Source organism: Pseudomonas sp. OA65, from assembly GCF_017498305.1.
Taxonomy (GTDB): Bacteria; Pseudomonadota; Gammaproteobacteria; order Pseudomonadales; family Pseudomonadaceae; genus Aquipseudomonas; species Aquipseudomonas zanjanensis.
Map to the genome: position 1 here is coordinate 1 of NZ_JAGDEZ010000027.1, position 55,223 is coordinate 55,223.

The following is a 55,223-nucleotide window of genomic DNA, read 5'->3' on the forward strand; positions in this document are numbered from 1 at the left end:
AATAGAAGGCAATTGGGGTTTTTTTTTTAGAAGAAGAAGGCGCAATAGGAGATACATGAGCTTCTGGTGGCCAGGAAGTTGGTTATAAGAGCCGCCCAAAACCCTGCAAATTGCGGTGTATCAAACCCCCCGCCCCCGCCGGTTTACGACTGCTTCGCAGCCGAGCGGGAGCAAGCTCCCTCGCCACAGGGTCATCATTTTTCTTAAGCGAACGGCATTGCCGTTAAAGGGGCCGTAGATGGCGCGAAGAGTAGCCATTTGACGGATTTTTCACAATCGGGGAACACGCGATTCTGTGTGGGAAATCACGTACTGGGAGAGGCGTGAGCCGAATAGGGGATTTATTCGGCTCACGAAATGAGCCGAATAGCGCTATTATTCGGCTCATTCATCTCTGGACAGGCTCATGGCACCTCATTGGATCTGGCAACGGCCCGACTGGCCCGACTTCCACTGGCAAGCTGAAGCATTGGCACCGCTGCTTCGCGAATGCGTGCAGGCCCAAGGCCGATTGCTCGGCATGACAGGCGCGGTCACGGCTTCGCTCAGTGCCCAGAACGAACTGGATGCCTTGCTGCAAAACATCGTGACCTCCTCGGCTATCGAAGGGGAACAACTGAATGTCGGTTCGGTGCGCTCGTCCTTGGCTCGCCGACTGGGCCTGGAGCCCGTCGACAATAATCCCGCCAGCCCACGCAGCGAGGGCTTGGCAAACCTGTTGCTGGACGCAACCCGGCATTTCAACCAGCCGCTGACTGTCAAGCGTTTGCTGGATTGGCACGAGTGGCTGTTTCCTGATCAAACCAACGATCTGGCTCATCGGCAGATCCGCGTCGGCACGCTACGCGGCGATGAACCGATGCAAGTGGTCTCGGGCAGGCTGGACCGACCTACCGTTCACTTCGAGGCCCCCCCGCGCCAGAGTCTTGAAGAGCAGTTGCAGCGGTTTGTCGACTGGTTCGAGGCGAGCCGTCATCAGGTCGATCTCGACCCGTTGCTGCGAGCCGGCATCGCTCATTTCTGGTTTGTCACCCTGCACCCATTCGACGATGGCAATGGCCGCCTGACCCGCACCCTGACCGACCTGGCATTGGCTCAGGGCGAGGCCCAGGCGATCCGCTTCTACGCCATGTCCGTAAGCATTTTGGATGACCGCGCCGGTTATTACCGAATTCTTGAAAACAGCCAGAAGGCCACGCTTGATATCACCGCCTGGCTGACCTGGTTCCTGCAAACGCTGTTGCGCAGCCTGCACACAGCGATGGCGCAGATCGAAAGCGTGCTGGGCAAGACACGGTTCTGGCAGGCCCATCGCGCCTCAGTTCTCACCCCTGAACAGACCAAAGTGCTTAACCGGCTACTCGATGGAGGTGAAAAAGGCTTCGAACAGGGGATCAGTGCCGCTCAATACCAGGCCGTGGCCAAGGTCTCAAAGGCGACGGCCACGCGACACCTGGCGGAGCTACTGGAAAAGGGCTGCCTGGCGCGGATGCCTGGTGGCGGACGCAGCACCCGGTACAGAATCAACTATCCAGCCGACTGAACACCCTGTGGCGAGGGAGCTTGCTCCCGCTGGCCTGCGAAGCACGCCCCAAGCATTTGCGACCGCTGCGCGCTCGAGCGGGAGCAAGCTCCCTCGCCACAAAAGCAATGGATCATGGCAGACGTTTACCCCGCCCTGATTTGCCCGAACCCCCCATGTCTGCTAGTGTCGCGCCGGTTTAACAGTCAACCGGAATAGCCGCCATGGCCCGCAAAAAAGCTGCATTGGATTTCGAACAATCTCTGGCCGACCTGCAAACGCTGGTCGAACGCCTGGAGAACGGCGAATTGTCGCTGGAAGACTCGCTGACCGCCTTCGAGCAGGGTATCGGCTTGACTCGCGACTGCCAGGCGGCGCTGGCCCAGGCCGAGCAGAAGGTGCAATTGCTGCTCGAACGCGACGGTGAACTGACCGAAGAGCCTTTCGACGCGGAACAACCTGAATGATCGGCGCTTATCAGGCCAGCAGCCAGGCCCGGGTCAATGCTGCACTGGATACCTTGTTCAGCGCCCCGAGCCCGGAACTGGCGCGCCTGTACGAAGCCATGCGCTACAGCGTGATGAACGGCGGCAAGCGTGTACGGCCGCTGTTGGCCTACGCCGCGTGCGAAGCCTTGGGCGGCCAGGCCGAACAGGCCAACGGCGCCGCCTGCGCGGTGGAACTGATCCATGCTTATTCGCTGGTGCACGACGATCTGCCGGCCATGGACGATGACGACCTGCGCCGCGGCCAGCCGACCACTCACAAACAGTTCGACGAAGCCTGCGCGATCCTGGCCGGCGACGGCTTGCAGAGCCTGGCGTTCAGCGCCCTGCTGGACCCGACCCTGAGCGATTGCCCAGCACAGGTTCGCCTGGACATGGTCAGCGCCCTGGCGTTGGCGGCAGGCCCTGCCGGAATGGTCGGCGGCCAGGCCATCGATTTGGGCTCGGTGGGCCTGAAGCTGGACCAAAGCGCACTGGAATACATGCACCGGCACAAGACCGGGGCCTTGATCGAAGCCAGCGTCAAACTCGGCGCCCTGGCCAGCGGCCGGGCCACGCCCGCACAGTTGGAAGCCTTGCAGACCTACGCCCGGGCCATCGGCCTGGCGTTCCAGGTGCAGGACGACATTCTCGACGTCGAAAGCGATACCCAGACCCTGGGCAAACGCCAGGGCGCCGACATCGCGCGCGACAAGCCGACCTACCCGGCCCTGCTCGGCCTCGACGCGGCCAAGGCCTATGCCCTGGAGTTGCATGACCAGGCCCTGGCCGCGCTGCGACCCTTTGACGCGGCGGCCGAGCCGTTGCGCGACTTGGCGCGTTATATCGTCGAACGACGCAGCTGATACAAGGTCAACCCTTAAGATTGCGTATCGGCCAACTTCCGGCCTACGCGTGGGCAGCTTGCGATGCATAAGGTAAACTGCCGCCTCTTTCTATACCTATAACGATTCGCCTGATGCCCACGACGTTTCAAGAGATTCCCCGCAAGCGCCCGACCACGCCCCTGCTGGACCGCGCCAACACGCCGGACGGCCTGCGTCGCCTGGGTGAAGCCGAGCTGGAAACCCTGGCCGATGAGTTGCGCCTGGAATTGCTCTACACGGTCGGTCAGACCGGTGGGCACTTCGGTGCAGGCCTGGGCGTCATCGAGCTGACCATCGCCTTGCATTACGTGTTCGACACCCCGGATGACCGGTTGGTGTGGGACGTCGGGCACCAGGCCTATCCGCACAAGATCCTCACCGGTCGTCGCGAGCGCATGGGCACGCTGCGCCAGAAGGATGGCATCGCCGCCTTCCCGCGTCGCTCCGAGAGCGAATACGACACCTTTGGCGTCGGCCACTCCAGTACGTCCATCAGCGCCGCCCTGGGCATGGCGATTGCCGCCCGCCTGCAAAACAGCGAGCGCAAGGCGATTGCCGTGATCGGCGACGGCGCACTGACTGCGGGCATGGCCTTCGAAGCGCTGAACCACGCGCCGGAAGTCGACGCCAACATGCTGGTGATCCTCAACGACAACGACATGTCGATCTCGCGCAACGTCGGCGGTTTGTCCAACTACCTGGCGAAGATCCTTTCCAGCCGCACCTACGCCAGCATGCGCGAAGGCAGCAAGAAAGTGCTGTCGCGCTTGCCCGGCGCCTGGGAAATCGCCCGCCGCACCGAAGAATATGCCAAGGGCATGCTGGTCCCCGGCACGCTGTTCGAGGAACTGGGCTGGAACTACATCGGCCCCATCGACGGCCATGACCTGCCCACGCTGATCGCCACCCTGCGCAACATGCGCGACCTCAAGGGTCCGCAGTTCCTGCACGTGGTCACCAAGAAAGGCAAAGGCTTCGCCCCGGCGGAAGTCGACCCCATCGGCTACCACGCCATCACCAAGCTCGAACCCCTGGACGCTCCGGCGGCCGCGCCGAAAAAGGCCGGCGGACCGAAGTATTCCGGCGTGTTCGGCCAATGGCTGTGCGACATGGCCGGCGCCGACCCGCGCCTGGTGGGCATTACCCCGGCGATGAAAGAAGGTTCGGACCTGGTGGCGTTCAGCGAACGCTACCCGCAGCGTTATTTCGACGTGGCGATTGCCGAACAGCACGCCGTGACCCTCGCCGCCGGCATGGCGTGCGAAGGTGCCAAGCCGGTGGTGGCGATCTATTCGACGTTCCTGCAGCGGGCCTACGACCAATTGATCCATGACGTGGCGGTGCAGAACCTCGACGTGCTGTTCGCCATCGACCGCGCCGGCCTGGTGGGCGAAGACGGCCCGACTCATGCCGGCAGCTTCGACTTGTCGTTCCTGCGCTGCATCCCCGGCATGCTGGTGATGACCCCGAGCGATGAAAACGAACTGCGCAAGATGCTCACCACCGGTCACCTGTTCAACGGCCCGGCGGCGGTGCGCTACCCGCGCGGCACTGGCCCGAACGCAACGATCGAAGCCGACCTTGAGCCCATCGAGATCGGCAAGGGCGTGATTCGCCGCCAAGGCAAGCAAACCGCCCTGCTGGTGTTCGGCGTGCAACTGGCCGAAGCCCTGAAAGTCGCCGAAAAGCTCGATGCCACCGTGGTGGACATGCGTTTCGTCAAACCCCTGGACGAAGCCCTGGTGCGCGAAATGGCCGGCAGCCATGAACTGCTGGTGACCGTCGAGGAGAACGCCATCATGGGCGGCGCCGGCGCAGCGGTCAGCGAATTCCTGGCGCGGGAAAACATCCTCAAGTCGGTGCTGCACCTGGGCCTGCCGGACATCTACGTCGAACACGCCAAGCCGGCACAAATGCTGGCCGAATGCGGCTTGGACGAGGTTGGGATCGAAGCGGCGGTGCGTCAGCGGTTGCAGGTGTTGGGCCTGTAATTTTCAGCCCACACAACACCGATGTGGGAGCGAGCCTGCTCGCGATAGCGGTAGAGCAGTCGACATCTACACTGACTGACACACCGCTATCGCGAGCAGGCTCGCTCCCACATTGGTTTTTGTGTGGACCCAGTAATCACGGAACACCCATGAAACGCCGCCTCACCCTAGCCCTCGCCCTGCTCCCCACCCCCAACCTGCTCGCCGACACCTTCGAACGCGACCAGGCCCTCAAGCTGCCCGACATCGTCATCAGCGCCAACCGCCAGGCCGAGGCCCGCAACGACAGTAGTGCCGCCAACACCGTGTTCACCCGCGACGACATCGACCGCTTGCAACCGGCCAGCGTCACCGACCTGCTCAGCCGCGTGCCTGGCGTGCAAGTCGCGCCGCTGGGTGGGCGCGGCAGCCTGCCGGGGATTTACATTCGCGGCACCAAATCGGCCCAGAGCCTGGTACTGGTGGACGGTCAGCGCATCGGCAACGCCACCTCCGGCGACAGCAACCTGCAACGGCTGAACATCAACCAGATCGAGCGGGTGGAAGTGCTGCGCAGTTCGCGTTCGGTGATCTACGGTGCCGATGCGGTGGGCGGGGTGATCCAGATTTTCACCCGACGCAGCAACGAACAAGGCCTGCAACCGCGCCTGCACATGGGGGTCGGCAGCCACCAGACCTGGGAGCGTAGCCTGGGCCTGTCCGGCGGCGACGAGCAGACCCACTTCAACCTCGGCGCCAGCCTCGACGAGAGCGCCGGAAGCAATCGGACCCGCGAGTCCTACGCCAGCGACCGCGACGACGATGCCAACCGCAACCAATCCTTCAGCCTGAGCCTGAGCCATGCCGCCAGCGATGACTTGGAAGTTGGCCTGAACCTGCTGGATAACCGCGGCAAGAGCGAATACGACAACCCGTTCGGCCGCTTCGACCCGGCCACCTTCGAATCCCTGCCCCAGCAACCCTATAGCAAGTTCGCGGTGAGCAGCTTCAGCACCTATATGGACGGCCGAATCAACGACAGCTGGAAGTCGCGCCTGGAACTGGGCCACAGCGAAAACCGCGAAAAAACCTTCGACAAGCTCAGCGACGTCCGCGAAGTCTTCAACACCTACCGCGATTCCGTGACCTGGCAGAACGACGTGACGCTGGATACGCGCAACAGCCTGATCGTCGGCGGCGATTGGTATCAGGACCGGGTCAACAGCAGCACGCCGTTCGACGAAGACAGCCGCTGGAACCGCGCAGCGTTTATCCAGCACCGCTTCCAGGCCGAAACCTTTTCGACAGAGCTGGGCCTGCGTCGAGATCAGAACCAGCAATTTGGTGGACAGAACAGTTGGAGCGGCACCCTGACCCTGCCGGTCAACCCGGACAACAACGTATTGCTGACCTACAGCGAAAGCTTCCGCGCGCCGACTTTCAACGACCTGTACTACCCAGACTTCAGCAACCCGGATTTAAAACCCGAGACGGCCAAGAGCTACGAACTGCAATGGCGCAGCCAACTGAGCGACAGCGCCCGCCTGGAGACCTCGCTGTACCAAACGGACCTGGAAGACGCGATCATCTTTGGCAGCAACTCACGCCCGCAGAACGTCGCCTCGGCGCGGATCAACGGTTTCGAGATGGCCTACCTGCAGGATCTGTTCGGCTGGCAGGGCAATCTGGCCCTGGCCATCATCGACCCACGGGACCGCGACAGCGGCCACACCCTCGCCCGCCGCGCCCGACGGACGTTGAGCCTGGACCTGGATCGGCAATTCGATCGGTTGGGCCTGGGTGCCACTTGGCAAGCCGTGAGCGGCAGCTACGCCGACGAAGACAACCGCAACGCCCTGGGTGGCTATGGCCTGCTCGGGTTGCGCGCCACTTGGGCGCTGACCCGAGAGGTGAAGCTGGAGATGAAGGTGGATAACCTGTTGGACAAAGGGTACAGCCGGGCGCTGTATAGCCATGAAGGTGGGCAATATGGGTATCGGGAGGAAGGTCGGAGTTGGTTGTTTGGGGTGACTTGGACGCCGTCCCTCTGATCCAGGTTTTATAGTGTTTGGGCTGGCCTCATCGCGAGCAGGCTCGCTCCCACAGTTAACCTGCTGTGGACACAACATAGACGTTCGCTACAAATCCCTGTGGGAGCGAGCCTGCTCGCGATTGGGCGCACCGCGGTCTATCTGTCTGGCGCAATCAACTCACACAACCGCGCCGTCGCCTCGATCATCTGCCCACTGGGCCGCTCCAGGCCTTTGTCATCGACCAACAACAGCCGCCCCTGCGCCACCGGCCAGGTTTTCCAGGCATCGAGCTGCACCTGTTCAGTAGCGAGGATGACCTGCGGATTGCGCTGCAGCACCGCTTCCACACTCACCTGCGGCGCCGGCACATTCAGGTCGGCAAAGACGTTGCGCGCCCCGCATACCGCCAGCGCATCACTGATGATCTGCCCACCACCGACGGTGTACAGCGGCCGGTCCCAGACCTGGTAGAACACCGACAACGGCGGGTCCCGTCGATAGCGCTGGCGTAACCCCTCAAGACGCACACGCAATTGCGCCGCTCGCAGCACGCCACGCTCCGGGCGGCCGAGTTGGTTGGCGATGGTTTCGATTTGCGTGATGAGTTGGTCGAGGCTGCGAGGCTCGGCGGTATAGATGGGAATGCCCAGCGTCTTAAGCTGCTCGCGCTGAGCCGGGCCGACACTGCCGGGCCAGAGCAGGAGAAGATCGGGCTTGAGGCTGAGCAGACGCTCCATGTCCAGTTGCCCGTAACGGCCCACCGAGGGCACTGCCTTGAGCACCGGCGGACGCTCACCGCCATCCAGCACGCCCACCAACAGGTCGGCGGAGTCCAGCTCAACGACGATTTCCGACAGCGACGGCGCGAGACTGACGACCCGCGTGGCCGCCGTCGTTGTGGCGCTGACGGCCAGCAACAAGACCGCCAGCCATCGACTCATCAGCCGAGTTGACGCGGGATGCGATAGAGGTAGAACAACACGGCGGTCGACAAGGCCAGCAGCATCAACGGCACCGCTTCCAGGCCCACGAACACCGCCAGGGCGCCGATCCAGGCCGGCAACCCGGCCACCAGGAAAGCGGCGCGGCGACGGGCCGCCAAATCAATCCAGGCCTGGGGCTCTTCGGGGGTATCGAGGGCTTTCTGGGTGGCGATCAAGGCCTGTTTATACGGCCCGAAGAAGCGCAGGCTGACAAACATCGACGCCACGCCGGCAATGAACAACGGCATCGCCAGCACCGGCAAAATCGCCTCGCCCTGGCCGAACACCGCGTTGATCACGAACAAGGGCAGCAAGGCCAGGGCCAGGTATTGCCACCAACTGACGGACAGCCGCCGCCGGACCTGACCGCGCGTCACGCCCGGTCAACCTCGCCCTGGTGCTCGTTGCCCATCATGTGGTCGAGCTTGCTGGCCTTAGTCGCCAAGTAGAGTTTGTTGTGGGGGTTGTGACCGGTGTGCAGCGGCACACGCTCGGCCACCACGATGCCCATGTCGGTCAATGCCTTGACCTTGCGCGGGTTGTTGGTCATCAAACGCAGCGACTTCACGCCCAGGTGCTCCAGCATCGGCAGGCAGATACTGTAGTCACGCAGGTCGGCGGCAAAACCCAGGCGCTCGTTGGCTTCCACGGTATCGGCGCCGCCGTCTTGCAGTTCATAGGCGCGGATCTTGTTCAACAGGCCAATGCCACGACCTTCCTGGCGCAGGTACAGCAACACGCCACGGCCTTCCCGAGCGATGGCCTGCAGCGCGGCCTCGAGTTGTGAACCACAATCGCAGCGCTGGCTGAACAAAGCGTCGCCGGTCAGGCATTCGGAATGCAGGCGGCCCAACACCGGAGAACCGTCGGCGAAATCACCCAGGCTCAGCACAACGTGCTCGCGGCCGGTGGCCTCATCGAGAAAACCATGCATGGTGAATTGCGCAAAGGGCGTTGGCAGCTTGGAAGCGGCAACAAAAACGACAGGCACCGGTGTGCTCCTGATCTAGTACTGGAGATTCGCAGAGGCGGGCATTGTAACAGCACGATCCGGCAGACGCTTAGGCTGAATTATCCACCATCACTATCGAAAAGTTCGATCAAGGCTTCGGTGGCTTGCCGTGCTCGTCGAAGGGATAGGGTTGCTTCCAGTGTTCGAAAATCGGCTTCAACTGGCCGCTCTTCACCAACACGTCCATGCGTCGGTCGAACAGCGCACGCAGCATACGACCGTTTTCATTGTTGGCGAAGCCCAGGTACAGCGGCAAATTGATCAGCGGTGAGAGTTTGAATTGCTTGGGGTCATCGGCCTTGGCGAGCACTTCTTCGATTTCCATCGACGCATCGATGTAGAAATCCGCTCGTTCGTGAATCAGCATCGGCAGGATACCCACCGCCCGGTGGATCTCATTGAAACGCCGGATGTTGGGCAGGTAATTGTTGTATTCGTACCCGCGCATCCAGACCAGCCGATAGTTGCCAATCGTCGCCAGGGTGGGCGTCGGCTTGGAGGCCAGCCCCAGTGCATAGATGTGATCGACGTCGTAGTGCCACTTGGGGTAGAGCACGCCTTCGGACTCATCCCGATAGGCGCCGACCTGCACGTCGACCTCGCCACGCTGCACCAACCCGATCGAGCGGGTATAGGGCACGCTGCGGATCTCCAGCTTGATACCTTCGGGCTCGAATACCGCGCGCAAAATATCCCAGCCCATGCCCTGGCCATCGGCCTGGGTGTAATCAGCCCACTCCTCGCTGGCCGCGCGGACCTTGTCGGGCAGTGGCGCCGACTCGGCCACCCCTGCCCCCGAACCGGCCCCTAAACACAGCAACAGCAGTAGTGCGCGGCTTACGCCCATGCCTGGCTCCTTCAGGTGAAACACCACACCAATCCTTGCATTGCCAGCCAGGCGAAAACCCCGGCCAGTACATCGTCGAGCATGATCCCGACACCTCCGTGCACATGCCTGTCGATCCAGCGGATCGGCCACGGCTTGAGGATATCGAAGAAACGGAACACCAGAAATCCCGTCAGCAACCAGTACCAGCCTTCCGGTACCAGCCACAAGGTGATCCACATGCCGACCATTTCGTCCCAGACGATACCTTCATGATCGTGTACCCGCAGGTCGTCCGCCACTTTGCCACACAGCCAGAAGCCAAACAGCATGGTGATGCCCAGCATCAACCAGTAGCCCCAGTCCGGCAACATCTGCCACAACGGTATGAAGGGTAGCGCAACCAGCGAGCCCCAGGTGCCCGGCGCCTTGGGTAAAGTGCCCGAACCGAAGCCAAAGGCCAGGAAATGCCAGGGATTGCGCCAGACCGAAGGCGGAACGAACTCTGCCGGGACCTGGTTGGGATGATCTGTCACGGTGTCTCCCGAAAATGTTGATAGCCCCGTGTTTGCGGGGTGATGTCGTGTCCGACGTCGTCGACCAGCGTGACGCCCTGCCCGGCCATTACGCTGCCGATCACATGGATCGGCCCGCCTTCGGCCTGCAACGCCGGCCATCGGCTCGGTGGCACGGCGAACAACAGCACGTAATCGTCACCGCCGCTCAGGGCGGCCTGCTCAGCATCCGCCCGGCCAAGAAACGCTAGCAGAGCGTTGGACAGCGGTAGTCGGTCCCGTTCCACCTGCAAGGCCACCCCGGATGCGAGGGCGATATGCCCGCAATCGGCCAGCAAGCCATCGGAAATATCCATCGCCGCGCTGGCCTTGCCCCGCAACGCCAGGCCCAAGGCGATCTGTGGTCGCGGTGACCAATAATGAGCCAGCAGCGGCTCGGCGATGGCGGGCTCGGCGTGACGCTGGCCGAGCACCAACGGCAATGCGCCGGCGGCATTGCCCAACTCGCCGCCGACGCACAGCAGGTCGCCGGGCTGCGCGCCGCCGCGGGTCAAGGCCTGGCTGCCAGGCACATGGCCGAATACCGTCATGGTCAGGCTCAGCGGCCCGCGTGTGGTGTCGCCTCCCACCAGCGCCACGCCACAGGCCTGGGCCATCTGGTTCAAACCGCGGGCATAGGCTTGCAGCCAATCGGTGGTCACCGTCGGCAGGGTCAAGGCAAGGGTAAAGGCGAAGGGCTTGGCGCCCATGGCGGCCAGGTCACTGACCGCCACGGCCAGCGAGCGCTGGCCTAGCAGGAACGGATCGCAAGGGTCTGGAAAGTGTACGCCGGCCACGAGCGTGTCGGTGGACACCGCCAGCTGTTCCCCGGGAGGAACGGCCAGCAGGGCGCAGTCGTCGCCGATCCCCAGCGCAACGCCCTCGCCGCCCTGCGCACAAGGCGCGGCGGCGAAGTAGTTACGGATCAGCTCGAACTCGCCCATAGTCAGTCGCTACAAACGCCAATCAGCGCTTGAACGCCTTCACTTCGGCTTCACGCAGGCGTGGGGCGAGCTTGTCGAGCACACCGTTGACGAATTTGTGGCCATCGGTGGAACCGAAGACTTTCGCCAGTTCGATCCCTTCGTTGATCACCACGCGGTACGGTACGTCGACGCGCTGCATCAATTCCCAGGTGGACAGGCGCAACACCGCCAACTCAACCGGGTCCAGTTCATCGATCGTCAGGTCCAGGCAAGGTGCCAGGGCGATGTCGATCTCGGTCTTGTGAGCCGGCACGCCGTGCAGGATCTCGCGGAAATAAGCACCGTCGACATCACTGAAATCGTTATCGACCCGAAATTGCGCTTCGATCTCGTTCAACGATTGCTTGGCCATGTGCCATTGGTACAGCGCTTGCGTCGCGAGCTGACGGGCTTCACGGCGCTTGACGCTTTTTGACGGTTTGCCGGCATCCGCAGGCTTTGGATCGCGCGGGTTGAAACGATCGCTTTCGTCGCTAATCACTTGGCCTCCAACTGCGCCAGCAGGCTGACCATTTCCAGGGCGGACAGGGCAGCTTCGGCACCTTTATTACCGGCCTTGGTGCCGGAACGTTCGATGGCTTGCTCGATGGAATCAACGGTCAGCACGCCGAAAGCGACCGGCACGCCGAACTCCATGGACACCTGGGCCAGGCCCTTGGTGCATTCGCCAGCCACGTATTCGAAGTGCGGAGTACCGCCACGAATGACCGCGCCCAAGGCGATGATCGCCGCATATTCGCCTTTTTGAGCGACTTTCTGCGCAACCAGCGGAATTTCGAAGGCGCCAGGGGCGCGGATGATGGTGATGTCGCTTTCGCTCACGCCATGGCGAACCAGGGCATCGACCGCACCGCCAACCAGGCTCTCGACCACGAAACTGTTGAAACGGCCCACTACCAGAGCGTAGCGGCCTTTGGGGGCGATGAAGGTACCTTCGATGGTCTTCAGGGTCATTCGTCAGATCTCTTAAAGAGCCAGAGCGCGTTCTATACGCGCTCCTTCAGTGATATTAGCCACGAATACAGGGCCGTGGATCCCGTCATCTCGTTCACTTGCACATCTTCTGTGGCGAGGGAGCTTGCTCCCGCTGGGCTGCGTAGCGGCCCTTTTTGGTGGGCGCTGCGCACCCAAGCGGGAGCAAGCTCCCTCGCCACAATGAATCCAACAAGCCTTAACGATAATGCCGAAATCCCCGGGCCATTATTCAGAGGGCACGTATTCTACAACTTCCAGATCGAAACCGGATATCGCATTAAATTTCATCGGCGCGCTCATCAGGCGCATTTTGCGCACGCCCAGGTCCCGAAGGATCTGCGAACCGGCACCGACGATGCTGTAGGTGGTCGGTTTTTTCGGCGCCGCCTGGTCGGCGGTTTCGCGGATGTGCGCCAGCAGCACGTCACCATCGAGCGGGTGACCGAGCAGCAACACCACGCCGCTGCCGGCCTCGGCCACCGCGGCCATGGCGGCCCGCAGGCTCCAGCGGCCGGGTTGCTTGACCATCAGCAGGTCGCGCAGCGGGTCCATGTTGTGCACACGCACCAGGGTCGGCTCTTCGGCGCATACGGTGCCGAGAGTCAGCGCCATGTGCACGTCGCCCTCCACCGAGTCGCGGTAGGTCACCAGATTGAACTGCCCCAGTTCGCTGTCCAGCGGCTGCTCGGCAATCCGCTGAACGGTACGTTCGTGGATCATCCGGTAGTGGATCAGGTCGGCGATGGTGCCGATCTTGATGTTGTGTTCGGCGGCGAAGGTTTCCAGTTCCGCGCGACGGGACATGGTGCCGTCGTCGTTCATCACTTCGCAGATCACGCCGCTGGGTTCGAAACCGGCCATGCGCGCCAGGTCGCACGCAGCTTCGGTGTGGCCGGCGCGGGCCAGGGTGCCGCCGGCCTGGGCCATCAGCGGGAAGATGTGGCCGGGGCTGACGATGTCTTCGGCCTTGGCGTCCCGGGCGGCAGCCGCCTGTACGGTGCGCGCGCGGTCAGCGGCGGAGATCCCGGTGGTCACGCCCTCGGCGGCCTCGATGGACACGGTGAACTTGGTGCCGAAGCCCGAGCCGTTGCGCGGCGCCATCAGCGGCAGCTTCAACAGCTCGCAGCGCTCGCGGGTCATCGGCATGCAGATCAGCCCACGGGCATGCTTGGCCATGAAGTTGATGTGTTCGGCCTTGCAGCATTCGGCGGCCATGATCAGGTCGCCTTCGTTCTCGCGGTCTTCGTCATCCATGAGGATGACCATCTTGCCTTGGCGGATGTCTTCAACCAGTTCTTCGATGCTATTGAGCGCCACGCGGCACCCCCTTGGGTCAGGATTTGAGGTAGCCGTTGGCGGCCAGAAAACTTTCAGTGATGTTACCGGCTGCAGGCGTTGCGGCCTTGTCGCCCAGCAGCAGGCGCTCCAGGTAACGGGCCAGCAAGTCGACTTCCAGGTTGACCCGGCGACCTGGCCGGTACGAAGCCATGATGGTTTCGCTCAACGTGTGGGGAATGATCGTCAGCAGGAATTCGGCGCCGTCCACCGCGTTGACCGTCAGGCTGGTGCCGTCGACGGTGATCGAGCCTTTATGGGCGATGTACTTGGCCAGTTCCTTCGGCGCGCGGATGCGAAATTCCACGGCCCGGGCGTTATCCGTGCGCGAGACCACTTCGCCGACGCCGTCCACGTGGCCGCTGACCAAGTGCCCGCCCAAGCGAGTGGTGGGGGTCAGGGCTTTTTCCAGGTTGACCGGGCTGCCGCTCTTGAGGTCGTTCATGGCCGTGCAGTCGAGGGTTTCGCGGCTGACGTCCGCCAGGAAACCGTTGCCCGGCAATTCGACGGCGGTCAGGCACACGCCGTTTACCGCGATGCTGTCGCCCAACTTGACGTCGCTCAGGTCGAGCTTGCCGGTTTCGACGTAGACCCGCACGTCGCCGCCCTTGGGGGTGAGTGCACGGATGCTGCCGATGGATTCGATGATGCCGGTGAACATGGAGTCCTCCTCGAGAACGGGCCGCCGCTTGAGCGAAAGCCGGGAATTATACGCTGGCCGATGGAACGGGAACGGCGATGACTCGCCAGTCATCGCCCACGGCGCGGATTTCGGTGATTTTCAGCGCCGGGGCGTCTTTCATCTGCGCCAGCGGCCAGTCCAGCAGTGGCCGCGCCGAAGAACCGAGGAATTTGCCAGCGATGAAAATCTGAAACTCATCCACCAACCCCAGCCGGGCGAAAGCCCCCGCCAGGCGCGGACCGGCCTCCACCAGCACCTCATTGACGCCACGGCCCGCCAGCTCCACCAGCAGGCGATGCAGATCGACCTGGCCATCATCGCCGGCCACGATCATGCATTCGGGACCGTTGGCGTATTGTTCCTCCACCGCCATGCAGGTAGCGACCAGCGCCGGGCCGGCCTTGAAAAACGCCGCATCCAGCGGCACTCGCAGGCGTCCGTCCACCAGCACCCGCAGCGGCGGACGGCTCATGACCAACGCGGTTTGCTCGGCATCGAACCCCAGTTCATCGGCGCGCACGGTCAGCCGGGCGTTGTCCGCCAGCACCGTATCGGCGCCGGTCAGTACCACGCTGGCCTGGGCACGCAGGCGTTGCACCGCCGAGCGTGCAGCCGGGCCGGTGATCCACTGGCTTTCGCCACTTTCCATGGCGGTGCGGCCATCGAGGCTCATGGCCAGCTTGACCCGCACGAACGGCAGGCGCTGTTCCATGCGCTTGAGGAAACCTTCATTGAGCGCGCGCGCTTCGCCTTCCAGCACGCCGCTTTCGGTCGCGATGCCGGCCTGGGCCAGCCGTTGCAGGCCGCGACCGGCGACTTCCGGGTTGGGGTCTTGCATCGCTGCCACCACCCGCGCCACACCGGCATTGACCAACGCGTCGGCACACGGCGGCGTACGCCCGTGATGGCTGCACGGTTCGAGCGTCACGTAGACCGTGGCGCCCCGGGCGTTGTCGCCGGCGGCACGCAGGGCATGGACTTCGGCATGGGGCTCGCCGGTCCGGATGTGCCAGCCTTCGCCGACAACCTGCCCGTCCCGTACGATCACGCAACCGACCCGGGGATTGGGGTGGGTGGTGTAGTGACCGCGCCGCGCCAACTCCAGGGCGCGGGCCATGTAGTGGGCGTCGAGGACGGCCTGCTGCGCCGAGGCGGTCATTGTTTCACCGGTTCGCGGGCCAGGCGGTCGATTTCTTCGCGGAACTCGTTCAAGTCCTGGAAGCGCCGGTACACCGAGGCGAAACGGATGTAGGCGACTTCGTCGAGCTTCTGCAGCTCGGCCATCACCAGCTCTCCGACCACCAGGGACTTGACCTCGCGCTCGCCGGTGGCCCGCAGCTTGTGCTTGATGTGCACCAGCGCCGCTTCCAGGCGCTCGACGCTCACCGGGCGTTTTTCCAGGGCGCGCTGCATGCCGGCGCGCAGTTTTTCTTCGTCGAACGGCTGGCGGCTGCCGTCGGTTTTGATCAGGCGCGGCAACACCAGTTCAGCGGTCTCGAACGTCGTGAAACGTTCGCCGCAAGCCAGGCATTCGCGGCGGCGGCGGACTTGTTCGCCCTCGGCGACCAGTCGCGAGTCGATGACCTTGGTGTCGTTGGCACCGCAGAAGGGACAGTGCATGGTGGCAGGCAACAAAAAAAGGGAGGGCCATGGTAGCGCATCCCACTGGCAAGACAAGCCATAGGGTTTACGGTATACAGACGGGCTTACCGTCAGATCCATGGAATTCACCTTGCTGGAGCCACACATGCCGTTACGATCGCTCGTTTTGCTCAGTTTTTTCAGCCTGCTGATGGCGTGCAGCAGCGATGCCCCAAAGCCCGCCGCTCCTGCTCCGGCCCCCGCGCCGAAACAGGCCCAGGAAAAAGCCCGGCAGGCCACCGAGCTGGGGCCGCTGCCGGCGCATCAGCGTGAGTTGAGCGGCACCTTGCAAGGCGTGCCGGCCGGTGCCGAGGTCGAACTGGCGTTGCTGGTGATCGACGAGAAAGACCGTCCGCAGCAATTGCTCGCCAGTTCCAGCCTGATCGGCACCAATCAGGCCCTGCCCTTCCGCCTGCGCTTCAACCCGCAAGCCTTCCCGGTCGGCGCCCGCGTGGAACTGCGTGGCCGCGCCAGCCAGTCCGGCCAGTTGATCCTGCACCTGCCGGAGCAACGCATCAGTCAACCGACCACCCAGGCGTTGGGCACCCTGCAATTCGTCAAAGCCCCATGAATGCACCGCAAGACTTGCAACGGGCGTTGAGTGAATTGCTGGGCGACGCGCGCCTGGTGGCTTGTCCACTACCCGGCACTGATTTGAAGTTGTGGCTGATCGACGGCGACAACATGGACCGCGCCTTTAGCCCGGAAGAAACCCGGCGCATTCTTCACGAGCCGCCCTACTGGAGCTTCTGCTGGGCCAGCGGCTTGGCGATGGCCCGCTATTTGGCCGAACAGCCGCGGTGGGTAGAGGGCAAGCGGGTGTTGGATTTTGGCGCCGGCTCCGGCGTGGCGGGGATCGCGGCGGTCAAGGCCGGGGCGCGGGAAGTGGTGGCCTGCGACCTGGACCCATTGGCGATTGCCGCGTGCCAGGCCAATGCCGCGCTCAACGGCGTGGCGCTGGGTTATTCGACGGATTTTTTCGCCGAGGCTGATCGCTTCGACCTGATCCTGGTCGCCGACGTGCTCTACGACCGGGCCAACCTGCCGCTGCTCGATCAATTCCTCAGCCGTGGCCGTGAGGCGTTGGTGGCCGACTCCCGGGTGCGGGATTTCCAGCATCCGCTGTACCGGCGTATCGACATGCTCCAGGCGATGACCTTGCCGGACCTGGCCGAGCCGGAGGAGTTTCGGCATGTGAGCCTGTACCACGCTCGGCGCGGCTAAAAGCTTCGCGAGCAAGCCCGCTCCCACAGGGGTCGCATGAACACTCGGGATCCATTGTAGGAGCGGGCTTGCTCGCGAAGGCATCCTACCAGACACCACAAGACGAAAGTCCTCCCCGCTTTCAGCCACCCCCCACCAAGCCGTATAGTTGCCCCATTCAAGCGCTCTACGAGATTGCCCATGACTCAGGAAACGCCCTACATCTTCGACGCCACCACGGCCGATTTCGATCAGTCGGTGATCGCCAACTCTTTCCACAAACCAGTGCTGGTGGATTTCTGGGCCGAGTGGTGCGCCCCGTGCAAGGCGCTGATGCCGATGCTGCAAACCATTGCCGAGAGCTATCAGGGCGAATTATTGCTGGCCAAGGTCAACTGCGACATCGAGCAGGACATTGTCGCCCGCTTCGGCATTCGCAGCCTGCCAACGGTGGTGTTGTTCAAGGACGGCCAGCCCGTTGACGGCTTTGCCGGTGCCCAGCCGGAATCGGCGGTGCGGACGATGCTCGAACCCCATGTGCAAATGCCGCCGCCGGCTGCGGCCGATCCGTTCGAACAGGCCCAGGCGCTGTTCGACGACGGTCGTTTCGCCGACGCCGAAGCTGTGCTCACCGGGTTGCTGGGTGAAGACAACACCAACGCCAAGGCGCTGATCCTGTATGCCCGCTGCCTGACCGAGCGCGGTGAGCTGGACGAAGCGCAGGCCGTGCTCGACGCGGTGAAAAGCGACGAACACAAGGCCGCCCTCGCCGGCGCCAAGGCGCAGATCCAGTTTCTGGGCCTGGCCAAGCACCTGCCGGACGCCGCCGACCTCAAGGCCCGCCTGGCAAAAGACCCGCAGGACGATGAAGCGGTGTACCAACTGGCGATCCAACAACTGGCGCGCCAGCAGTACGAAGCGGCCCTCGATGCGTTGCTCAAGCTGTTCGTGCGTAACCGTAGCTACAGCGAAGGCCTGCCTCACAAGACCTTGCTGCAGGTGTTCGAACTGCTGGGCAACGACCATCCGCTGGTGACGACCTATCGTCGCAAGCTGTTCGCCGCGTTGTATTGATACTCCCTGTAGGAGCTGCCGAGCGAAGCGAGGCTGCGATCTTTTGATCTTTCGCTTGAAATTCAAGCGTCTGGGTAAAGATCGCAGCCTCGCTTCGCTCGTCAGCTCCTACACGCTCCTACACGGTTTCGTGCCAGCTATAGAGCGGTGTGTCGCCGCCGCTGATGACTTTTACATCCGGGCTGTGGCGCAAGCGCACCAACAGGCGCTTGCCCGCCGAGGCGCTGCCGGTTAGACCTTCGAGCTGTTCCAGCAGGTCCGGGCCGCTCAGTTGCCCCGCCTTGCGCAGCAGTTCCTTGGCGATTTGCCACTGGGCATCATCCTGACTCGCCGGCTTGGCCGCAGGCGCCACCACACTCTCGGACTTGGCCACTTGCAACTGCGCGCCGAGCTGCGCCCAGTCGCCCTCATCCATTTCAATCGTCAAGTCCACCGGCCATTCGCCGACGGTTCCGCGTATCCGCAACATCACCGTGCTCCTGAATATTTCATGTACGCATGCTCCCATGGCCCTTGCGCGACGCCAAGCAGACGGTCAAACTCTGCGCACTTTCGTTATAAGATTACATAACCTTTTCGGAGACTCGTCATGCGTCGTCTGCTTCTCGCTTTGCCGTTCGCCCTGCTGCCATTGGCTGTCGCTCATGCGGCGGTGGAGCATGACCACGATCATGATCACGAGCATGGCAGCCTCGGCGCCCATGAACATGGTGTTGCTCGATTGAACGCCGCACTGGATGGCCAGACCCTGGAGCTGGAACTGGAAAGCCCGGCAATGAACCTGGTGGGCTTCGAACACGCCGCCACCAGCGATGCCGACAAGGCCAAGGTCGCCGCCGTACGCGCACAGCTGGACAAGCCACTGGCGCTGTTCAACCTGCCGGCCGCCGCCCAATGCACCGTGGCCCAGCAGGAACTGGAAAGCCCATTGTTCGGCGATGAACCGGATCACGACCATGACGAAGACGCCGATGGCGACGAGCACCACGGCGAGCACAGTGAGATCCATGCCCACTACCAGTTCACCTGCGCTGCCCCGGGTGCCTTGAAGAACCTGGACCTGGCGACACTGTTCAAAACCTTCCCGGCCACTCAGAAATTTCAGGTACAACTGATCAGCCCGAGCGGCCAGCAAGGCGTGGAAGTGACGGCCAAGGCGCCGGCCCTGAAATTCTGATTCATCGCAACCCCAATGTGGGAACAAGCCTGGTGGGAGCAAAGCTTGCTCGCGATAGCGGTCCAAGCAACATTCAAGTTGAATGTGATGGCCTCATCGCGAGCAAGCTCGGCTCCCACAGGTCTTACACAGGTTCCACCTTGAAACGACAAACATGACCCAAGCACTCATCGAACTGTCCAACCTGGGCTTCAGCTGGCCCGGGCACCCGCCGTTGCTGGATATCCCGGCGTTTCGCCTGGAAGCCGGCGAGACCCTGTTCCTCAAGGGCCCGAGCGGCAGCGGCAAGACCACTTTGCTGGGGCTTCTCGGCGGGGTGCAGACGCCGGATCGCGGCAGCATCCGCCTGCTCGGCCAGGAACTCAGCGAATTGGGCGCCGGCCGCCGCGACCGCTTTCGCGTGGACCACACCGGCTACATTTTCCAGCAATTCAACCTGCTGCCGTTTCTCTCGGTGCGCGAAAACGTCGAGCTGCCCTGCCACTTCTCCAAGCTGCGTGCGCAACGGGCCATCCAGCGCCACGGCAGCGTCGATCAAGCCGCCGCCACGCTGCTGGCCCACCTGGGCTTGACTGATGCAAAGCTGCTGGAGCGCCGCGCCGATTCGCTGTCCATCGGCCAGCAACAACGGGTCGCCGCCGCCCGGGCGTTGATCGGCCAACCGGAACTGGTGATCGCCGACGAACCAACCTCGGCCTTGGACTACGACGCCCGGGAAAACTTCCTGCGGCTGTTGTTCGCTGAATGCCGCGAGGCCGGCTCGAGCCTGTTGTTCGTCAGCCACGACCAGAGCCTGGCGCCGCTGTTCGACCGCCACCTCTCGCTGGCCGATCTCAATCGCGCCGCCACGCCACTCGAGGTTTGAGATGTATTTGTTCCGTCTAGCCATGGCCAGCCTGGCGAACCGCCGCTTCACTGCGATCCTCACCGCGTTTGCCATCGCCCTGTCGGTGTGCCTGCTGCTGGCGGTGGAGCGGGTGCGCACCGAGACGCGGGCCAGTTTCGCCAGCACCATCAGCGGCACCGACCTGATCGTCGGCGCCCGCTCCGGTTCCGTGAACCTGCTGTTGTATTCGGTGTTTCGCATCGGCAACGCCACCAACAACATTCGCTGGGACAGCTTCGAGCAGTTCGCCAGCAACCCGAAAGTGAAATGGGCGATCCCCATGTCCCTCGGCGACTCCCATCGCGGCTACCGGGTGATGGGCACCACCGAAGCCTACTTCGAGCATTACCAGTATGGCCGCCGGCAACACCTGGAACTGGCCGAGGGTCGGGCGTTCGCCACCGATCCGTTCGAAGTGGTGCTCGGCGCCGAAGTGGCCGAGGCGTTGCACTACAAGCTCGGTGACAAACTGGTGCTGGCCCACGGCGTGGCGGCGATCAGCCTGGTCAAGCATGACGACAAGCCCTTCACTGTGGTCGGGATTCTCAAGCGCACCGGCACCCCGGTAGACCGCACGCTGCACATCAGCCTCGGCGGCATGGAAGCGATCCACGTTGATTGGAAGAACGGTGTGCCAGCCCAGGGCAACGGACGCATCAGCGCCGACCAGGCCCGCAACATGGACCTCACGCCCCGGGCGATCACCGCGTTCATGCTTGGCCTCAACAGCAAGATTTCGACCTTTGCCTTGCAACGCGAGATCAATGAGTTTCGTGGCGAACCGCTGCTGGCGATCCTGCCCGGCGTAGCGCTGCAAGAATTGTGGAGCCTGATGGGCACGGCGGAGAAAGCCCTGTTCGTGATTTCGCTGTTCGTGGTCCTGACCGGGTTGATCGGCATGCTCACGGCAATCCTCACCAGCCTCAACGAGCGCCGCCGAGAAATGGCGATCCTGCGGTCGGTGGGCGCGCGGCCGTGGCACATCGCGACGTTGCTGGTGCTCGAAGCCTTCGCCCTGGCACTGGCCGGGGTCACCGCCGGGCTGGCGTTGCTGTACATCGGCATCGCCGCCGCCCAGGGTTATGTGCAGTCGGCCTACGGTTTGTACCTGCCGCTGGGCTGGCCGAGCGAATATGAATGGACGCTGCTGGCTGGCATCCTGGTCGCCGCCCTGCTGATGGGCAGCGTGCCGGCCTGGCGCGCCTATCGCCAATCGTTGGCCGACGGCCTGTCGATCCGTCTATGAGGACCTTGAAGATGCCCCGCGCCCTGCTCGCGCTGTTGATGATGGTCGCCCTGCCGCTGTGGGCGGCCGAGCCGAGGGACCTGGCCTGGTCGGAAATGATCCCGCCGGACGCGCCGCCGGAAGTGCCGAACATGACGCCGCTGCATGACTTGTCGAAGATGAGTGATGCGTTGGCCGCCGAAGCCGCGCCCGCGGCCAAGCAGGACCTGCCCAATGCCCCTGTGGTCAAGGCCCTCGACGGCCAACAGATTCGCTTGCCGGGCTACATCGTGCCGCTGGAAGTCAGCGAGGAAGGCCGCACCACGGATTTCCTGCTGGTGCCGTATTTCGGCGCCTGCATCCACGTGCCGCCGCCGCCGTCGAACCAGATCGTGCATGTGAAAAGCGAAGTCGGAGTCAAGCTCGAAGAGCTGTACCAACCGTACTGGGTCGAAGGGCCGATGCAGGTCAAGCCGTCCACCAGTGAACTGGCTGATGCCGGGTATCAGATGGAGGCGCAGAAGATTTATGTGTATGAGCTGCCGGAGTGAATCTGGCTATTAGTTGTCGCCTGTTGGATAGCTTTCGCGAGCAAGCCCGCTCCCACAGTTGATCGGGTTTCTTCAGAAAGAATGCGGTCGAATGTGGGAGCGAGCCTGCTCGCGATGAGGCCCTCAAAATTGACGCATCATCATTTCATTGAGCTGAGTCAATTAAACACCCCCTGACTCATTGAGCTGTGTCAAAAGACCGGACCAGACGGCTTCGTACCATGGGACATCAAATTTCGATGCCCTTTGGAGCCCTCATGAACAAGTCCTTGCTCAGCGCGTCCCTCGTTGCCCTCGCGCTCGCCGCGCCGATTGCCCAAGCCCACACCGCCGGCGACATCATCGTTCGCGCCGGCGCCATCACCGTCAACCCGGACGCCGACAGTTCCAGCGTCAAGGTCGACCGTGGCCCGCTGGCCGGCGCCGACCTGGGTGGCAAGGCGACCATGAGCAGCGACACGCAACTGGGCCTGAACTTCGCCTACATGCTGACCAACAATTGGGGTATCGAACTGCTGGCAGCCTCGCCGTTCGAACACGACGTGAAAATCAAAGGCACCGCCCTCGGCGCGGCCAATGGCAAGCTCGGCACCCTCAAGCACCTGCCGCCGACCCTGAGCCTGGTCTATTACCCGCTCGACGCCAAGTCGGCCTTCCAGCCGTACGTCGGCGCGGGCATCAACTACACCTGGATCTACGACGAGCACGTCGGCAGCGAAGCCAGCGCCAATGGCTTCAGCAACTTCCGGGCGAAAAACAGCTGGGGCATGGCCTGGCAGGTCGGTGCCGACTACATGTTGACCGACAACATCATGATCAACGGCCAGATCCGCTACATCGACATCGACACCACCGCCTATGTGGACAACAACGCCGTGGCCGGCGGTACCCGGGCCAAGGTGGATGTCGATGTGGATCCGTTCGTCTACATGGTGGGGTTGGGTTACAAGTTCTAAGCCCCTACGCAATAGTGAGATGACTGCACAACCTGTGGCGAGGGAGCTTGCTCCCGCTGGGCTGAAGCAGACCCAAAGAATGTGCGACCGCTTCGCGCTCGAGCGGGAGCAAGCTCCCTCGCCACAGGTTTCACTTGCCGAAAGTCACTGTGGGAGCGAGCCTGCTCGCGATAGCGGAGTGTCAGTCAACAATATTGCTGACTGATCCACTGTTATCGCGAGCAGGCTCGCTCCCACATTTAGTTCATGGTTGCTGAAACTCAGCGCCCCAACAACCGCGCCAGGCCTACGCTCATCGGTGTCTGCTGTGGGAAGCTGAAGCGCTGCAGCAACCGATGGTTGTCCGCCCGGGAATGGCGGATGTCGCCGGAGCGCGCCGGGCCGTAGCTGATCGGCGGCAAGTCGCCCACCACCACAGCCAGGGCCTGGAGCATCTGTTTGAGCGTCGTCGCCTGGTTCCAGCCGACATTCACCGCACCCACTTCCACCTCAGGCTTTTCGATGGCCTGCACCAACACGTCCACCAGGTCTTCGACGTAGACAAAATCCCGAGTCTGCTCGCCATCACCAAACACGGTGATCGGCAGGCCTTTCTGCGCCCGTTCGCTGAAAATGCTGATGACCCCGGAATACGGCGAGGACGGATCCTGGCGCGGGCCATAGATGTTGAAGAAGCGGAACACCACCGGTTCCAGGTTGTGCTGGCGGCGATAGAAGTCGAAATAGAACTCGCTGGCCAGTTTGTCCGAGGCATACGGCGTGAGCGGGGCTTTTGGAGTGTCTTCGTCGATGGATTCACCTTCGCCGTTGTTGCCATAGACCGCCGCGCTGGAGGCGAACAGCACTCGTTTCACCCCGCTCTGGCGCATGGCTTCGCAGACATTCAGGGTGCCGATGAAATTGCTCTGGTGGGTGCGCACCGGGTCATCCACCGAGGCTTGCACCGAAGCCACCGCCGCCAGGTGCGCCACGGCGCTGCAACCGGCCATGGCCCGGACCACCAAGGCGGCATCGGCGACGTCGCCTTCGATCAGTTCGAGCGCCGGGTTGTCCAGCGGCAGGTTGCTGCGCTTGCCGGTGGACAGGTCATCGAGGATGCGCACCGTGTGTCCCTTGGCGAGCAAGGCATCGGTCAGGTGCGAACCAATGAAACCCGCGCCGCCGGTGATTAAAACAGGGCCTTTAGCCATGGCGATAAAACCTATCCAGTAAACCCGGGAGTGCTGCGCGCCAGGCGCGGGGCTTGATCCCGAAGGTGTGCAGAATTTTCTTGCAGGCCAGCACCGCATGCTGCGGTTCTTCCGCAGCGTCCGGCCGTGCGGCGTGGGCCTGGGGCGTGGGCGACTCGATGGCCAGCGGGTGCAGGGCGCGGGCTTCCGTGAGGATCGCCTGGCCCAGCGCCAGCGGCGTGGTCGCCTCGTGCCCGGCGTAATGATAGGTGCCCCACAGCGGCGCCGCGCAATCGAGTTGCTTGAGCACCGAGATGATCACCCGCGCGGCATCGTCCACCGGCGTCGGATTACCCCGTCGGTCGTCAGCCAACAGCAACTCTTCGGGCTGTTCGGCGCGGGCCAGGAAACGTCCGAGGATGCCATCGGCGCTATCATCCAGCAGCCAGCCGAACCGCAGCAGTACATGTTGCGGGCAAGTGGCGCGCACGCTTTGCTCGATCCGCCACAGCGCCTGGCCACGCACGCCCAGGGGCACGGGTTCGTCCTTCTCGCTGTAGGCCGTGGCGCGGGAACCGTCGAACACCCGATAGCTCGACGGTTGCAACAAGACGATGTTGTGATGCTGGCACAGCTCCGCCAGACGCTCGACCGCGCGCTCCTGGCTGGCCAGGCGCTGCTCGCTGACGGCTTCGGCCTGGAACCAGTCGAAGTAGTACGCCAGGTTGATCAAGGCATCCGGACGGGTGTCGTCGAGCAGTTGCGTCAGGCTCGCGGCATCCCAACCGTCTTCGGGCGGGCGGGGGGCAAGAAAACCGATGTCTTCTTCTGCACCGAGGCGAATCAGCGCCTGCCCAAGGGCATTTCCGCCGCCCAGTAACATAAGGCGCATTCGCATAAAGTCAGCAGGCCCAGTCTATTGGCACAAGAATTTGGTCGACAACGCCCGCAGGCGTTGTCGGAATCGTTGCATTTTGCGGGTTTAGTGCGCAACCGTCATCCGCAATGTGCAGATCGCCGGGTTTGTGCAGGTCTTGAGGCCGCCATCGCGAGCAGGCTCGCTCCCACAGGGGATCTCAGGTACCCATGCTATCCCTGTGGGAGCGAGCCTGCTCGCGATGGCGGTCTGGCAGGCAATGAAGGTCTCAAGTGGTACTTGCATCTTCCCCACCCCACCCGCCTAAACTGCCTCCATGAATCTGCCCCTTGCAGCCAACCACGCCATGGCAGGCTTTCACCCCGCCGTTCGCGCCTGGTTCAACCAGACCTTCCCGGCGGTCACGGCCGCCCAGGCCCAGGCGTGGCCGTTGATCGGCCGGCGTCGCTCGGTGCTGGTCGCGGCGCCCACCGGCTCGGGCAAGACCCTGACGGCGTTTCTCGCCGTGCTCGATGACCTGGTGCACCGTGGCCTGGAACAAGGCGGCCTGCCGGACCAAACCCTGGTGGTCTATGTCTCGCCGCTCAAGGCGCTGAGCAACGACATCCAGATCAACCTGCAGAACCCCCTGGCCGGCATCACTGAACAGCTGCAGAAAATGGGCTTGCCGCCCTTGCCGATCACCACCGCCGTGCGCACCGGCGACACGCCGCAAAAAGACCGCTCGGCGATGCGCAAGACCGCGCCACACATCCTGGTGACCACGCCCGAATCGCTCTACGTGCTGCTCGGCTCCGACTCTGGCCGACAAATGCTCGCCAGCACCCGCACGGTGATCGTCGACGAAATCCACGCCATCGCCGCCAGCAAGCGCGGCAGCCACCTGGCCTTGAGCCTGGAGCGCCTGCAAGCCCTGTGCGCCGAACCGCTGATGCGCATCGGCCTGTCCGCCACGCAAAAGCCCATCGAAGCGGTGTCACGGTTTCTCGTCGGCGAAGGACGCGCCTGTGAAATCGTCGACATCGGCCACGCCCGCCCCCGCGATTTGGACATCGAGGTGCCACCGGTGCCGCTGTCGGCGGTGATGGCCAACGACGTGTGGGAACTGGTCTACAACCGCCTCGCCGAACTGGCCCGGGAACATCGCACCACCCTGGTGTTCGTCAACACCCGGCGCCTGGCCGAACGCCTCAGCCGACACCTGAGCGAACGCCTGGGCAAGGACGCCGTGGCCGCTCACCACGGCAGCCTGGCCAAGGAGTTTCGCCTCGACGCCGAACAACGCCTGAAACGCGGTGAACTGCAGGTACTGATCGCCACCGCGTCCCTGGAGCTGGGCATTGATATCGGCGATGTCGACCTGGTCTGCCAGATCGCCTCGCCCCGCTCGATCTCGGCGTTCCTGCAAAGGGTTGGACGCTCCGGCCACCAGGTCGGCGGCACGCCCAAGGGGCGCCTGTTCGCCACCACCCGCGACGACTTGATTGAATGTGCCGCCCTGCTCGACTGCGTGCGCCGAGGCGAACTGGACATCCTGCACATCCCCAAGGCACCGCTGGACGTGCTGGCCCAGCAGATCGTCGCCGAAGTCAGTTGCCAGGAATGGTCGGAACAGGCGCTGCTGGACACCTTCCGCCGCGCCTCGCCCTATGCGGATCTGGACGAAGGGCATTACCAGGCGCTGCTGCAGATGCTCGCCGAAGGTCTCAATGGCCGCCAGGGCGTGCGCAGCGCCTACCTGCACCGCGACGCCGTGACCCGGACCTTGCGCGGGCGCCGGGGCAGCAAACTGACGGCCGTGACCAGCGGCGGTACCATCCCGGACAATGCCGACTACAGCGTGTTGCTCGAACCCCAGGGATTGAACATTGGCAGCGTCAACGAAGACTTCGCGGTGGAGAGCATTGCCGGCGACGTGTTTCAACTGGGCAATACGTCGTATCGCATCATTCGCGTCGAGACCGGCCGCGTGCGGGTCGAGGACGCTCAGGGCCAACCGCCGACCATCCCGTTCTGGCTCGGCGAAGCCCCGGGGCGCAGCGCCGAATTGTCGTTCGCCGTGGCGCGCCTGCAAGCCCAGCTCGACCACCTGCTGGCCGCCACGCCGGGCCTCCTGCAACCGGCCCTCGACTGGCTGACCGGCACCTTGCGCCTGAACCTCGCCAGCGCCGAACAATTGGTCGATTACCTGGCCCCTGCGCGCCTGGCCTTCGGCGCCCTGCCGTCCCAGGACACGCTGCTGATGGAGCGGTTTTTCGACGAATCCGGCGGTACGCAACTGATCATCCACACGCCCTTCGGCAGCCGCATCAACCGCGCCTGGGGCCTGGCCTTGCGCAAGCGTTTCTGCCGCACCTTCAACTTCGAATTGCAGGCCGCCGCCAGCGAGGACGCCATCGTGCTCTCGCTGTCCACCAGCCACAGCTTCGAACTGGACGAAGTCTGGCGCTACCTCAACAGCCACAGCGCCGAGCAGATCCTGGTCCAGGCGGTGCTGGATGCGCCGCTCTTCGGCGTGCGCTGGCGCTGGAACGCTGGCGTGGCCCTGGCCTTGCCGCGCTACACCGGCGGGCGCAAAGTCGCCCCGCAAATCCAGCGGATGAAAAGTGAAGACTTGATTGCCAGCGTGTTCCCGGACCAGATCGCCTGCCTGGAAAACCTCGCCGGCGAGCGGGAAATCCCCGACCACCCGCTGGTGGAACAGACCCTCGACGATTGCCTGCACGAAGCCATGGACAGCGAAGGCTGGCTGGCGTTGTTACGGCGCATGGAAGCGGGCGAGGTGCGCCTGATCAGCCGCGACCTGCCGGCGCCTTCGCCCCTGGCGGCGGAAATCCTCAGCGCCCGCCCGTACACCTTTCTCGACGACGCGCCACTGGAAGAACGGCGGACCCAGGCGGTGATCAACCGGCGCTGGAGCGATCCACAAGCCACCGACGACCTGGGCGCGTTGGACGCCGAGGCCATCCAATCGGTCCGGGACGAGGCCTGGCCGACGCCGGCCAATCTCGATGAGATGCACGAAGCCTTGATGAGCCTGGCCGGCATCGCCGACAGCGAAGTCGATGCCCACACCCCCTGGCTGGATTGGTTGCAGGCATTGGCGGCCAGTGGGCGCGCCAGCCACCTGCAGATCAGCGCCGAGCGGGGTTTGTGGGTGCCGCTGGAACGATTGACCTGCTGGCAAGCCATTTATCCACAGGCCCGGTGGCAACCGGCACTCACACCGTTGGCCGGTTTCGATGAAGCCTGGGACAGTGACGAAGCCCTGGTGGAGGTGCTTCGCGCCCGCCTCAGTGCCTTTGGCCCGTTGCCGTTGAAGGCCATCGCTTACCCGTTGGGGTTGTCGACACCGCAGGTCACCCAGGCCCTGGCGCAGCTTGAGCAGCAAGGCTACGTACTGCGCGGTCGGTTCACCCCGGGCACCGGGCAGGAGGAATGGTGCGAGCGGCATTTGCTGGCGCGGATCCATCGCTACACGGTCAAGCGCCTGCGCCGGGAAATCGAGCCGGTGATGTTGCAGGACTTCATGCGGTTCCTGTTCGATTGGCAGCACCTGTCCTCGTCCACCCAGGGCCGGGGCAATGCCGTGCTGCCGTCGATCCTGAGCCAGTTCGAAGGCTACCCGGCCGCCGCGTCAGCCTGGGACAGCGACCTGTTGCCCGGGCGGATCAAGGATTATTCACCCAATTGGCTCGATGAACTGTGCCGCAGCGGCAAATGGGTATGGACACGCCTGAGCGCGCGCCAGAAACCGTCTGCCAGTGCCCTGCGCAGTACGCCGGTGGTGTTGCTGCCGCGCAGTCAGGCGGCGTTGTGGAGCAGCCTGGCCGGGCAAACGGCCTTGGATGAACTGTCGCCCAAGGCGCAAAAAGTCCATCAGGCCCTCAGCGAGCATGGCGCGCTGTTTTTCGATGAGCTCGCCCACGAAGTCCACCTGCTGCGCAGCGAACTGGAAATCGCCTTGCAGGAGCTGGTGGGCGCCGGGTTGGTGAATGCCGACAGCTTCGCCGGCTTGCGCGCCCTGATCACCCCGGCCAGCAAACGCCAGGCCCGTAGCAGCCGGCGCGGGCGCGGCGCGTTTGTCGGCGGCATGGACGATGCCGGACGCTGGGCCTTGTTGCGCCGCAGCCCACCCGCCCCCGTAGAGGGCAACCGCCCCGCGCCCACCGCGCCGGAAACCCTGGAACACATCGCCATGACCTTGCTGCGCCGTTACGGCGTGGTGTTCTGGCGCTTGCTGGAGCGGGAGGCCGACTGGCTGCCAAGCTGGCGCGAGCTATTGCGCACGTTTCATCGCCTGGAGGCGCGGGGCGAGATTCGTGGCGGGCGTTTTGTCAGCGGCCTGGCGGGCGAACAATTCGCCCTGCCCGAAGCCATCCCGCTGCTACGCGAAACCCGCCGCCGCCCCACCGACGGTAGCCTGGTGGCGGTGTGCGGGGTCGATCCGCTGAACCTGGCCGGCACCTTGCTGCTGGGGGCAAAAGTGCCGGCGCTGGCGAGTAATCGGCTGGTTTACCGGGATGGGTTGCCGGTGGCGGCGCAGATTGCCGGCAAGCAGCAGCTTTGGGTGGAGTTGGATGCTCAAGGGATGGCGGAGGTCAGGAGCAAGCTCATCCAGAAAGTTTAAGGGTGTCTGGGCTGTCCCCTTCGCGAGCAGGCTCGCTCCCACATTTGATCGCATTCTTTCTGAAGGAACTCGGTCAACTGTGGGAGCGAGCCTGCTCGCGATGAGGCCGGCAGATCACCACAAAACCTCATCAACTATTGAGATTGATCAGGCACCTCTTCCCCCGCCTTCGGCTCCTCGGCCAACCGCTTCGGCAACACCACCTGCTGTGGATAAGTCTGCGCAAAATGCACCGCCGGGTGGTTATCCACAAGCTTCTTCAACTGCTGGTTGAACGCCCGGCTCACCGCATACTGCCCACCCGACACGGTGCGGAACTGCGCGGTGAGCACCACGCCGTTGAGGTCCATCTTATCCACGCCGAACACATCCAGCGGCCCTTGCAGATTGAACTTGAGGAACGGGTCTTCGCTAATCGAACGCCCCGCTTCGCGAATCAACTCGATGGCCTCGTCCACGTCGCTGTCATAAGTGAACTGCACGGAGAAGAACGCAAAGGCGAATTGCCGGGACTGGTTGGTCACCGCCTTGATCTGGCCGAAGGGCACCGAGTGCACGAAACCCTTGCCATCGCGCAGACGCAGGGTGCGGATGGTCAGGCCTTCGACGGTGCCCGCGTGGCCGGAGCTGAGCACCACCCAGTCGCCGATGGACAGTGTGTCTTCGATGATGATGAACAGCCCGGTGATGACGTCCTGCACCAGTTGCTGGGAACCGAAACCGATCGCCAGCCCCACCACCCCGGCCCCGGCCAGCAACGGTGCGACGTTGATGCCCAGGTTGGCCATGGTGGTGATTGCGCAGATCACCACCAGGATGATTTTCGCCGCGTTGCGCAACAGCGGCAGGATGGTCTTGACCCGGGTGCTGGGCTGGCGAGCGCCGCGCTTGTTCAGCGGCGGCTTCAAGGCTTCCTGGATCGCCGTGTCGAGCACCACCCAGGTGAGCCAGGTCATCAGGAAGATCAGGCCGATGCGGCTCAAGGAATCGCTGATCGCCCGGCCGATGGCATTGCGCGAGGCGAACTCGAACAGGGAAATCCCCCAGATCCGTCCGAGAATTTCAATGAACGCCACCGCCATGACGATGCGTAGCAAGGCGTGCAGCAGACTTAGCAAACGGCCCTTGTAGGCACTGTCGCGCTGGATGGCTTCGGCCTTAGGCGACTTGAAGACATGTTGGAACACGGTGCTGAGGAACACCGTGGCGATCAGCAGGATGGTGGTGAACAAGGCGCAACGCAGGGCTTTCTGGTTGTCTTCGCCGACACCGATCAGGCTCACCGCCGACACCAGCACCATCAGCAGGATCGGCCAGTACCAGAGCCCGGAGAAAATCCGCAGCGACTCCTGCAAGGCCGGTTGTTTCAAGCGCTGGGCCAGCGGGCGGTTGCGGATCAGGTGCGCCACCGGCCGGCGCATGTGAATCACCAGCCAGCCAAAGATCATCGACGCCGACAACCCGGTGAACACCGCGACGCTACTGGTGATGTTGCCACCCAGTTGCCGGGCGATCTGCGGGCTGGTCAGGGCATCGCTGAGGGCGGCGAGAAAGCCGATCAGGAACAACGGCCGCGGGCTGAAACGCCGAATCATCGCCACCGCCCGGCGCTTGTGCCCGGCGTTGAACATCACGATCACGCAGAGCAACACCGACGTGGAGAAAATACCGCTGCTGGTGGCATAGGCAAAGCACAGCGCCAGGGCACGACCGACCGAGACTTGCAGAAAGTGGCTGACGTAGAGGGTCAGCGGCAGGCAGGCCACCGCCGGCAAGGTATAGGGCAACACATAACCGAGCAGGTCGTGCACGCGCTGGCGGGTACGCCACCAACGGCGCCGACCGAGACGCCGCACCAGCAATCGCGCGCCGGCCCACAGCAGCGCAAACGCCCCCAGCCACACCCCGGAGAGCAAGAGGAAATCCCCCGCCACGCGCCAGGATGAACGGGACGTCTGATCCACCAGCCGATCCACCTCGTCCGCCGCCCGATCCGCCCGCAGACGCCAGGCATCCACCAGGCTCTGGTTGAGGTCGAGTTTGTCTTGGACGTCGTCGATGCTCGAACTGATGGCCCCCAACAGACCGCCCTGGACCAGCGGCGCGGGTTCGGCGGGCGGTTCATCGGGCTTGGCGGTGCCGGGGACCGCGGCGGTCCCGTAGGCGCTGGTGCCGGTCATCGCCAACAACAGCAGCAATACAGTGCTCAATCGAGACAAAACGCGTGGCTCCTTTGCACGGGGCGGTAAGGAACTGATCAATATTGGGCGAGCAAGTTCGCTCGAAAGGCCAATACAACCTCCTGTGACAAGGGATTTATGTGTGGGAGCAAGGCTTGCCCGCGATGCAGGCGCCTCAATCTCTGAAAGACCGCAGTGCGTGCATCGCGGGCAAGCCTTGCTCCCACATAAATCCCCTCGCCACAGTGCTTCACCGTCTGCTCCACCGTCGGTAAGACCATCGAAACTTTCCAGCTCGCGCGGCGGTCATCAAAAGACACAGGCGGTACGAGGTCATTGGCACGGGAGGGATACATGACGGCGATCCACATTGGTATTTCCGGCTGGCGCTACACGCCTTGGCGGGGGGATTTCTACCCCAAGGGGCTGACCCAGAAACGGGAATTGCAATTCGCCTCGCGAGCGGTCAACAGTATCGAAATCAATGGATCGTTCTACGCCCTGCAACGCCCCGAACGGTATGCCCAGTGGTATGCCGAGACGCCGCCCGGCTTCGTGTTCAGCGTCAAGGCGCCGCGTTTCATCACCCACATCAAACGCCTGCGGGACATTCGCAAACCTTTGGCCAACTTCTTCGCCTCCGGTGTGCTGGAGCTCAAGGAAAAACTGGGGGCGATCCTCTGGCAGTTCCCGCCCAGCTTCAAATTCGACCCTGAACTGTTCGAGGACTTTCTCAAGCAACTGCCCCACGACACCGAAGGCGCCGCCGCCCTGGCCCGAGAGCACGAGCCGCGCCTGGACGGCCACGCCAGCACCGAGACGGATAAGAAACGCCCACTGCGCCACGCCGTGGAGATCCGCCATGAGAGCTTCATCGACCCGCACTTCGTCACGTTGCTCAAGCGCTACGACGTGGCCCTGGTGATCGCCGACACCGCCGGTAAATGGCCCTATCGCGAAGACGTCACCAGCGATTTTGTCTACTTGCGCCTGCACGGTGCCGAGGAACTGTATGCCAGCGGCTACACCGACGCGGCGTTGAAGCGCTGGGGCGACCGGATCGAGGCCTGGAGCCACGGCAAGCAGCCGAGCGACGCGCACCTGATCGACCCGGACAAGAAACCCCGGGCACGCAAGAGCCGGGAAGTGTTTTGCTATTTCGATAACGACATCAAAGTCCGCGCGCCCTACGACGCACGTCATCTGCTGGAGCGCTTCCATCTGGACAAGGACCTCGCCACCGCGCCCGGCGAGCGACCGGCCGAAGGGGTACTGCCATGAACCGTCCAGAACACAGCGAAGCGACCCACGAGCCGACTCAACAACGGCCCCACGATCTCGACCAAGTCAGCCGTTTCACCGTACTGACGGTCAATACCCACAAGGGTTTCACCGCCCTGAACCGACGCTTCATCCTGCCCGAGCTGCGCGAAGCGGTGCGCAGTGTCTCCGCCGACGTGGTGTTCCTGCAGGAAGTCCACGGCACCCACGAGCATCATCCCCAGCGCTACAGCAACTGGCCGAGCATGCCGCAGTACGAGTTCCTCGCCGACACTCTCTGGCCGCAGTTCGCTTACGGACGCAATGCGGTGTACCCGGCGGGCGATCACGGTAATGCGCTGCTGTCGAAATTCCAGATCATTCACCATGACAACCTCGACGTGTCCATCAGCGGCCACGAAAACCGCGGCATGCTCCACAGCGTGCTGCGCCTGCCGGGCGGCAAAGGGCAGGAGGTGCATGCCATTTGCGTGCACCTGGGGTTACGCGAAGGCCATCGCGTCGAGCAATTGAAACTGCTTTGCCAGCGCCTGAGCGAATTGCCGTCCGACGCGCCGGTGATTGTCGCCGGGGACTTCAACGACTGGCGCGGCAAGGCCAACGACCTGCTCCAACCCTGCGGCCTGCGGGAGGTGTTCGCCGAACAATGGGGCAAACCGGCCCGCAGCTTTCCCGCACGGCTGCCGATCCTGCGCCTGGACCGCATCTACGTGCGCAACCTCAAGGCCCATCACGCCAAGGTATTGAATGTACGCCCCTGGTCGCACCTTTCCGACCACGCACCGCTGTCGGTGGAGATCGAATTATGAGCGCGACGATGAACAAGGCGACGGTGGAAAAGATCGAGGTACCGCCAACCGAACGCAACCCGGCGTTGGCCGACATCGAATACGGCTGGCACGGCAACAACCGCGTTGTCCTGCTGGAAAATGGCGAGGAATATTTTCCACGGGTGTTCGAGGCGATTCGTCGGGCCCAGGAAGAAATCCTCCTTGAGACCTTCATTCTGTTCGAGGACAAAGTCGGCTTTGAACTGCGGGATCTACTGGTGGAGGCGGCCCGACGCGGCGTGCGGATTACCGTCAACCTTGACGGCTTCGGCTGCGGCGAGCTGACCACCGAGTTCCTGGCGTCGTTGAGCGACGCCGGGGTGCGCTTGCAGATGTTCGACCCGGCCCCCCGGCACTTGGGGATCCGCACCAACTGGTTCCGCCGGCTGCACCGCAAGATCGTGGTGGTGGACGGGGTGATCGCGTTTATCGGCGGGATCAACTTTTCAGCCGACCACCTGGGGGATTTCGGCCCCGAGGCCAAGCAGGATTATTCCGTGGAGGTCAAAGGCCCGGCAGTGGTGGATATCCATCACTTCGCGCTGTTGCAGAGCGGCCGGCCCGCCCGGGCCAAGTATTGGTGGCAACGCCGCCGCAGCCGGCGCAACGAGCTGGCGTTCAGCGACCACGACGGCCAGGTGCGCCTGGTCTACCGGGATAACCACGAGCATCAGACCGACATCGAAGAGGTCTACCTGCAAGTGCTGCGCAGCGCCCAGCGCCGCGTCGTGATCGCCAACGCCTATTTCTTCCCGGGCTACCGGTTGCTGCGCGAGATCCGCAACGCCGCCCGGCGCGGTGTGGAAGTGCGGCTGATCCTGCAAGGGCAGCCGGACATGATGATCGCCAAGCTCGCGGCGCGGATGCTTTATGACTATCTGCTCAAGGCTGGCGTGACAATTTACGAATATTGCGAGCGACCGCTGCACGGCAAGGTCGCCCTGGTGGATGAGGATTGGAGCACCGTCGGCTCAAGCAACCTCGACCCGTTGAGCCTGTCGCTGAACCTGGAAGCCAACGTGCTGATCCGCGACCGGGCGTTCAACCGCGAGCTGTTCGAGCGCCTTGATCACCTGAGCCGCGAACACTGCACCGCCATGCCCGAAAACCATGCGCCGCGGGGCCTGCTGTGGCGCATGACCATCGGTTTCATGGTGTTCCACTTTCTGCGCCATTTCCCGGCCTGGGCCGGCTGGTTGCCAGCCCATAAACCGCGTCTGAAACCTTTTTCACCGCCAACGGCGGTCCGGAGCGAACCCCATGAACCACTCTGAAGCGCACACCGCGCCGAGGGATGCCCATGCGCCGGAACAGGCCAAGCCCAAATCCCGCTGGAGCCGCTGGAAACGCCCGCTGACCCTGGCGTTTTTCCTCCTGCTGATCGTGCTGTTCACGGCTCTGGCGCGGCGTATCGACTGGTCCGAAGTGTTCGCCACGCTGGCTGATTTCAAGGTGCGCACCTTGATCATCGCCGCCGCGCTGACCATCACAAGTTTCATCACCTATGCCTGCTTCGATCTGATCGGCCGCACCTACATCCGTCAGAAACTTGGTTGGCGGCAGATCCTGCCGGTGGGGGTGATCAGCTACGCCTTCAACCTCAACCTCAGCGCCTGGGTCGGCGGCATCGCCATGCGCTATCGGCTGTATTCGCGGCTGGGGGTCAGCAGCGGGAACATCGCCAAGATCCTCGGCCTGAGCCTGGCCACCAATTGGTTCGGCTACATGACCCTGGCCGGGGTGGTGTTCAGCAGCGGCCTGGTGACGATGCCGCCGGGCTGGAAACTCAGCAGCACGGCACTGCAAGGCGTGGGCGTGCTGTTATTGCTGGCAAGTGCCGGGTACCTAGCGGCCTGTCGGTTTTCCAAGCGTCGGGCCTGGACCGTGCGCGGCATGGAAATCAACCTGCCGTCGCCACGCATGGCGGTGCTGCAACTGGCCTTGGGCGCGCTGAACTGGTCGCTGATGGCGGCGGTGATCTTCACGTTGCTGCCCAGCAAACTGGATTACCCGGTGGTACTCGGGGTGTTACTGATCAGCAGCATTGCCGGGGTTATCACCCATATTCCGGCGGGGCTTGGGGTGTTGGAGGCGGTGTTCGTTGCATTGCTGCAACATGAGGTGTCGCGGGGCAGCCTGCTGGCGGGGCTGATCGCCTACCGGGCGATCTACTTCATCCTGCCGTTGCTGATTACCGTGGTGATGTATTTGGTGATCGAAGCGAAGGCCAAGGCGTTGCGGGTCAAGCCTGGGCTCAAGCCCAAGTGACGGGTTGCCCGTGACGGCCTCATCGCGAGCAGGCTCGCTCCCACATTGGAGCTGTTGTGAACACACATATTTCGACCGCTACACATTTCCTGTGGGAGCGAGCCTGCTCGCGATGAGGCCCGCCTGGACACCGCACATCTACCGCGCCTGAATAATGCTCAACCGCTCTCCCACCACCATTTCCGTGATCCAGTCCACCAGGATCGAGGTGTAGGCCTGTTGTGACACGGGGTCGCTCAAGGCATGGTCGGCGCCGTCGATGATCCGGTGCGTCAACGAATGGGTCTGCTGGCACGCCGCCCGGTAACTCATGATCGTGGCATGGGGCACGTAGGTATCGGTCTCGGATTCCACCAACAACACATCGCCGGTGAACTGCGAGCACGCATGCAAGGCGCGATTGGTGCTGGCGTGCACCAGGGTGCTGCGGTAATCCAGCAGGTCGGTCTTGTCCAAGTCACGCTTGGGCGTGTGCCATTGCTCGTCGCGGTACAGCGCCGGCACCCGCAGGGCCAACCAGCGCACCGGACGCAACGACGTCAGGATCGAGGCCAGGTAACCGCCATAACTGGTGCCCACCACGGCAATCGCCGAAGTGTCCAAGCCCGGATGGGCGAGCAAGCGGTCATATGCCGCCAACAGATCCCGCAGGTTGTCCTCGCGGGTGACCCGCGACAAAGGAATCCCCGCCCCGCCGGTGTGCCCGCGCAAGTCGAAGGTCAGGCACACACAACCGAGGCCGGCGATGCCTTTGGCCCGTTCCAGGTCCCGCTCCTGGCTGCCGCCCCAGCCGTGCACGAACAACACACCGGGGACCTTCGATTTGGGGCTGAGGAAGGTCCCGTTCATATGCTCATCGTCAATTGCAATCTGGATCGTTTCGCTTCTAGCCGTCATAGGATTGAACCGTTACGTATTTGAGTAGGAAATCACCATTTTCCGCCGCGCCGCGATACACCTCCCTGGCGCCGGCTGGCAGCGATTGGTCGAGGTAGGTCTCCACCGAGGACACTCGCACCGCGCTGGTTTCAGGCGTTTCGACGAAGACCTGCAATGCCGCCAGTTCGGCGCTGCTCGCCCCGCCCATGCGCCAGGATTGTTCCAGCACACCGCCACGGGGCTGGCCCGCGCTATCCAGGCCTTGGGCGATGTCGTAGTTGCGCCGCGACGCAAAAAAGCTCGGGTAGGCCTGGTTGGCGGCGTCATCGAACACTTGTGCCAGACGCACCGCCTCGCGCACATCGTCGGGCAGTTCGAGCCTGAGCAACTCGATATAGCCGCCCTGCACCACCAGCAGGTCCGACCCGCCGTACACTTCCAGCCCTTGGCTGTCATGGGTCAGGTGCTGCACACCGCAATAGCTCATGACCTTGCCGTTGATGAAGCTCTGGCCGACGCTCTGGGTCTTGACCTCGTTGAGGTGCTGTTCCAGCACCACCCCTTCGCGAAACAGCGCCTGGGCGTCAGGATCGGCGACGATTTCATCGAACTGCGCCAGGCTCTTGATCAGCCGTTGGCCACGCCCGGCACAGGCATGGATCGGCTTGAGGCGGATCGGCCCGGTGTACAGCAAATGCTCGGCGGCCGGGCGCGCATCCTTGAGCGCAAACACCGTCACACCATCAAGCACCGCGCCGCGGGTGAGCTTGGCAAACAGGGGCGACCAGCCTTTGGGCGCCACGGCGTCCTTATTCAACAGACCGTGGGTGATCGCCTTGGTGCAGATAAAATCATGCTCGACGTACCCACCCCACAAGTCCTCGGGCCCCTTCACGCCCAGGCGCATCGCGGCTTCGGTGCCGATCAGGGTTTGCGTGGGCAACAGATAGAGATCATGGCCGGCCTGGGGATCATGACTATTGCCGCACTCCCACCCCAGGATCTGCGCCAGCCATTGGGCCAGCGCGCGATTGGTCTCGACTTCATGGCGCGGCGCTTGTGGATTGACCGAATAGGCCACGACCCGTTTGTTGCGATTGATTGATGTCATGCGGTGCCCTTTTTCCTGCGCTCGATGGCTTTAGACAAGGGAAGGTGCAGAGATCAGGCCAACGGTGGCATGGGCGATGAGGGTCAGCCAAGCGGGCGCATTGTGCGCAGTTGATAGCACCGGGCCTGTTTCATTCTGCACGACAGACGGCAGGCGTCCGGCAAATTGCACGATGCCCAGCAGCAGATGCAGCCTCCTGTGGCAAAGGAGGTCTATGTGGGAGCAAGGCTTGCCCGCGATGAAGGCGCTGCGGTCTTTTCAGAAATCGAGGTGCCTCCATCGCGGGCAAGCCTTGCTCCCACAAATCCCCTCGCCACAAAGGGTTCAGCGTCAGGCTTTGGGAGTGCTCGGCGAGCTCACTCCGAATCTCGCCCGGTAATCGCTCGGCGCCAATCCAGTGATTTTCCGGAACGTCGCGCGAAAGGCACTGGGGTCCTGGTAGCCGACGGTCCAAGCGATGTGGTCAATGGTGCCATTGGTGAACTCCAGCATTTCCCGGGCCTTGCCCACCCGCAGGTGCTGGCAGTATTCGGTGGGTTTGAGCCCCGTGGCGGCACGGAAGCGGCGCAGGAAGGTGCGCTCTTCCAGCCCGGCCCGCTCGGCCATTGCGCCGAGGGAAACCTCCACCGCGCCGTTGCTCTGCAACCAATGCTGGACTTTGAGAATCGCCCCGTCGCCATGCCCGAGGATGGGCGCGAAGTTACTGCCGCACTGGCTCGCGCTGTCGCTGTGTTCGATCACCAGGAATTGCGCCGTGCGCGTAGCGATGCTGGGCCCGAGCAGGCGGTCCACCAGGCGCAGCCCCAGTTCCGACCAGGCCATCAGCCCGGCGGTGGTGATCAGGTCGCCGTCGTCGACGATGGGTTTGTCGGCGTTGAGCTTGATCTTCGGATAACGGGCCGCGAAATCCTTGGCTGAGGTCCAATGGGTAGTGGCGCTGCGCCCATCAAGCAGGCCGCTTTCAGCCAACAAGATCGAGCCGACACACACTCCGCCCAGTACCGTGCCGCCCGCATGCTGCGCTCGCAGCCACTCCAGCAGTATTGGCGTTGCCAGGTCGTTATCGAAGCCGGCGATGGACGGCGGAATCAGCAACGCCACCAACGGGCCCGCCGGGCCGGTTTCGCTGTCGAACACGCGCCGTGGGGCCTCGTCGCTGTCGGTCTGCCAGTGACTGACCCGCAGCCGCGGCAATTGTGCACTGGCCTGCTCGGCCGCGATCCGCTGGGCCACGGCGAACAGATCAGTCAAGCCATGCACCGCCGCCATTTGCGCGCCGGGGTAGATGAGCACCCCAAGCTCGGCGATTGCCCTTTGCTGCGTCATTGTCAGTTTTCCCTCGCTTATTGTCGTTACGGCCAATCCTCGCCCCAGCGGTAAACGCCAATACTGGCGCCCTACCCAACCTGATCAAGGAAGCCCTCATGTCCAAGCAAGCGCTCATCGTAGTCGATATCCAGAACGACTACTTCCCCCAGGGAAAATGGCCACTGGTCGGTGCCGACGCCGCCGCCGATAACGCCGCCCGGTTGATCGCAGCCTTTCGCCAGGCCGGCGACAGCGTGGTGCATATCCGCCACGAATTCACATCCGACGACGCGCCCTTCTTCACCCCAGGCTCCGAAGGCGCACAGTTGCACCCCAAGGTACTCAACCACGCCGACGAACCGGTGGTACTCAAGCACTTCGTCAATTCATTTCGCGAAACCGAACTGCAAGCCCTCCTCGAACAGCATGGCGTCGAGCAACTGGTGGTGGTCGGCAGCATGAGCCACATGTGCGTCGATGGCGTCGTGCGGGCGGCGGCGGACCTGGGCTATGGCGTCACAGTCATCCACGATGCCTGCGCGACCCTTGACCTGGAATTCAACGGTGTCTTCGTCCCGGCCGCCCAGGTGCATGCGGCGTTCATGGCGGCGCTGGGTTTTGCCTATGCGAATGTGGTGAGCACCGAGCAATTTCTGAGCGATAGCCAGGTGTAGGTGCAGCCATAAACAGCAAGCGGAAATGACTAGGCGTGTGCGAGTTGTTACGACGAGAATGGCCGGGTATTTTTCCCAAGAGCCAGCCGCATGAAACGCAGACACCCGCCGCGCCTGGTCGTATCCCTCTTCCCGATCGCTACCTCAGCGCCACGGCACCCGCCCACGTGGGATTGCTCAAGCGACGTATCCAGGCCGGGATTCCTGGGGACCATGATTTACACTGCGGGAATGTTGCTGGCCCTGCCCGTCTACTGGCTGGCAGTGTTTACCCTGATGCTGTTCAAGGTCGAAGGCCTGTCGCCCACGCACAAGACGATTATCATGAACCCGCTGGTCATCGCGCTCATGTTCATCAGCGCATTCGCGGCCGTCTGCGTGATCAACTGGCTGGCCTCCGGGCCCAAGGTGCTTGGCTTCTGCTTCGACGAACGCCAGCAACGCCTCACCTTCACCCAGCGCCGCCCTGCCCGGCAAACCACTGAAGAATGCGTGCCGTACAGCGATATCCACTCCATCAGACCCTACATAACGACCGCTTCCGCCAACTTTTGTCACTTTGTGGTGTGCTTCGCAGGGGCCAATGGCAAGCTGATCGAACTTCGGTTTTCGGATGTAACGGTGCGGGACATGGCGTTCCATGCCGAGTGGTTGAGGCAATCGATTGGCGAGAGGATGCAGGAAGTATTGGATCTGGATTTGTGAGCATGACCGGGATTGCCGGGTGTCCTCAAGTCATGAACCTGGCCTGCGCCAAACAAAGAAAAAGCCCCAAGGGCAGAGTGCGCTTGGGGCCTTTTTTCAAACTACTGGCTGAGTAATCTCAACCCGCAATCAGAACGGAATATCGTCATCAAAGCTGTCGAAATCCGGAGCCGGCTGCGGCGCGGCCTGTTGTGGGGCCGGGCGTTCGCGTTGTGGCTGTGGAGCCGACTGCTGCGGACGAGGGGCCTGCTGACGTGGAGCCGACTGCTGGTAGTTGTTGCCACCTTGCTGCTGGTCGCCCTGTGGACGGCCGCCGAGCAATTGCATGGTGCCTTGCATGTCGACCACGATTTCGGTGGTGTAGCGCTTGATGCCGTCTTTTTCCCACTCGCGGGTCTGCAACTTGCCTTCGATGTACACCTGCGAACCCTTGCGCAGGTATTCTCCGGCAATCTCGGCCACCTTGCCGAACATCGACACGCGGTGCCATTCGGTCTTCTCGACCTTCTGGCCGGTCTGCTTGTCGGTCCACTGTTCGCTGGTCGCCAGACTCAGGTTCGTCACGGCGTTGCCGTTCGGCAGGTAGCGAACTTCGGGATCCTGGCCGCAAGTACCGACCAATATGACTTTGTTAACCCCACGGGCCATAACGTTCTCCTAGGCTTCGCACGTAGTCGGGGCCGGGTTGTTCACCAGGCGCTCGAGCGTCGCGCGATCCAATAATTCGGTGTCCAGTTTGATATATACGGCCGCCTCGTCGGCGACCACCACTGCATCGGTTACTCCAACGACGGCCTTCAGACGCTCGGTCAGGCCAGCCTCACGAATCGCCTCGGGCGATAAGGGCAAGCGCAGGCTCGTCACATAGGGAGGTTCGCGCATGGTAACAGCAAAGGCTAACCAAAGTGCAGCCAGCGCGGCGCATCCCAGGAACACAACCGACAAACCGCCATGCTGGAACAACCAGCCGCCGAGGATCCCGCCCAACGCCGAACCGAGGAACTGGCTGGTGGAGTAGACCCCCATCGCCGTGCCCTTGCCGCCCGCCGGTGAAACCTTGCTGATCAGCGACGGCAGCGATGCTTCCAGCAGATTGAACGCGGTGAAGAACACCACCGTGCCGATCACCAGGGCGCGCAAGCTATCGCCGAACTGCCAGAAGAATAGCTCAGTGAGCATCAGCGTCACGACGGCGCCGAGCAAAACTCGTTTCATTTTGCGTCGTTTCTCGCCATAGATGATGAAGGGAATCATGGCGAAGAACGAAATCACCAGCGCGGTCAGGTAGACCCACCAGTGCTGTTCCTTGGGCAGGCCGGCCTTCTCCACCAGGGCCAGCGGCAAGGCGACGAAGCTGGACATCAGCATGGCGTGGAGCACGAAGATGCCCAGGTCCAGGCGCAACAGGTCCGGGTGCTTGAGCGTCGGGATCAGTGCCTGGCGCGCTACCCCGGACTCGCGGTGCTGCAACGGCCCGGTGGCGCGCGGCACCATGAACGCCACGATCAGGATCCCCACCAGCGCCATGGCGCCGGTCGCCAGGAACAGGCCCGACAAGCCAAAAGCACGGGTCAGCAAAGGACCGACCACCATCGCCACGGCGAACGACAGACCAATGGTCATGCCGATCATGGCCATGGCCTTGGTGCGATGTTGTTCGCGGGTCAAGTCTGACAGCAGGGCCATGACGGCCGCGGAAATAGCCCCGGCGCCTTGTAGGATACGTCCGGCGATCACGCCCCAGATCGAGTCGGCATTGGCCGCCAGCACGCTGCCGAGGGCGAAGACGATCAGCCCAAGGTAGATGACCGGGCGCCGGCCGATGCGGTCGGAAATGATCCCGAACGGGATCTGGAAGATCGCCTGGGTCAGGCCATAGGCGCCAATCGCCAAGCCGATGAGGGCCGGGGTCGCGCCCGCCAGGTCCATGCCATAGGTCGCCAGCACCGGCAACACCATGAACATGCCCAGCATACGAAAGGCGAACACCAGGGCCAGACCGCTTGCTGCGCGTGTCTCGCCACGACTCATGCGTTCGCTTTGGGGATCTTGCATGGAAAAACCTCATGTGAACCGGCGGCGATTCTACCAGTCCCATCGATTGAGAGGGTATATGGCGACCGTTTGCCGCGCAGTCTTCATGTATGGCCGCAATCGCGCCTTCAATAGTGTGCATCCATCCAGTATTTGCCCGTATACTCCTACGTTTTCGACGCCCGCCGAGCGAGGCCACTTTGGACAAGATCCTGATTCGTGGGGCCCGTACCCACAACCTGAAGAACATCGACCTGACCCTGCCACGGGACAAGCTGATCGTCATCACCGGCCTGTCCGGATCCGGCAAGTCATCGCTGGCCTTCGACACGCTGTACGCCGAAGGTCAGCGCCGCTATGTCGAATCGCTGTCGGCCTACGCCCGGCAGTTCCTGTCGATGATGGAAAAACCCGACGTCGACACCATCGAAGGCCTGTCGCCAGCCATCTCCATCGAACAGAAGTCGACTTCCCATAACCCCCGGTCGACGGTCGGCACCATCACCGAGATCTACGACTACTTGCGCCTGCTGTATGCGCGGGTCGGTATTCCCCGTTGCCCCGATCACGATATTCCCCTGGAAGCCCAGACCGTCAGCCAGATGGTCGACCTGGTGCTGGCCCAGCCGGAAGGCAGCAAGCTGATGCTGCTGGCACCGGTGATTCGCGAGCGCAAGGGCGAACACCTGATGGTTTTCGAAGAGCTGCGCGCCCAGGGCTTCGTGCGGGCGCGGGTCAACGGCAAGCTGTGCGAGCTGGACGAATTGCCGAAGCTGGATAAACAGAAGAAGCACTCGATCGATGTGGTGGTTGACCGCTTCAAGGTCCGCGCCGACTTGCAACAGCGCCTGGCCGAGTCCTTCGAGACCGCGCTGAAACTGGCCGACGGCATTGCCCTGGTCGCCCCGATGGACGACGAGCCCGGCGAAGAGATCATTTTTTCCGCACGCTTCGCCTGCCCGATCTGCGGTCATGCCATCAGCGAGCTGGAACCCAAGCTGTTCTCCTTCAACAACCCGGCCGGCGCCTGCCCGACCTGCGACGGGCTGGGGGTCAAGCAGTTCTTCGACACCAAGCGGCTGGTCAATGGCGAGCTGACCCTGGCCGAAGGGGCGATTCGCGGCTGGGACAGGCGCAACGTCTATTATTTCCAGATGCTCGGTTCGCTGGCGGCTCATTACAAGTTCAGCCTGGACAAGCCGTTCAACGAATTGCCCGCCGACCAGCAGAAATTCATCCTGCACGGCAGCGGCTCGCAGAACGTCGATTTCAAATACCTCAACGACCGCGGCGATATCGTCAAGCGCTCGCACCCGTTCGAAGGCATCGTGCCGAACCTGGAGCGCCGCTACCGCGAGACCGAATCGGCCAGCGTGCGCGAAGAACTGGCCAAGTTCCTCAGCACCCAGCCCTGCCCCGATTGCCGCGGTACCCGTTTGCGTCGTGAAGCGCGGCATGTGTGGGTCGGCGAGAAGACGCTGCCGGCGGTGACCAACCTGCCCATTGGCGACGCCACCGATTATTTCGGTGGACTGAAACTCACCGGCCGTCGCGGCGAAATCGCCGACAAGATCCTCAAGGAAATCCGCGAGCGCCTGCAGTTCCTGGTGAACGTCGGCCTGGACTACCTGACCCTCGACCGCAGTGCCGACACCCTGTCCGGTGGCGAAGCCCAGCGTATCCGCCTCGCCAGCCAGATCGGCGCCGGCCTGGTGGGGGTGATGTACATCCTCGACGAGCCGTCCATCGGCCTGCACCAACGGGATAACGACCGGTTGCTCGGAACCCTGAAGCACCTGCGGGACATCGGCAACACGGTGATCGTGGTCGAGCACGACGAGGACGCCATCCGCTTGGCCGACTACGTGGTGGACATCGGCCCGGGCGCAGGCGTGCATGGTGGGCACATCGTCGCCCAGGGCACCGCCGCCGAAGTCATGGCGCACCCTGACTCGTTGACGGGCAAATACCTGTCGGGCCGGGTCAAGATCAAGGTCCCGGCCAAGCGCACGCCGCGCAACAAGAAGTTGTCGCTGACTCTCAAGGGTGCGCGCGGCAACAACCTGCGCAACGTCGACCTGGAAATCCCCATCGGCCTGCTGACCTGCGTTACCGGCGTGTCCGGCTCCGGCAAGTCGACGCTGATCAACAATACCCTGTTCCCCCTCAGCGCCACCGCCCTGAACGGCGCCACCACCCTGGAAGCGGCCGCCCACGACAGCATCAAAGGCCTGGAGCACCTGGACAAGGTGGTCGACATCGACCAAAGCCCGATTGGCCGCACACCGCGCTCCAACCCGGCGACTTACACCGGGCTGTTCACCCCGATCCGTGAACTGTTCGCCGGCGTGCCGGAGTCCCGTTCACGGGGCTACGGCCCGGGGCGTTTCTCGTTCAACGTCAAGGGCGGGCGCTGCGAGGCCTGCCAGGGCGATGGCTTGATCAAGGTGGAAATGCACTTCCTGCCCGACATCTACGTGCCGTGCGACGTGTGCAAGAGCAAGCGCTACAACCGCGAAACCCTGGAGATCAAGTACAAGGGCAAGAACATCCACGAAACCCTCGAGATGACCATCGAAGAGGCTCGGGCGTTCTTCGACGCGGTACCGGCCCTGGCGCGCAAGCTCCAGACGTTGATGGATGTAGGGCTTTCGTACATCAAGCTCGGGCAGTCGGCGACGACCTTGTCCGGTGGTGAAGCCCAGCGGGTCAAGTTGTCCCGCGAGCTGTCCAAGCGCGATACCGGCAAGACCCTGTATATCCTCGACGAGCCGACCACCGGCCTGCACTTCGCCGATATCCAGCAATTGCTCGACGTGCTGCATCGCCTTCGCGACCACGGCAACACCGTGGTGGTGATCGAACACAACCTGGACGTGATCAAGACCGCTGACTGGCTGGTGGACCTCGGGCCGGAAGGCGGCTCCAAGGGCGGCCAGATCATTGCCGTGGGGACGCCGGAACAAGTGGCCGAGATGAAGCAGTCCCACACGGGCTACTACCTCAAGCCGCTGTTGGAGCGTGACCGGGACTGATTTTACCCGGGCACGAAAAAGCCCCTGTCATCTCATCGATGGCAGGGGCTTTTTGTTGTTTCCCTGTGGGAGCGAACTTGTTCCTACAATAAATACATCAGAACTGCGATTGCAGGTAATTCTCCAACCCGATCAGCTTGATCAGACCCAACTGCTTTTCCAGCCAATAGGTGTGGTCTTCTTCGGTGTCGTTCAGCTGGATCCGCAAAATCTCGCGGGTTACGTAGTCGTTGTGCTGCTCGCAAAGCTCGATGCCTTTGCACAGCGCGGCGCGGACTTTGTATTCCAGGCGCAGGTCGGCGGCGAGCATGTCAGGTACGGTGGTGCCGACGTCCAGATCATCGGCACGCATGCGTGGCGTACCTTCGAGCATCAGGATCCGGCGCATCAGTGCATCGGCGTGCTGGGTCTCTTCTTCCATCTCATGGTTGATACGTTCGTAGAGCTCGGTAAAACCCCAATCCTCGTACATCCGCGAATGGATGAAATATTGATCACGGGCTGCCAGCTCACCGGTCAGCAACGTGTTGAGGTAATCGATTACGTCTGGGTGACCTTGCATCGCCCTACATCTCCACAAGCTTTTAAAGGTTGTAGTTTGAACCAAGCTGACCGCAAGGTCACTGCCTCAACGCAATAAAAGCGAAGAAAATCTGAGAAAACCAAGCTAAATAACGCAAAAACCGCCCTAATGAGGGCGGTTCTGCTTCTCGTTTAGACTTAGTTAAGCGCTACGCCCAACGCCTTCGCGATACCTTCTCCATAAGCAGGATCTGCTTTGTAGAAATGCTGCAATTGACGGTCCACTACGTCCGCCGTGACACCGCCCATCGCGCCAGCGATATTGTTGATCAGCAGGGCTTTCTGCTCATCGTTCATCAAGCGGAACAGCGCACCGGCATGGCTGTAGTAATCAGTGTCTTCGCGATGATCATAACGATCCGCCGCGCCACTGAGGGCCAACGCCGGCTCCGCGTAACGCGGGGCCTGCTTCGGCGCTTCCACATAGCTGTTGGGCTCGTAGTTCGGTGCCGCCCCGCCATTGCTGCCAAACGCCATGGCGCCGTCGCGCTGGTAGGTGTTGACCGGGCTGCGTGGCGCATTCACCGGCAATTGCTGGTGATTGGTGCCAACACGGTAGCGGTGGGCATCAGCGTAGGCGAAGACACGGCCCTGCAGCATGCGATCCGGCGAGAGTCCAACCCCTGGCACCATGTTGCTCGGGCCAAATGCCGCCTGCTCGACTTCAGCGAAGTAGTTCAGCGGGTTGCGGTTGAGTTCGAGCACGCCCACTTCGACCAACGGGAACTCTTTCTGCGACCAGGTCTTGGTCACGTCGAACGGATTCTCGTAATGCGCCGCGGCCTGGGCCTCGCTCATGATCTGGATGCAGACGCGCCATTTCGGGAAGTCTCCGCGCTCGATAGCCCCGAACAGGTCACGCTGGGCGTAATCCGGGTCGGTGCCCGCCAGGCGTGCCGCTTCTGCCGGCGCGAGGTTCTTGATGCCTTGCAAGGTCTTGTAGTGCCACTTCACCCAGTGCCGCTCACCCTGTGCATTGATCAGGCTGTAGGTATGGCTGCCGAAGCCGTGCATGTGGCGGTAGCCATCCGGAATGCCGCGGTCGGAAAACAGGATGGTGACCTGGTGCAGCGCCTCAGGCGAATGCGACCAGAAATCCCACATTGCCTGGGCACTTTTCAGGTTGCTTTGCGGCAGACGCTTCTGGGTGTGTATGAAATCTGGAAACTTCAATGGATCACGGATGAAGAATACCGGCGTGTTGTTGCCGACGATGTCCCAGTTGCCTTCCTCGGTGTAGAACTTCAAGGCGAAACCGCGCGGATCGCGTTCAGTGTCGGCCGAACCACGCTCGCCACCCACGGTGGAAAACCGCAGGAAGGTGGGCGTCTGCTTACCGATCGACTCGAACAGTTTGGCGCTGGTGTACTGGGTGATGTCCTGGGTGACGGTAAAGGTGCCGTAGGCGCCCGACCCTTTGGCGTGCACTCGACGCTCGGGGATATTTTCGCGGTTGAAGTGAGCAAGCTTCTCGATCAGGTGAAAATCGTCGAGCAACAGCGGGCCGCGCGGGCCGGCGGAACGAGAATTCTGGTTATCGGCGACTGGAGCGCCGCTGGCGGTCGTAAGCGTTTTGATCTGGCTCATGCTCAATCTTCCTAGGTCGGTCTTCGAACTGCCGGCTAATCGGCTGGAAAGGAGTATCAATCATGTTAGTGACAGTATCCAAATTCATTAAATCATGGAGATCGATAGTTATTATCTAAGGACGAATACTTGCCGATAGCCAAACGAGACGAAACGGTTGACCGGCTTTCATTCAGGCAACAAAAAACCGGGCACAAGGCCCGGTTTTTTGTATGTTGCCGACTTACTCAGCGGATACAGCTTCACCGCTGGTAGCACGATCAACCAACTCGACGTACGCCATAGGCGCGTTGTCGCCAGCGCGGAAACCGCACTTGAGGATGCGCAGGTAGCCACCCTCACGGGTAGCGTAACGCTTGCCCAGGTCGTTGAAGAGCTTACCAACGATAGCTTTCGAACGAGTACGGTCGAAAGCCAGACGGCGGTTAGCCAGGCTATCTGTCTTGGCCAGAGTGATCAGCGGCTCAGCAACGCGGCGCAGTTCTTTGGCTTTCGGCAGTGTAGTTTTGATCAGCTCGTGCTCGAACAGCGACACCGCCATGTTTTGGAACATGGCCTTGCGGTGCGAGCTGGTGCGGCTCAGGTGACGACCACTTTTACGATGACGCATGGTTCATTCCTTACCAAACACAACGTTCGGTGATTACGACGATCAGGCAGTCGCCTTGTCGTCCTTCTTAAGACTTGCAGGCGGCCAGTTGTCGAGGCGCATGCCGAGGGACAGACCGCGGGAGGCCAGAACGTCCTTGATTTCAGTCAAGGATTTCTTGCCAAGGTTCGGAGTCTTCAACAGCTCTACTTCGGTACGCTGAATCAGGTCGCCGATGTAGTAGATGTTTTCCGCCTTAAGGCAGTTAGCCGAACGTACAGTCAGTTCCAGATCGTCAACCGGGCGAAGCAGGATCGGATCAATCTCGTCTTCCTGCTCGACAACCACTGGCTCACTGTCACCCTTGAGGTCGACGAACGCAGCCAACTGCTGTTGCAGGATGGTTGCAGCGCGGCGGATAGCCTCTTCAGGATCCAGGGTACCGTTGGTTTCCAGATCAATAACCAGCTTGTCCAGGTTGGTACGCTGTTCGACACGGGCGTTTTCCACCACGTATGCGATACGGCGAACCGGGCTGAACGAAGAGTCAAGCTGCAAGCGACCGATGCTGCGGCTTTCGTCTTCATCGCTCTGACGCGAGTCTGCCGGTTCATAACCACGACCACGAGCTACGGTGAGCTTCATGTTCAGGGCGCCGTTAGACGCCAGGTTAGCGATTACGTGATCGGGGTTAACGATCTCGACATCATGATCCAGCTGAATATCGGCAGCGGTAACCACCCCCGAACCCTTCTTCGACAAGGTCAGCGTAACTTCGTCACGACCGTGCAGCTTGATAGCCAGACCTTTAAGGTTCAACAGGATTTCAATTACGTCTTCCTGTACACCTTCGATGGCGCTGTACTCGTGGAGCACACCGTCAATCTCGGCCTCGACTACTGCACAGCCGGGCATTGAGGACAACAGGATGCGGCGCAGCGCGTTGCCCAGGGTGTGGCCGAAACCACGCTCGAGAGGCTCGAGCGTAATCTTGGCGCGGGTTGGACTGACAACCTGCACATCAATATGGCGGGGTGTCAGGAACTCATTTACCGAAATCTGCATGGATGCACCTATTTTCTAGCCCTTACTTGGAGTAGAGCTCGACAATCAGGCTTTCGTTGATGTCGGCGGACAGATCACTGCGAGCAGGAACGTTCTTGAAAACGCCCGACTTCTTCTCAGTGTCTACTTCTACCCATTCTACGCGGCCACGTTGGGCACACAGATCGAGAGCTTGGACAATGCGAAGTTGGTTCTTTGCTTTCTCGCGAACAGCAACCACGTCACCAGCACGAACCTGGTAGGACGGAACGTTTACGGTCTGACCGTTAACGCTGATCGACTTGTGCGATACCAGCTGACGGGATTCGGCACGAGTAGAACCGAAACCCATACGGTATACAACGTTGTCCAGACGGCATTCGAGCAGTTGCAACAGGTTTTCGCCGGTTGCGCCTTTCTTGCCAGCTGCTTCTTTGTAGTAGCCGCTGAATTGACGCTCGAGAACGCCGTAGATACGACGGACCTTCTGCTTTTCACGCAGTTGGGTGCCGTAGTCGGACTGGCGACCGCGGCGTTGGCCGTGGATACCAGGTGCTGCTTCAATGTTGCACTTCGATTCGATCGCGCGCACGCCGCTCTTCAGAAAGAGATCGGTGCCTTCGCGACGAGCGAGTTTGCATTTTGGACCAATGTAACGAGCCATTCTTTACAATCTCCTGGATTACACGCGGCGCTTCTTCGGCGGACGGCACCCGTTGTGCGGGATTGGCGTCACGTCGGTGATGCTGGCGATCTTGTAGCCACAGCCGTTCAAAGCGCGGACTGCGGATTCACGACCTGGACCTGGACCCTTGACGTTGACGTCGAGGTTTTTCAGGCCGTATTCCAGCGCAGCTTGACCAGCACGCTCAGCAGCTACTTGAGCAGCGAACGGGGTGGACTTGCGGGAACCGCGGAAACCCGAACCACCGGAGGTAGCCCAGGAAAGAGCGTTACCTTGACGGTCGGTAATGGTCACGATGGTGTTGTTAAAAGAAGCATGGATGTGGGCGATGCCATCAACCACTGTCTTTTTAACTTTTTTACGAGGACGAGCAGCAGGTTTTGCCATGATTAAATTCCTGTCGATTCGCTGGGGCGATTACTTGCGGATCGGCTTACGCGGACCTTTACGGGTACGCGCGTTGGTCTTGGTACGCTGACCGCGTACTGGCAGACCACGACGATGACGCAGACCGCGATAGCAACCGAGGTCCATCAAGCGCTTGATTTTCATGTTGATTTCGCGACGCAGGTCACCTTCAGTGGTGAACTTCGCCACTTCGCCACGCAGCTGTTCAATCTGCTCGTCGCTCAGATCTTTGATCTTTGCCGCTGGGTTGACCCCAGCCACTGCACAAATTTTCTGTGCAGTAGTGCGACCAACACCATAGATGTAGGTCAGCGAGATAACAGTATGCTTGTTATCTGGAATGTTGACGCCTGCAATACGGGCCATTCAGTGGGACTCCAATTGACAGCTACCTACGCCCCGGAAGCCAAGAAATAGGGCGCGAGATAATATCGCTGTAATAACAAATAATCAACCCGGCAGCGCACTAGCTGCCGGGCTTAAAGCACAATCACACTCAGCCTTGGCGCTGTTTGTGACGCGGTTCCGCGCTGCAAATTACCCGAACAACACCTTCGCGGCGAATAATCTTGCAGTTACGGCACAGCTTTTTCACCGATGCACGAACTTTCATCACCAACTCCTCGAACCTTATGGACGCTACTCAGCGCAACATGCCGCTGCCGTAGCCCTTCAGGTTGGCTTTCTTCATCAGGGATTCGTACTGGTGCGAAACGAGGTGCGATTGTACTTGGGACATGAAGTCCATCACAACCACGACCACGATCAGCAACGAGGTCCCGCCAAGGTAGAACGGTACGTTTGCCGCAACCACCAGGAACTGGGGAAGCAAGCAGACGGCCGTCATGTAAAGAGCACCGAACAAGGTCAAACGAGTCAGAACGCCATCAATGTAGCGCGCCGACTGCTCACCTGGACGGATGCCCGGAATAAAGGCACCGGACTTCTTCAGGTTTTCCGCTACGTCTTTCGGATTGAACATCAACGCCGTATAGAAGAAGCAGAAGAAAATAATCCCTGCACTAAACAGCAGAATATTCAACGGCTGACCAGGAGCGATCGACTGCGAGATGTCCTGCAACCAGCCCATACCTTCAGACTGGCCGAACCAGGCACCCAACGAAGCCGGGAACAGCAAGATGCTGCTCGCGAAAATAGCCGGGATAACGCCGGCCATGTTCACCTTCAACGGCAAGTGGCTGGTCTGCGCAGCAAACACCTTGCGGCCCTGCTGACGCTTGGCGTAGTGAACAGCAATACGACGCTGGCCACGCTCAATGAACACCACGAAACCGATAATCGCTACTGCCAGCAAACCGATGGCAACCAGGGCGAAGATGTTGATATCACCCTGACGCGCAGACTCGAAAGACTGCCCGATCGCTCTCGGAAGACCGGCGACGATACCTGCGAAGATCAACATCGAGATACCGTTGCCAACACCACGCTCAGTAATCTGCTCACCCAGCCACATCATGAACATCGCGCCCGCCACAAAAGTGGTTACCGCAACGAAATGGAAGCCAAAGTCACCAGTGAACGCTACGCCCTGCCCCGCCAAGCCGATGGACATGCCAACAGCCTGGACAAGAGCGAGGACGACAGTGAGGTAGCGGGTGTACTGGCTGATCTTGCGACGGCCAGCTTCACCTTCCTTCTTCAACTGTTCCAGCTGCGGGCTGACAGCGGACATCAGCTGCATGATGATCGATGCCGAAATGTACGGCATGATCCCCAGTGCAAAGATGCTCATCCGCTCCAGCGCACCGCCGGAAAACATGTTGAACAAGCTAAGAATGGTCCCCTCATTCTGTCGAAACAGGTCCGCGAGTCGGTCCGGGTTGATACCTGGAACCGGGATGTGTGCGCCTATTCGGTAGACGATAATCGCCAGGAACAGAAAACGCAGACGAGCCCAGAGTTCAGACATACCGCCTTTGCCGAGCGCAGAGAGAGCACCTTGCTTAGCCATTTATTCCTCGAACTTGCCGCCAGCTGCTTCGATAGCCGTACGCGCACCTTTGGTGGCGCCGATTCCCTTTCCGATGGTGACAGCACGAGCAACTTCGCCCGACAGCATGATTTTCACACGCTGAACGTTCTGGTTGATTACGTTGGCATCCTTCAGGGACTGCACGGTGACGATGTCGCCATCCACTTTGGCCAGCTCGGACAGACGCACTTCTGCGCGGTCCATGGCTTTCAGGGAAACGAAACCGAACTTCGGCAGGCGACGATGCAGCGGCTGTTGACCGCCTTCAAAGCCTGGAGCAATGGTGCCACCGGAGCGGGAGGTCTGACCTTTGTGGCCACGGCCACCGGTCTTGCCCAAACCACTACCGATACCACGGCCCGGACGATGCTTTTCGCGACGGGAACCCGGCGCTGGACTCAGATCATTGAGTTTCATCGATTAACCCTCGACACGCAGCATGTAGTAAGCCTTGTTGATCATCCCGCGATTCTCGGGAGTATCCAGGACTTCTACAGTGTGACCGATGCGACGCAGACCCAGACCCTTAACGCACAGTTTGTGGTTAGGGATGCGGCCGGTCATGCTTTTGATCAGCGTAACTTTTACGGTAGCCATGATCAGAAGATCTCCTTGACGCTTTTGCCACGCTTGGCGGCAATGGATTCAGGAGACTGCATTGCTTTCAAACCCTTGAAAGTGGCGTGAACCACGTTTACCGGGTTAGTCGAGCCGTAGCACTTGGCCAGAACGTTCTGAACGCCAGCAACTTCGAGGACAGCACGCATAGCGCCGCCAGCGATGATACCGGTACCTTCAGAAGCAGGCTGCATGTACACCTTCGAAGCGCCATGGGCGGACTTCATTGCGTACTGCAGAGTGGTGCCGTTCAGATCAACCTGGATCATGTTGCGGCGAGCAGCTTCCATTGCCTTCTGGATCGCAGCAGGCACTTCACGCGACTTGCCACGGCCGAAGCCAACACGGCCCTTACCATCACCCACTACGGTCAACGCAGTGAAAGTGAAGATACGGCCGCCTTTAACGGTTTTGGCTACGCGGTTAACTTGAACCAGCTTCTCGATGTAGCCTTCGTCGCGCTTTTGGTCGTTATTTGACATAACTTAGAACTCCAGCCCAGCTTCACGAGCAGCATCAGCCAGCGCCTTGACGCGGCCGTGGTACTTGAAGCCAGAGCGGTCGAAAGCCACCTGCGAGACGCCAGCGGCTTTAGCACGCGTAGCGACCAGCTGGCCAACCTTAGTGGCCGCGTCGATGTTGCCAGTGGCGCCATCACGCAGTTCTTTATCCAAAGTCGAGGCACTTGCCAGGACTTTGTTGCCGTCGGCCGAAATGACCTGGGCGTAGATGTGCTGCGACGAGCGGAACACGCAGAGACGCACGACTTCGAGTTCGTGCATTTTCAGGCGTGCTTTGCGAGCGCGACGCAGTCGAGTAACTTTTTTGTCGGTCATTTGCTATGCCCTACTTCTTCTTGGCTTCTTTACGACGGACGACTTCGTCCGCGTAGCGCACACCTTTGCCTTTGTACGGCTCTGGTGGACGGAAGTCGCGGATCTCGGCGGCCACTTGACCTACCAGCTGCTTGTCGATGCCCTTGATCAGGATATCGGTCTGGCTAGGAGTCTCAGCGGTGATGCCTTCCGGCAGTTCATAATCCACTGGGTGCGAGAAGCCAAGAGCCAGGTTCAGCACTGTGCCTTTTGCTTGCGCTTTGTAACCAACACCGACCAGCTGGAGCTTGCGCTCGAAGCCTTGGCTTACGCCTTGGACCATGTTGTTTACCAACGCACGAGTGGTACCAGCCATTGCGCGAGTCTGTTGATCTCCATTGCGAGCAGCGAAACGCAGCTCACCGGCTTCTTCAACGATCTCAACGGACGAATGGATGTTCAGTTGCAGAGTGCCCTTGGCACCCTTCACCGAAAGCTGTTGGCCTGCGAATTTGACTTCGACACCGGCTGGCAGCTTAACGGGGTTCTTAGCGACGCGTGACATGCTTATCCCCCCTTAGAACACAGTGCAAAGAACTTCGCCGCCGACACCGGCAGCGCGCGCAGCACGATCCGTCATCACACCTTTGTTGGTGGAGACGATAGACACGCCCAGGCCGCCACGAACTTTGGGCAGATCCTCAACGGACTTGTACTGACGCAGGCCAGGACGGCTAACGCGCTTCACTTCCTCGATGACCGGACGGCCTTCGAAGTACTTCAGCTCGATGGACAGCAGAGGCTTGATTTCGCTGCTGATCTGATAACCCGCAATGTAACCTTCGTCCTTCAGGACTTTGGCAACAGCTACCTTCAAAGTAGAAGATGGCATGCTTACGACGGACTTTTCAGCCATCTGGGCATTACGGATACGAGTTAGCATGTCCGCTAACGGGTC

At 61.9% G+C, this 55,223-nt stretch carries 57 protein-coding genes (1 of these 57 running past the window's edge); 21 read left to right on the forward strand and 36 right to left on the reverse strand.

Annotated elements, in window-relative coordinates:
• Positions 1-406: 406 nt before the first annotated feature.
• The 5 genes from J3361_RS20480 to J3361_RS20500 all read left to right on the forward strand — a co-directional run bounded on the left by J3361_RS20480 (position 407) and on the right by J3361_RS20500 (position 6,915).
• Positions 407-1,543, forward strand: coding sequence for a Fic family protein (locus tag J3361_RS20480; protein WP_207966093.1), 1,137 nt, complete (start codon positions 407-409; stop codon positions 1,541-1,543).
• A gap of 203 nt (positions 1,544-1,746) precedes the next feature.
• Positions 1,747-1,989, forward strand: a complete 243-nt coding sequence (locus J3361_RS20485; protein WP_003185917.1) for an exodeoxyribonuclease VII small subunit — start codon at positions 1,747-1,749, stop codon at positions 1,987-1,989.
• Positions 1,986-2,873, forward strand: coding sequence for a (2E,6E)-farnesyl diphosphate synthase (gene ispA / locus J3361_RS20490; protein ID WP_207966094.1), 888 nt, complete (start codon positions 1,986-1,988; stop codon positions 2,871-2,873). The genes J3361_RS20485 and ispA overlap by 4 nt, the downstream gene beginning before the upstream one ends.
• A gap of 113 nt (positions 2,874-2,986) precedes the next feature.
• Positions 2,987-4,885, forward strand: a complete 1,899-nt coding sequence (gene dxs, locus J3361_RS20495; protein WP_207966095.1) for a 1-deoxy-D-xylulose-5-phosphate synthase — start codon at positions 2,987-2,989, stop codon at positions 4,883-4,885.
• Between the two features lie 149 nt (positions 4,886-5,034).
• The gene (locus J3361_RS20500) at positions 5,035-6,915 is read left to right on the forward strand and encodes a TonB-dependent receptor (protein ID WP_207966096.1); all 1,881 of its coding nucleotides are present in this window, start codon (positions 5,035-5,037) and stop codon (positions 6,913-6,915) included.
• 137 nt (positions 6,916-7,052) lie between these two features.
• On the opposite strand, the gene J3361_RS20505 is transcribed toward J3361_RS20500, so the two are convergent.
• From J3361_RS20505 to nrdR, 12 genes are all read right to left on the reverse strand, one after another.
• A complete protein-coding gene (locus tag J3361_RS20505; protein WP_207966097.1) occupies positions 7,053-7,838 on the reverse strand; it encodes a cobalamin-binding protein in 786 nt (261 codons plus the stop codon).
• Complete coding sequence (locus tag J3361_RS20510; protein WP_186707680.1) at positions 7,838-8,257, reverse strand: MFS transporter; 420 nt, start codon at positions 8,255-8,257, stop codon at positions 7,838-7,840. Before J3361_RS20510 ends, J3361_RS20505 begins: the two co-directional genes overlap by 1 nt.
• Positions 8,254-8,871: a GTP cyclohydrolase II gene (ribA, locus tag J3361_RS20515; RefSeq protein ID WP_014340439.1), complete on the reverse strand. Its 618-nt coding sequence runs from the start codon at positions 8,869-8,871 to the stop codon at positions 8,254-8,256. Before ribA ends, J3361_RS20510 begins: the two co-directional genes overlap by 4 nt.
• Positions 8,872-8,980: 109 nt before the next feature.
• Complete coding sequence (locus J3361_RS20520; protein WP_207966098.1) at positions 8,981-9,739, reverse strand: transporter substrate-binding domain-containing protein; 759 nt, start codon at positions 9,737-9,739, stop codon at positions 8,981-8,983.
• Between the two features lie 11 nt (positions 9,740-9,750).
• Entirely contained in the window at positions 9,751-10,254 is a 504-nt protein-coding gene (locus J3361_RS20525) for a phosphatidylglycerophosphatase A (RefSeq protein ID WP_053125805.1), read from the reverse strand.
• Positions 10,251-11,216, reverse strand: a complete 966-nt coding sequence (thiL, locus tag J3361_RS20530; RefSeq protein WP_207966099.1) for a thiamine-phosphate kinase — start codon at positions 11,214-11,216, stop codon at positions 10,251-10,253. Before thiL ends, J3361_RS20525 begins: the two co-directional genes overlap by 4 nt.
• A 22-nt stretch (positions 11,217-11,238) precedes the next feature.
• The gene (nusB, locus tag J3361_RS20535) at positions 11,239-11,739 is read right to left on the reverse strand and encodes a transcription antitermination factor NusB (protein ID WP_186707683.1); all 501 of its coding nucleotides are present in this window, start codon (positions 11,737-11,739) and stop codon (positions 11,239-11,241) included.
• Positions 11,736-12,212, reverse strand: coding sequence for a 6,7-dimethyl-8-ribityllumazine synthase (ribE, locus tag J3361_RS20540; protein WP_003206025.1), 477 nt, complete (start codon positions 12,210-12,212; stop codon positions 11,736-11,738). Before ribE ends, nusB begins: the two co-directional genes overlap by 4 nt.
• Before the next feature lie 246 nt (positions 12,213-12,458).
• Positions 12,459-13,550 (reverse strand): bifunctional 3,4-dihydroxy-2-butanone-4-phosphate synthase/GTP cyclohydrolase II, encoded by a 1,092-nt coding sequence (gene ribBA, locus J3361_RS20545; protein ID WP_053125811.1) that lies wholly within the window; start codon positions 13,548-13,550, stop codon positions 12,459-12,461.
• Positions 13,551-13,566: 16 nt separating this feature from the next.
• Complete coding sequence (locus J3361_RS20550; RefSeq protein ID WP_207966100.1) at positions 13,567-14,229, reverse strand: riboflavin synthase; 663 nt, start codon at positions 14,227-14,229, stop codon at positions 13,567-13,569.
• A gap of 46 nt (positions 14,230-14,275) precedes the next feature.
• Positions 14,276-15,409 carry a bifunctional diaminohydroxyphosphoribosylaminopyrimidine deaminase/5-amino-6-(5-phosphoribosylamino)uracil reductase RibD gene (gene ribD / locus J3361_RS20555; protein WP_207966101.1) on the reverse strand — a complete coding sequence of 378 codons (1,134 nt, stop codon included), beginning with the start codon at positions 15,407-15,409 and terminating at the stop codon, positions 14,276-14,278.
• Positions 15,406-15,870 carry a transcriptional regulator NrdR gene (gene nrdR / locus J3361_RS20560; RefSeq protein ID WP_163006734.1) on the reverse strand — a complete coding sequence of 155 codons (465 nt, stop codon included), beginning with the start codon at positions 15,868-15,870 and terminating at the stop codon, positions 15,406-15,408. Before nrdR ends, ribD begins: the two co-directional genes overlap by 4 nt.
• A gap of 127 nt (positions 15,871-15,997) precedes the next feature.
• On the opposite strand from nrdR, the gene J3361_RS20565 reads away from it, so the two are divergent.
• The 3 genes from J3361_RS20565 to trxA all read left to right on the forward strand — a co-directional run bounded on the left by J3361_RS20565 (position 15,998) and on the right by trxA (position 18,168).
• Entirely contained in the window at positions 15,998-16,462 is a 465-nt protein-coding gene (locus J3361_RS20565) for a YbaY family lipoprotein (protein ID WP_186707686.1), read from the forward strand.
• Positions 16,459-17,115 carry a 50S ribosomal protein L11 methyltransferase gene (locus tag J3361_RS20570; protein WP_207966102.1) on the forward strand — a complete coding sequence of 219 codons (657 nt, stop codon included), beginning with the start codon at positions 16,459-16,461 and terminating at the stop codon, positions 17,113-17,115. Before J3361_RS20565 ends, J3361_RS20570 begins: the two co-directional genes overlap by 4 nt.
• Positions 17,116-17,295: 180 nt before the next feature.
• A complete protein-coding gene (trxA, locus tag J3361_RS20575) occupies positions 17,296-18,168 on the forward strand; it encodes a thioredoxin (RefSeq protein WP_207966103.1) in 873 nt (290 codons plus the stop codon).
• A 118-nt stretch (positions 18,169-18,286) separates the two neighbouring features.
• On the opposite strand, the gene J3361_RS20580 is transcribed toward trxA, so the two are convergent.
• Positions 18,287-18,637 (reverse strand): hypothetical protein, encoded by a 351-nt coding sequence (locus tag J3361_RS20580; protein ID WP_207966104.1) that lies wholly within the window; start codon positions 18,635-18,637, stop codon positions 18,287-18,289.
• A 120-nt stretch (positions 18,638-18,757) separates the two neighbouring features.
• Between J3361_RS20580 and J3361_RS20585 the strand changes: the two genes are divergently transcribed.
• The 5 genes from J3361_RS20585 to J3361_RS20605 all read left to right on the forward strand — a co-directional run bounded on the left by J3361_RS20585 (position 18,758) and on the right by J3361_RS20605 (position 22,963).
• Positions 18,758-19,345, forward strand: coding sequence for a DUF2796 domain-containing protein (locus tag J3361_RS20585; RefSeq protein ID WP_207966105.1), 588 nt, complete (start codon positions 18,758-18,760; stop codon positions 19,343-19,345).
• 154 nt (positions 19,346-19,499) lie between these two features.
• Positions 19,500-20,210: an ABC transporter ATP-binding protein gene (locus J3361_RS20590; protein ID WP_207966106.1), complete on the forward strand. Its 711-nt coding sequence runs from the start codon at positions 19,500-19,502 to the stop codon at positions 20,208-20,210.
• Position 20,211: 1 nt separating this feature from the next.
• On the forward strand, positions 20,212-21,477 hold the full coding sequence (locus tag J3361_RS20595) for an ABC transporter permease (RefSeq protein ID WP_207966107.1): 1,266 nt from the start codon (positions 20,212-20,214) through the stop codon (positions 21,475-21,477).
• A gap of 11 nt (positions 21,478-21,488) precedes the next feature.
• The gene (locus J3361_RS20600; protein ID WP_207966108.1) at positions 21,489-22,007 is read left to right on the forward strand and encodes a DUF3299 domain-containing protein; all 519 of its coding nucleotides are present in this window, start codon (positions 21,489-21,491) and stop codon (positions 22,005-22,007) included.
• A 257-nt stretch (positions 22,008-22,264) separates the two neighbouring features.
• Positions 22,265-22,963, forward strand: a complete 699-nt coding sequence (locus J3361_RS20605) for an OmpW family outer membrane protein (protein WP_207966109.1) — start codon at positions 22,265-22,267, stop codon at positions 22,961-22,963.
• A 260-nt stretch (positions 22,964-23,223) separates the two neighbouring features.
• Here J3361_RS20605 and J3361_RS20610 read toward each other — a convergent pair whose 3' ends face one another.
• Together J3361_RS20610 and J3361_RS20615 are read right to left on the reverse strand one after the other, a co-directional pair.
• Complete coding sequence (locus J3361_RS20610) at positions 23,224-24,153, reverse strand: NAD-dependent epimerase/dehydratase family protein (protein WP_207966110.1); 930 nt, start codon at positions 24,151-24,153, stop codon at positions 23,224-23,226.
• On the reverse strand, positions 24,146-25,030 hold the full coding sequence (locus J3361_RS20615) for a sugar nucleotide-binding protein (RefSeq protein ID WP_053188636.1): 885 nt from the start codon (positions 25,028-25,030) through the stop codon (positions 24,146-24,148). The genes J3361_RS20610 and J3361_RS20615 overlap by 8 nt, the downstream gene beginning before the upstream one ends.
• A 295-nt stretch (positions 25,031-25,325) precedes the next feature.
• Here J3361_RS20615 and J3361_RS20620 point away from each other — a divergent pair, with 295 nt between their 5' ends.
• Complete coding sequence (locus J3361_RS20620; RefSeq protein ID WP_207966111.1) at positions 25,326-29,639, forward strand: DEAD/DEAH box helicase; 4,314 nt, start codon at positions 25,326-25,328, stop codon at positions 29,637-29,639.
• Positions 29,640-29,773: 134 nt separating this feature from the next.
• Here J3361_RS20620 and J3361_RS20625 read toward each other — a convergent pair whose 3' ends face one another.
• Positions 29,774-31,858 carry a mechanosensitive ion channel family protein gene (locus J3361_RS20625; protein WP_207966112.1) on the reverse strand — a complete coding sequence of 695 codons (2,085 nt, stop codon included), beginning with the start codon at positions 31,856-31,858 and terminating at the stop codon, positions 29,774-29,776.
• Between the two features lie 315 nt (positions 31,859-32,173).
• On the opposite strand from J3361_RS20625, the gene J3361_RS20630 reads away from it, so the two are divergent.
• Genes J3361_RS20630 through J3361_RS20645 form a run of 4 tightly spaced genes read left to right on the forward strand, consistent with a single transcriptional unit; the run spans position 32,174 to position 36,198 of the window.
• Positions 32,174-33,100 carry a DUF72 domain-containing protein gene (locus J3361_RS20630; RefSeq protein WP_207966113.1) on the forward strand — a complete coding sequence of 309 codons (927 nt, stop codon included), beginning with the start codon at positions 32,174-32,176 and terminating at the stop codon, positions 33,098-33,100.
• Entirely contained in the window at positions 33,097-33,909 is an 813-nt protein-coding gene (locus J3361_RS20635) for an endonuclease/exonuclease/phosphatase family protein (RefSeq protein ID WP_207966114.1), read from the forward strand. The genes J3361_RS20630 and J3361_RS20635 overlap by 4 nt, the downstream gene beginning before the upstream one ends.
• Entirely contained in the window at positions 33,906-35,204 is a 1,299-nt protein-coding gene (gene clsB, locus J3361_RS20640) for a cardiolipin synthase ClsB (protein WP_207966115.1), read from the forward strand. The genes J3361_RS20635 and clsB overlap by 4 nt, the downstream gene beginning before the upstream one ends.
• Positions 35,191-36,198: a lysylphosphatidylglycerol synthase domain-containing protein gene (locus tag J3361_RS20645; protein ID WP_207966116.1), complete on the forward strand. Its 1,008-nt coding sequence runs from the start codon at positions 35,191-35,193 to the stop codon at positions 36,196-36,198. Before clsB ends, J3361_RS20645 begins: the two co-directional genes overlap by 14 nt.
• 138 nt (positions 36,199-36,336) lie before the next feature.
• On the opposite strand, the gene J3361_RS20650 is transcribed toward J3361_RS20645, so the two are convergent.
• The 3 genes from J3361_RS20650 to J3361_RS20660 form a co-directional block, all read right to left on the reverse strand.
• Positions 36,337-37,095, reverse strand: coding sequence for an alpha/beta fold hydrolase (locus tag J3361_RS20650; RefSeq protein WP_207966117.1), 759 nt, complete (start codon positions 37,093-37,095; stop codon positions 36,337-36,339).
• Positions 37,085-38,188, reverse strand: coding sequence for a DUF3182 family protein (locus J3361_RS20655; RefSeq protein WP_207966118.1), 1,104 nt, complete (start codon positions 38,186-38,188; stop codon positions 37,085-37,087). The genes J3361_RS20650 and J3361_RS20655 overlap by 11 nt, the downstream gene beginning before the upstream one ends.
• A gap of 330 nt (positions 38,189-38,518) precedes the next feature.
• Positions 38,519-39,514: a GlxA family transcriptional regulator gene (locus J3361_RS20660; protein WP_207966119.1), complete on the reverse strand. Its 996-nt coding sequence runs from the start codon at positions 39,512-39,514 to the stop codon at positions 38,519-38,521.
• Positions 39,515-39,612: 98 nt separating this feature from the next.
• On the opposite strand from J3361_RS20660, the gene J3361_RS20665 reads away from it, so the two are divergent.
• Together J3361_RS20665 and J3361_RS20670 are read left to right on the forward strand one after the other, a co-directional pair.
• Positions 39,613-40,170: a cysteine hydrolase family protein gene (locus J3361_RS20665; protein WP_207966120.1), complete on the forward strand. Its 558-nt coding sequence runs from the start codon at positions 39,613-39,615 to the stop codon at positions 40,168-40,170.
• Positions 40,171-40,260: 90 nt separating this feature from the next.
• A complete protein-coding gene (locus J3361_RS20670) occupies positions 40,261-40,875 on the forward strand; it encodes a hypothetical protein (RefSeq protein ID WP_207966121.1) in 615 nt (204 codons plus the stop codon).
• Between the two features lie 129 nt (positions 40,876-41,004).
• On the opposite strand, the gene J3361_RS20675 is transcribed toward J3361_RS20670, so the two are convergent.
• Both J3361_RS20675 and J3361_RS20680 read right to left on the reverse strand, forming a co-directional pair.
• Positions 41,005-41,523 (reverse strand): single-stranded DNA-binding protein, encoded by a 519-nt coding sequence (locus tag J3361_RS20675; RefSeq protein ID WP_092444796.1) that lies wholly within the window; start codon positions 41,521-41,523, stop codon positions 41,005-41,007.
• Between the two features lie 9 nt (positions 41,524-41,532).
• The gene (locus tag J3361_RS20680) at positions 41,533-42,930 is read right to left on the reverse strand and encodes an MFS transporter (RefSeq protein ID WP_207966122.1); all 1,398 of its coding nucleotides are present in this window, start codon (positions 42,928-42,930) and stop codon (positions 41,533-41,535) included.
• 179 nt (positions 42,931-43,109) lie between these two features.
• On the opposite strand from J3361_RS20680, the gene uvrA reads away from it, so the two are divergent.
• The gene (gene uvrA / locus J3361_RS20685) at positions 43,110-45,944 is read left to right on the forward strand and encodes an excinuclease ABC subunit UvrA (RefSeq protein WP_186729629.1); all 2,835 of its coding nucleotides are present in this window, start codon (positions 43,110-43,112) and stop codon (positions 45,942-45,944) included.
• A gap of 97 nt (positions 45,945-46,041) precedes the next feature.
• Here uvrA and bfr read toward each other — a convergent pair whose 3' ends face one another.
• The 15 genes from bfr to rpsH all read right to left on the reverse strand — a co-directional run.
• Positions 46,042-46,506, reverse strand: a complete 465-nt coding sequence (gene bfr / locus J3361_RS20690) for a bacterioferritin (RefSeq protein WP_014340470.1) — start codon at positions 46,504-46,506, stop codon at positions 46,042-46,044.
• A 158-nt stretch (positions 46,507-46,664) separates the two neighbouring features.
• Entirely contained in the window at positions 46,665-48,113 is a 1,449-nt protein-coding gene (locus J3361_RS20695; protein WP_207966123.1) for a catalase, read from the reverse strand.
• A 223-nt stretch (positions 48,114-48,336) separates the two neighbouring features.
• Positions 48,337-48,723, reverse strand: coding sequence for a 50S ribosomal protein L17 (gene rplQ / locus J3361_RS20700; RefSeq protein ID WP_003186009.1), 387 nt, complete (start codon positions 48,721-48,723; stop codon positions 48,337-48,339).
• Between the two features lie 42 nt (positions 48,724-48,765).
• A complete protein-coding gene (gene rpoA / locus J3361_RS20705) occupies positions 48,766-49,767 on the reverse strand; it encodes a DNA-directed RNA polymerase subunit alpha (RefSeq protein WP_003186012.1) in 1,002 nt (333 codons plus the stop codon).
• A gap of 22 nt (positions 49,768-49,789) precedes the next feature.
• Positions 49,790-50,410: a 30S ribosomal protein S4 gene (rpsD, locus tag J3361_RS20710; protein ID WP_003176404.1), complete on the reverse strand. Its 621-nt coding sequence runs from the start codon at positions 50,408-50,410 to the stop codon at positions 49,790-49,792.
• 18 nt (positions 50,411-50,428) lie between these two features.
• Positions 50,429-50,818, reverse strand: a complete 390-nt coding sequence (gene rpsK / locus J3361_RS20715; RefSeq protein WP_002555466.1) for a 30S ribosomal protein S11 — start codon at positions 50,816-50,818, stop codon at positions 50,429-50,431.
• Positions 50,819-50,848: 30 nt separating this feature from the next.
• On the reverse strand, positions 50,849-51,205 hold the full coding sequence (rpsM, locus tag J3361_RS20720) for a 30S ribosomal protein S13 (protein ID WP_003194635.1): 357 nt from the start codon (positions 51,203-51,205) through the stop codon (positions 50,849-50,851).
• A gap of 130 nt (positions 51,206-51,335) precedes the next feature.
• Positions 51,336-51,452: a 50S ribosomal protein L36 gene (gene rpmJ, locus J3361_RS20725; protein ID WP_002555468.1), complete on the reverse strand. Its 117-nt coding sequence runs from the start codon at positions 51,450-51,452 to the stop codon at positions 51,336-51,338.
• Positions 51,453-51,482: 30 nt separating this feature from the next.
• The gene (secY, locus tag J3361_RS20730) at positions 51,483-52,811 is read right to left on the reverse strand and encodes a preprotein translocase subunit SecY (RefSeq protein ID WP_018612224.1); all 1,329 of its coding nucleotides are present in this window, start codon (positions 52,809-52,811) and stop codon (positions 51,483-51,485) included.
• Entirely contained in the window at positions 52,812-53,249 is a 438-nt protein-coding gene (rplO, locus tag J3361_RS20735) for a 50S ribosomal protein L15 (RefSeq protein ID WP_207966124.1), read from the reverse strand.
• 3 nt (positions 53,250-53,252) lie between these two features.
• Entirely contained in the window at positions 53,253-53,429 is a 177-nt protein-coding gene (gene rpmD / locus J3361_RS20740) for a 50S ribosomal protein L30 (protein WP_003186033.1), read from the reverse strand.
• A 2-nt stretch (positions 53,430-53,431) separates the two neighbouring features.
• Positions 53,432-53,932, reverse strand: coding sequence for a 30S ribosomal protein S5 (gene rpsE / locus J3361_RS20745; RefSeq protein WP_003186035.1), 501 nt, complete (start codon positions 53,930-53,932; stop codon positions 53,432-53,434).
• 3 nt (positions 53,933-53,935) lie between these two features.
• Positions 53,936-54,286 carry a 50S ribosomal protein L18 gene (gene rplR / locus J3361_RS20750; RefSeq protein ID WP_003186037.1) on the reverse strand — a complete coding sequence of 117 codons (351 nt, stop codon included), beginning with the start codon at positions 54,284-54,286 and terminating at the stop codon, positions 53,936-53,938.
• A gap of 10 nt (positions 54,287-54,296) precedes the next feature.
• On the reverse strand, positions 54,297-54,830 hold the full coding sequence (gene rplF, locus J3361_RS20755; RefSeq protein ID WP_003186039.1) for a 50S ribosomal protein L6: 534 nt from the start codon (positions 54,828-54,830) through the stop codon (positions 54,297-54,299).
• 12 nt (positions 54,831-54,842) lie between these two features.
• A protein-coding gene (gene rpsH, locus J3361_RS20760) for a 30S ribosomal protein S8 (RefSeq protein ID WP_017848802.1) crosses the window boundary here: on the reverse strand, positions 54,843-55,223 show its 3' portion. Its footprint extends 12 nt past the window's final position; 381 of the gene's 393 nt are visible here — the last part of the coding sequence; the start codon falls outside the window, past its right edge; it ends in the stop codon at positions 54,843-54,845.

Coding starts and splice junctions, on each gene's coding strand:
- J3361_RS20480 (WP_207966093.1), top strand. CDS start 407: ATGGCACCTCATTGGATCTGGCAACGGCCCGACTGGCCCGACTTCCAC.
- J3361_RS20485 (WP_003185917.1), top strand. CDS start 1,747: ATGGCCCGCAAAAAAGCTGCATTGGATTTCGAACAATCTCTGGCCGAC.
- ispA (WP_207966094.1), top strand. CDS start 1,986: ATGATCGGCGCTTATCAGGCCAGCAGCCAGGCCCGGGTCAATGCTGCA.
- dxs (WP_207966095.1), top strand. CDS start 2,987: ATGCCCACGACGTTTCAAGAGATTCCCCGCAAGCGCCCGACCACGCCC.
- J3361_RS20500 (WP_207966096.1), top strand. CDS start 5,035: ATGAAACGCCGCCTCACCCTAGCCCTCGCCCTGCTCCCCACCCCCAAC.
- J3361_RS20505 (WP_207966097.1), bottom strand. CDS start 7,838: ATGAGTCGATGGCTGGCGGTCTTGTTGCTGGCCGTCAGCGCCACAACG.
- J3361_RS20520 (WP_207966098.1), bottom strand. CDS start 9,739: ATGGGCGTAAGCCGCGCACTACTGCTGTTGCTGTGTTTAGGGGCCGGT.
- thiL (WP_207966099.1), bottom strand. CDS start 11,216: ATGGGCGAGTTCGAGCTGATCCGTAACTACTTCGCCGCCGCGCCTTGT.
- ribE (WP_003206025.1), bottom strand. CDS start 12,212: ATGACCCTGAAGACCATCGAAGGTACCTTCATCGCCCCCAAAGGCCGC.
- J3361_RS20550 (WP_207966100.1), bottom strand. CDS start 14,229: ATGTTCACCGGCATCATCGAATCCATCGGCAGCATCCGTGCACTCACC.
- ribD (WP_207966101.1), bottom strand. CDS start 15,409: ATGACCGCCTCGGCGCAGCAGGCCGTCCTCGACGCCCACTACATGGCC.
- nrdR (WP_163006734.1), bottom strand. CDS start 15,870: ATGCACTGTCCCTTCTGCGGTGCCAACGACACCAAGGTCATCGACTCG.
- J3361_RS20565 (WP_186707686.1), top strand. CDS start 15,998: ATGCCGTTACGATCGCTCGTTTTGCTCAGTTTTTTCAGCCTGCTGATG.
- J3361_RS20570 (WP_207966102.1), top strand. CDS start 16,459: ATGAATGCACCGCAAGACTTGCAACGGGCGTTGAGTGAATTGCTGGGC.
- trxA (WP_207966103.1), top strand. CDS start 17,296: ATGACTCAGGAAACGCCCTACATCTTCGACGCCACCACGGCCGATTTC.
- J3361_RS20580 (WP_207966104.1), bottom strand. CDS start 18,637: ATGTTGCGGATACGCGGAACCGTCGGCGAATGGCCGGTGGACTTGACG.
- J3361_RS20585 (WP_207966105.1), top strand. CDS start 18,758: ATGCGTCGTCTGCTTCTCGCTTTGCCGTTCGCCCTGCTGCCATTGGCT.
- J3361_RS20590 (WP_207966106.1), top strand. CDS start 19,500: ATGACCCAAGCACTCATCGAACTGTCCAACCTGGGCTTCAGCTGGCCC.
- J3361_RS20595 (WP_207966107.1), top strand. CDS start 20,212: ATGTATTTGTTCCGTCTAGCCATGGCCAGCCTGGCGAACCGCCGCTTC.
- J3361_RS20600 (WP_207966108.1), top strand. CDS start 21,489: ATGCCCCGCGCCCTGCTCGCGCTGTTGATGATGGTCGCCCTGCCGCTG.
- J3361_RS20605 (WP_207966109.1), top strand. CDS start 22,265: ATGAACAAGTCCTTGCTCAGCGCGTCCCTCGTTGCCCTCGCGCTCGCC.
- J3361_RS20610 (WP_207966110.1), bottom strand. CDS start 24,153: ATGGCTAAAGGCCCTGTTTTAATCACCGGCGGCGCGGGTTTCATTGGT.
- J3361_RS20615 (WP_053188636.1), bottom strand. CDS start 25,030: ATGCGAATGCGCCTTATGTTACTGGGCGGCGGAAATGCCCTTGGGCAG.
- J3361_RS20620 (WP_207966111.1), top strand. CDS start 25,326: ATGAATCTGCCCCTTGCAGCCAACCACGCCATGGCAGGCTTTCACCCC.
- J3361_RS20630 (WP_207966113.1), top strand. CDS start 32,174: ATGACGGCGATCCACATTGGTATTTCCGGCTGGCGCTACACGCCTTGG.
- J3361_RS20635 (WP_207966114.1), top strand. CDS start 33,097: ATGAACCGTCCAGAACACAGCGAAGCGACCCACGAGCCGACTCAACAA.
- clsB (WP_207966115.1), top strand. CDS start 33,906: ATGAGCGCGACGATGAACAAGGCGACGGTGGAAAAGATCGAGGTACCG.
- J3361_RS20645 (WP_207966116.1), top strand. CDS start 35,191: ATGAACCACTCTGAAGCGCACACCGCGCCGAGGGATGCCCATGCGCCG.
- J3361_RS20650 (WP_207966117.1), bottom strand. CDS start 37,095: ATGACGGCTAGAAGCGAAACGATCCAGATTGCAATTGACGATGAGCAT.
- J3361_RS20655 (WP_207966118.1), bottom strand. CDS start 38,188: ATGACATCAATCAATCGCAACAAACGGGTCGTGGCCTATTCGGTCAAT.
- J3361_RS20660 (WP_207966119.1), bottom strand. CDS start 39,514: ATGACGCAGCAAAGGGCAATCGCCGAGCTTGGGGTGCTCATCTACCCC.
- J3361_RS20665 (WP_207966120.1), top strand. CDS start 39,613: ATGTCCAAGCAAGCGCTCATCGTAGTCGATATCCAGAACGACTACTTC.
- J3361_RS20670 (WP_207966121.1), top strand. CDS start 40,261: ATGAAACGCAGACACCCGCCGCGCCTGGTCGTATCCCTCTTCCCGATC.
- J3361_RS20675 (WP_092444796.1), bottom strand. CDS start 41,523: ATGGCCCGTGGGGTTAACAAAGTCATATTGGTCGGTACTTGCGGCCAG.
- J3361_RS20680 (WP_207966122.1), bottom strand. CDS start 42,930: ATGCAAGATCCCCAAAGCGAACGCATGAGTCGTGGCGAGACACGCGCA.
- bfr (WP_014340470.1), bottom strand. CDS start 46,506: ATGCAAGGTCACCCAGACGTAATCGATTACCTCAACACGTTGCTGACC.
- J3361_RS20695 (WP_207966123.1), bottom strand. CDS start 48,113: ATGAGCCAGATCAAAACGCTTACGACCGCCAGCGGCGCTCCAGTCGCC.
- rplQ (WP_003186009.1), bottom strand. CDS start 48,723: ATGCGTCATCGTAAAAGTGGTCGTCACCTGAGCCGCACCAGCTCGCAC.
- rpoA (WP_003186012.1), bottom strand. CDS start 49,767: ATGCAGATTTCGGTAAATGAGTTCCTGACACCCCGCCATATTGATGTG.
- rpsD (WP_003176404.1), bottom strand. CDS start 50,410: ATGGCTCGTTACATTGGTCCAAAATGCAAACTCGCTCGTCGCGAAGGC.
- rpsK (WP_002555466.1), bottom strand. CDS start 50,818: ATGGCAAAACCTGCTGCTCGTCCTCGTAAAAAAGTTAAAAAGACAGTG.
- rpsM (WP_003194635.1), bottom strand. CDS start 51,205: ATGGCCCGTATTGCAGGCGTCAACATTCCAGATAACAAGCATACTGTT.
- rpmJ (WP_002555468.1), bottom strand. CDS start 51,452: ATGAAAGTTCGTGCATCGGTGAAAAAGCTGTGCCGTAACTGCAAGATT.
- secY (WP_018612224.1), bottom strand. CDS start 52,811: ATGGCTAAGCAAGGTGCTCTCTCTGCGCTCGGCAAAGGCGGTATGTCT.
- rplO (WP_207966124.1), bottom strand. CDS start 53,249: ATGAAACTCAATGATCTGAGTCCAGCGCCGGGTTCCCGTCGCGAAAAG.
- rpmD (WP_003186033.1), bottom strand. CDS start 53,429: ATGGCTACCGTAAAAGTTACGCTGATCAAAAGCATGACCGGCCGCATC.
- rpsE (WP_003186035.1), bottom strand. CDS start 53,932: ATGTCAAATAACGACCAAAAGCGCGACGAAGGCTACATCGAGAAGCTG.
- rplR (WP_003186037.1), bottom strand. CDS start 54,286: ATGACCGACAAAAAAGTTACTCGACTGCGTCGCGCTCGCAAAGCACGC.
- rplF (WP_003186039.1), bottom strand. CDS start 54,830: ATGTCACGCGTCGCTAAGAACCCCGTTAAGCTGCCAGCCGGTGTCGAA.